Origin of the sequence: Fibrobacter succinogenes (genome assembly GCF_902779965.1) — a bacterium.
Lineage (GTDB): Bacteria > Fibrobacterota > Fibrobacteria > Fibrobacterales > Fibrobacteraceae > Fibrobacter > Fibrobacter succinogenes_F.
Genome location: NZ_CACZDK010000004.1, coordinates 173,015 through 230,685, shown reverse-complemented (window position 1 = coordinate 230,685; position 57,671 = coordinate 173,015). Strand labels below are relative to the sequence as shown.

Below are 57,671 nucleotides of genomic sequence, written 5' to 3'. Positions count from 1 at the left end.
ACGCCCTTGACTTCTTTGGCATTTGCCTTGATGTCCGATAAAATTTGCTGCCTGGCTTGCTTGCGTTCTTCGCGTAAACGTTGCCAATCTTCTTTTTGTTTTTGCCCAAGGTCGGGGGCGCTTTGTGTAATTTCTGTCTTTTCTACAGGTGTCGCGATATCGGATTCCGGCTGCGCGAGCGGAACCGTCACGAATGCCGAGCCGGTCAAAAATGCGATGATTTTACTTGTATTTTTCATAGCGTTAACCTTGAAAAGACTCGGAAAAGATAGGCGACGGAATTTCCCCGTCGCCCTTTGATCGAAATTAACGATTCTTATTCAGCTTTTGCAACGGTCTTTTCTTCTTTTGCAGATTCTTTTTCAGCTTTCTGTGCTTCGAGTTCGGCTTTTTTGGCTTCCATTTCGGCCTTGCGAGCTTCGCGTTCCGCCTTCATGGCTTCTTCACGTTCTGCGCGCTGAGCTTCCATTTCAGCTCTCTTAGCTTCCATTTCTGCCTTGCGAGCTTCGCGTTCAGCCTTCAATGCTTCTTCACGTTCTGCGCGCTGTGCTTCGCGTTCGGCCTTCAGAGCTTCTTCACGTTCTGCGCGCTGAGCTTCCATTTCAGCTCTCTTGGCTTCCATCTCAGCCTTGCGGGCTTCGCGTTCGGCCTTCAGAGCTTCTTCACGTTCGGCACGCTGAGCTTCCATTTCAGCTCTCTTGGCTTCCATTTCTGCCTTGTGGGCTTCGCGTTCGGCCTTCAGAGCTTCTTCACGTTCGGCACGCTGAGCTTCCATTTCAGCTCTCTTGGCTTCCATCTCAGCCTTGCGGGCTTCGCGTTCAGCCTTCATGGCTTCTTCACGTTCAGCACGCTTTGCTTCTTCTTCAGCTCTCTTGGCTTCCATCTCGGCCTTGCGGGCTTCGTGTTCAGCCTTCATGGCTTCTTCACGTTCAGCACGCTTTGCTTCTTCTTCGGCTTTCTTGGCTTCATGTTCTGCGTGTCTTGCTGCAATTTCTGCTTCATGAGCTTCGCGTTCAGCCTGGAGTTCCTCTTCCGTCTTCGGAGTCGGCGGTTCGATTTCCGGCTTTGGCGGCTTTATGGCAATATCGTCCTTGTCGAGCTTGATTTTGTCCAAAAGTTCCTTGCGAGCTTCCTTGCTTTCGTCACGCAATTTTTCGAAATCGCTCTTGTCGATGACTTCAGTCGAAATTTCAGAGGAGATTTCGGCTTTGACACGCTTCATGTCAGAGAAATTGTTCCTTGCAGACGCCGTTGCGAAAAAGGCGAGCGTCGAAAGTGTGAGAATAGCAATGAATTTTGATTTCATGATTAATCCTTCCTTAATTAAAGTTGTTTTTTCATTCCTTTGCCCTAATGAGAGCAATAACCATGCCAAAATTTTTAAAGGTGGCGAATTTGCTTGAAAAACGCAAATTTTATTTTGAAAAACCAAAATAGAGTCTTGAAAACTGATGAAAAAACGAGGTGATTTGCCTCACTGGGGAGCAAAGTTCCGATTTTTTTTAGCCAACTAATCCATCATCTGTTGCCTAATTTTCACTAGATCCTTCGACTTCGCTCAGGATGACACTTCTTAACCACGGTCTACTTCCTACTATTTACTAACCACTAATCATAGCCTACTAATTGCAATCCACTGTCTACTGTCTACTAATTACTATCTACTCCTTTGCCATAAATTTTTATATCTTTAAATCACTGTTGATTATATCGTTCCTTTAATCCTTTAATTTTATCCCGGGCAGGGGCCGCAATTATTCACAGGCTGGTGAAACGCGGGCATGCGCATTTTAGGAGAAGCGTATGCTTCTGAGGATTCTGGGAATTTTCCTTACATTGTTTTTTGCCGTTGAGGCGCTGGCGGTTTCACCGACGATGCTGCGTTCGGAACGTGTTCGTTCGCTGGATTCGCCGGGCTCGGTGAGTCTCGATTTTGCCGATGTTCCTTTGGCTGATGTGGCGCGAACGCTTTCGCTTGCTTATGGCACGTCGATTTTGACGGATGATGCGGGCGATGTTCGCGTGACGTTTCATCTGGAGGGGGTGAGCCTTTTTGAAGGGCTTACGGCGTTGTGTGCAGCGAATGGGCTCCATGTGGTGCAAGTGGGGCGTGTTTACCATATTCGGCGGGCGCGAGTGCCGGGCGGGACGATTGCGCTTACGGATTCCGGCGTGGTGGTTGATGTCAAGAACATGAATGTGCGTGAGTTTGTACGAGAATTTGGCTTGAATACGGGTGTGAACGTGTTGGCGGATTACGATGTGGATGGAGTTGTTTCGGGAAATCTAGCGAAGATGGCGCCGGAAATGGCGTTCCAGGCGTTGATGGAATCAAATGGGTACAAGGTGCGCGGCGATCGAGGGTGCTTGCGGGTTTTACGGAAAAAGTCGGGCGCGTCGCGGAATGGTTCTGGGGCCGAGAATTTTTTGAAAAATGCTGCGACGGGTGGTGGCTTTGAAAATGCGCCGGGTGGGGTGCGCGATGGTTCTGAAATTTTGGTGGAACGAGCGGGGAACTTTTATTCGGTGGATTTGCAATCGATTCCGCTGAAGGTTGCGCTCAAGGCTATTGCCGATGAGGCCGGACTCAATTTTGCTGTGTATGGCGATTTGAACGAGACCGTGCAAATGTCGTTTAGGGATGTTTCGCTGCCGGAACTTTTGACATCGCTTTTTCGCGGGAGTGCGTTTACATTCCGTTTGGATTCAACGTCGCTTCTGGTTTCGGAAGAGGGGGCTGCAAAGGCGCTTGCCGATATGCGCGTTTATCCGTTAAAACATGTGTCGCCGGAAAAAGCGATGGCGCAACTTACAAAATTTATGAAGGGGACTAGTATCAATGTTTCGGAATATCGGGAGCAGAATGCGCTTGTGCTGGGCGGGTCGTTACGTGCGATTGAACGGACGGAAGATTTTTTGAAGATGATTGATGTGCCGCAAATGCAGGTGATGCTTGCGTGTGTGATTGTGGAATTTCGTAAGGGGCGCGGCTTTGCAATTGGCGTGCGGAGCGGTGCTGCGCGGAATGTGGGGGAGCGCGAAATACAAGTGCGCGGGTTCTTTGACTTTTTAGGCAAGGACATTTCGAAGTCGGGCGCGTTCGGCAAAATTGGAATTTTGCCGGATCGATTCGAACTGGAACTTTCGTCGATGGAAGAAAATAATGAAGCGAAAGTTTTGGCGCGCCCGCGCATCACAACGCTGAACGGCAACAAGGCGGAACTGAACGTGACGAATACGGTCTATTACCTTGTGAGTCAAGTTTCTGCAGATGGTTACCCGATTACAGATTACCGCTCTTTTAACGATGGCATTTCGCTAGAGCTTACGCCTACGATGACGCAAGATGGATTGATTACGCTTTCTGTGGCGCCTGAAATCAAGACGGCGGGCAGGAGCAGCGGCGATGGCCCGCGTGATATCAGCTCGCGCAACATGAAGACGACAGTTGTGCTGCGCGATGGCGAGACACTTTGCTTGGGCGGTCTTATTCGCAAAAGTAAAACGGAAGTGAGGCAGGCGGTGCCGTTCTTGGGGAGTATCCCTGTGCTCGGGCATCTGTTCAGTTACACGTCCGAAGAAGAGGACGAAAGCGAACTTGCCATATTCATCACGCCAAGTGTGGAGAAAACGGAATGATGGGGTGGACGAGGTGTGTCGCGCCTGTCGCGGCGCGGATGATGACGTGGGAGGTGACAACATCGTTTGATGGTACTCTCACGGGAACGGAATTGCGAAAGCGATTCGATGAAGATTTCGGAGATTTGTTCGGAGTGCGCGAAGATGAATCTCGTGAGACTCTTGATACGGGCGTGCGCGTGAACCGAGTATTCTTTTGGCCGCTTGTTTCTTTTAATGCATCCGATGGCCGCAAACATCGTTATCTTGTGTCGATTGCGAATGAACCGCTTGTGTGTTATCGTAAAAAGTTTGACCGTTGCTTGCCTCGACAGATTGCGCTTTTTGCCGTTGCCGATAAATTGCTTAGAGGCGAGCCTCTGAACGCTATTTTTGTGGGCGATGTTGCGGAATGTGGTTTAAAAGATAAAGTGAATGAGGGTGTTGCGGAATGTTCGGTTGCTGAAATTTGTGTAGAGGAAAATGTCGCAAACGATGGAAATTTAATGCTCATTGCGCTTTGGAAAAATGTCTTGTATATCCTTGTTTTTATGAATGGCCGTTTATGCCATTGGTCCGAAGAATTTGGGTATGGCGATTGTTTTGACGAACGAATTGCGGAACGAGTGCGGCGGTTTAAAGAGTTCTTGAAGGCGGATGAATTGTTTGCTAGTGCTGGGGCGTTCGGCGAAGTTTTTGTCTGTGGCGATAATGTTCCTGATATGGAAATTTTGTTCCAGATTGCAGCGAAAGATTCGTTTTGGCGCGACCTTGATTTAGATGAATCGGAATCGATGAAGCCTTGTGAAAAAAGAAGGTGGACAATGTGCGCTTTGATGCTGTTGACTTTGGGGGTGTCGTTTGCGTTTTTCTCGGATGATTCTTGGGTAATGAGAAACGTGCGGGAATGGTGTGGTGATGTGGTTCCTGTAAAAGATGTGGCGCCTGTTGAATTGTCGTTGCCTGCGGAGCGTGATTTAGAAAAGTTGGCGTGGGCAGAGGGCCATCGCGATTTGCTCCCTGCAAAATGGACTCATGGACGGGAGGGCTTTATGCATGATGAAACTTTTGGAAACCAGCGAAGATTGCGCCGTGCTTGTGACTCGTTGGATTTCAAGTTGCTTGGAATTGTCGGTGGGCGTGTGGCGCTTATGAAAACGGCTGCGGGCGAAACGAAAACGCTTTCTGTCGGAGATTCGCTTTTGAAATACTGCGTGAAGGAAATTGGTCGAAATGAAATTGTACTGCGTTGTGGGCGTAAGGAGGTGCGTTATGAGATTGAATTGCCAAATGTCTCATCAATTGTCTCGGCGATTAGCGCGCGGTAACGCTTTACCGCTTGTACTTGGTGTGTTGCTTGTGCTTTCGATTTTAGTGACGGCGATGCTCCGCTTGCCGGGACCGCTACGCCGGACGGTTGCGCTTGTTGCAAACGAAACGCAAGAGATGTATTTGGCGGAATCGGCGGTGATTGCGAAGCTGGATGGCTTCCCGGATGGCTATTTTGCGGAACTTCCGACGATTGAATCTCGCGTGCTTGGACCATGGACGGAGTGGCGGACAAGTGTGCTAACGAATAGGGAGTGTGTGCGGCAATTTGATGGAGGTGTGCAAAAATTCCAATTTCTTTTAGGCAATGAATTCGGGCGTTATTCTACGTCGGAATGGGCGCGTTGTGCAATCACGTTGGAGCAAAATTTGAAAGAGCGCATTTTGCAATCGGAAGGTCTCAAGTTGCTTTCGGGAAATCGCCGATTTTTTAAGCTCGATTCAACTTTGATGGGGCGCGGTTCTTCGGTGGCAATGAATGTGAGTGCTGGCGATTTGACGCTAGATCTTGGTGGTGCGGGCGCCTTTGGAAAAAATGGAGACCGTGTTTCTGTGCGTTCGTTTATGGCTAATGTCGAGGGCGATGTTAAAATACACGGGAATGTTCACTTTGATACGCTTCGAATTTATGCAACGGGAAATGTGCTGCTGCAAGGATTGGTGAGTGCTGATTTCGTTGAAATCTTCGGACTTGCTGGCGTGAGAGTTTCGGGCGATGTCTCGCTTGTGGGACTTCTTTTGTCGAAACAGAACGTGGAAATTTCGGATCATGCGAAAATGAAGTTCCCTAGTGTCGCTTTAGCTGTGGGGTATCGCGGAAATCGTTTGGCGTTGCTTGAAAAATCAGTGTTTGAAGGTGCTGCGCTTGCGCCGTCTGGCGTTGTGGACCGAGATTCATCTGCGGTGCTTCTTGATTCGGCAAAAGCTTTGTTGCCGTTTTGCATGGAATCTCGGCCTGTTGTGTTTGCACGGAGGCGCTTATGATGCAAACTCGTCATGGCTTTACTTTGCCCGAAGTTTGTGTGGCGTTAGCCGTTTTCTTTATCGGAACGACAGCGCTTCTTGGCGCTTGGAATTTTTTCAATCGCGAAGTGGCTGACGAGCGGATGCGTTTGGAACGGTTCGAAAAGGCGCTTTTAACTATGGAATCGCTGATTGCGGAACGTCCCAACTGCATGGATTCTCTAATCGGTGCACTCTCGCTAAATGTTTCGCATTCCCCAAAATTGCCGGTGGTTTCGGTTCGCTTAAAGCGGGTTCCTGGCAGCCCGCATTTAGCATGGGCGGTTGTGGTGTGCGATGGCTTTTCACTCAAACGTTTGGTGCGGTGCCGGTGAGCTGGAGGAATTCTTATTTGCGATGAAGATATTTCTGTCAATTAAAAAATTTCGAAAAGGCTTTACGCTCTTGGAAATGCTTGTTGCTATGACTGTTGCCGTAATCCTTACGACCGTCTCGTTGAACGTCTATTCAATGTTTCATCACGGAACGGCAGTTGCTTTGGACAACTACGTTCGTTTTGCAACTGAGTGCATTGATGACTTGCGCTGCCGCACCCGCTTTGTTCGCGGCCTCCCGCCATGCGATACAGCCTCGCGCGAATCTCGATCATATCAAGAATTTCGCAACTTTCAAACGCTTCGCAATTCCCGCGCATCCCGCGATGATATTCTCACGCGTTTCTAGAAATAACTGGATGCCTTGTTCTTCGAACTCGGCATGACGGCGATTGGCGCGACATCTAGCCTTGCGTCCGCGGCTTTCTCAACCAACAAAAAAGTCCCGCTTTTTGCGGGACCTCTTGAATTGCTTTAGCTTCTAGTCTTACAATCTGCGGCTTCTCGTCGCATGTTGTAGTAAACTATAGTCTAGTTCGTTGCTTGTTCTTCGACGCATTCGGAGCGCTTGAGTGCTCTGCGAACTTCGAAAATGTTGCTGATGTAATGCATAAAGCTAAGCACGCTCACCGAGAGGAAGCCGATTGCATAAAGGGCAAGGAACGGTCCGATGATGTACTTGCTGGCGTTGATGTATTCGAGCAAACCGAAAATGCAGTAGATGCCAACGATAAGTTCAAGGAGCGCCATCCACGGGAATTTCTGTGCGTAGTGGCTCTTGGCCTTTTTCTTTGAGCCACCGCTCTTCGGGGTGCGGACAAAGCTACCCTTGGTGCCAAGAACAGCGGCGAACACAGCGCGGGAGTTGCTGACTGCAATGCCTACGCCAAGTGCCATCAAGATGGGGAGCGAAAGCAAGCGGATCTTCCAACCTGTATAGCCGGAGCAACGCTGGGCGACAAAGTAAAGAACGGAAGGAGCGATAGCTGCTGCAAAGATGAAAGCGAAACCGACAGTGTAGGCCCAAGTGGGGAGATGGCCGACCGGTTCAAAGAAGGCGAGCAGCGGCCAAGCGCAAAGGGCGGTGAACAACATGCAGGGGTGGATCGAGTAGTGCGTCGTGTGGAGGATGGCGGCCAACTTTACGCGGAACGGAACCTTGGAACGGAGCACCTTCGGCAAAATCTTGATGGCCGTCTGAATGGAGCCCTTTGCCCAGCGGAACTGCTGTGCCTTGAATGCGTTAATGTCGTTCGGAATTTCAGCCGGAACAATCACGTCGAACACGAACTTCATCTTCCAACCAGCGAGCTGAGAACGGTAAGAAAGGTCCATGTCTTCGGTGAGCGTATCGCCTTCCCAGCCGCCACCGCCGTAAATGGCTTCCTTACGCCATACGCCTGCGGTACCGTTGAAGTTCATAAAGAGCTTGCCCCAGCTACGTGCGGACTGTTCAATCACAAAGTGACCGTCAATACCGATGGACTGGGCGAGAGTAAGACCGGATTCGGTGCGGTTCAAGTGGCCCCAGCGTCCTTGGACGAGACCGATTTCCTTGTCCATGACGAGGTAGGGAACCGTCTTCAGGAGGAAGTCTTTTTCAGGAACGAAGTCGGCATCGAAGATGGCGAGGAATTCACCCTTTGCAACTGCCATGCCTTCCTTGAGGGCGCCTGCCTTGAAGTCCTTGCGGTTTGTGCGGTGGATGAGCTTGATGTCGTAACCACGGGCCGCGAGTTCAGCAACTTTCTTCTTGGTGACTTCGTAGCATTCGTCCGTGGAGTCATCCAAGACTTGGATTTCGTGCTTGTCTTTGGGGTAGTCAATGGCGCAGACGGCTTCGAGGAGTCGTTCAACGCAGTTGGCTTCGTTAAAAACCGGGAGTTGTGTCGTAACCTGTGGCAGGTCGGCCATGGAGTGTTCGCGGTAATACTTCAAGATGGCCTTGCGGTCTGAAAGACGCGTCTTGCGGCTGTTCTTGAGGAACAGATAGATGCTGTAGTAGCAGCTAAACCCGTAAATCACCAGTCCCACGCCTGCGATAACGTAGACGACAAACATTGCGTATAGTAGTATTGTACTCATTCTACTGTATACCTTTGCATTTATTGATGCTTGGGGCCAAATATAGAAACGCGATGTGAACTTTGCTACATTTTAAAGGAAATTTGGCCCAATTTTTGCTTCCCGAAGTATTATTTTACATTGGATTGAAAACCCTATTTTACATTGGCTTTTTATGGAAAAAAACGAAGGTATACGAAACAAAAATTTACTATCACCGGTTGTTCGCTGGATGGAAGCGAACCGTGGAACCGAAGGTTTTACAGAATCTTTACGTAAATTGTTGATGTATGCTTGCGTGGAATGGATCCGTCGCGGGACTTCTGCGCTTTTGACCCCCGAAGAGGCCATTTCGAAGATCGTTTGCTGTGCGCTCCCTGAGTTTCCGGTGGGGGAATGGTCCGAAAATCCCGAAAAGTACATGGACGAAATCGCCGATTTTTGTGAAAAGGTGAAAATTTTGCCTTTACCGCCTGCTCTCCAAGGCGAAATTCCGTCTGTTTTGGACCTTCGCGGGGTAAAATGCCCCCTCAATGCCGCCCGCTCGCGAATTGTTATGTCGGGATATCCGGCAGGTCGGACGCTAAAAATCCTGCTCGATGAAGGTTCTCCTATTGAAAATGTGCCCGGATCGCTCATTGCCGATGGTCATAAAGTGCTTTTTCGCGAAAAAAAAGACAATTATTGGGAAATCTCAGTGGTCAAAACGGAATCTAAAGTATAGATTGTTTATGTGGAAAATAGAGTATTAGTTATTGGCGATGAATTGTTCGGCCCCAAGGGCGAAGCGGCGAACCGTTTTGTAGAGGCTGTGCTTTGCTGGGAACCGAGTCGCCCAATACAGTTTTCCTTGAATGTGCCTATCGCGGTATCGCTATCGCAACTCAAGGCGCGCCTTTCTTCGGATGTTATCGGAAAAAATGCAGGCCGCATTATTGTAGGGCTTGGGCTCCGTGAATTGAACCAGGGCGGCGCCGACGGTGCTTCTGTCGCCAATATTTTGCTGCTTTTGGTGAATGAACTGGTAAACAAGACGCAATCGCGCCTGTTTTTGCTCACGATTCCAAGCGAAATGTTCCCAATTGCGGTCAATGAAGTCGAATTTTTAAATACGTCCATCCGAGAAATCATCAAAATGAACGAAAATCGCATCGTTTTGCTCGATTTTGCAAAATATGCCGAGGAGTTCAAGGAAAAACAGATGGCGCGTGGTAAGTTCGGACGCAGTTTGTTCATGGAAAATGGCGAAGCAACATCGCTTTGTTGCATGCTTTTGGCGCTGTATTTGCAAGAAAAACTTGTAGAAGATTTAAAGGAGATGTAATTATGGGTCTTTTTGACAATCGTTTTGCTAGTAAAAATGCGGCAATGAGCCGTGCTTTCTCCATTGATTCCGAAAAGGACAAGCAAAAACGTAATTCTGTTCGTGAGCCTGCTGCACCCAAGATGGGAATTTGTGACAAATGCCATAAAGAAGCGTTGCTTCGCACTTATCGCTCCCGTGAAATGTCTATGTCTGACGGAGCCGCTAGTTTTGGGACGGTAGTAAAGCACCTCTGCGAAGATTGCGCTCCGCGCTCCAAGCGTTTCGAAGACACGAACGTTCCTGCGATGGACAAGAAGCAAGTCAAGAACTTGATGCGCTCTGCGAAGAAAGGACTTTTATAGTGGTTAGTGGTTAGTGGCTAGTGGTTAGTGGCTAGTGGTTAGTGATTAGTGATTAGTGGTTAGTGGCTAGGATTTATAATCGCGGCGAAGCCGCCCTGCTTACTAACCACTGTTTACTGTCTACTCTATAGTAAACAATATTTTATAAATAAATCTTACTCCCCTTAACGAAATTGAAGTAAATTCCTAAATTTGGGTCTCGAATTTAATAGGGAGACCTTAAATGTCAGATATTCGCGCCAAAGAATCTGTTAAACAATATCTGGATGGCGTCGTTTCGACAATTACCCCAGAAATCGTCCGTTCTTTCAAGCGTGGTTACACCCGCAAGGACTTCACTAGCGATTTAATGTCTGGCTTGATTGTTGGCATTTTGGCGCTCCCCTTGGCGATTGCGTTTGCTATTGCATCTGGCGTTGGTCCGGAACAAGGTCTTTACACCGCCATTATCGCGGGCTTTATCATTTCGCTTTTGGGCGGTTCCCGCTTCCAGATTGGTGGCCCGACGGGCGCCTTTATCGTGATTGTTTACGGCATTGTGAGCCAGTATGGATACGATGGCCTTGCTTCGGCAACTCTCTTAGCCGGTATTTTCCTCGTCATTTTCGGTCTTGCTAAATTCGGTGCGATTATCAAGTTCATTCCGTATCCGGTGACGATTGGTTTTACGGCGGGTATCGCTATTATTATTGCCCTTGGCCAGGTGCCGAACTTTTTTGGCCTTACGTTTGCGGGCGCTGACCCGGCTGATGCCGTGGGCAAAATCAAGCTTTATGTTTCTTCGTTCGGCTCGATGAATATTTACTCTGTAATCGTGGGTGTAATCGCTCTTGCTGTTTGCATCCTTTGGCCGAAGATTACTACAAAAGTTCCAGGTTCCCTTATTGCAATTATTGTCGCAACGGTTATGGTAAAGGTTTTGGGTTGGGACGATCCGGTGAATGGTCACGGGGTGGTGACCATTGGCATGAAGAATCACATCCCGAGCGGTTTCCCGGTTCCGCACCTCCCGAACATTAGCCTTGAAATGATGCAGAAGGTGTTCCAGCCGGCACTCACGATTGCCATGCTTGGCGCTATCGAATCGCTCCTCTCTGCTGTGGTGGCTGATGGTATGACGAGTACAAAGCACCGCTCCAACACGGAACTTTTTGGCCAGGGTGTCGCTAACATTTTGAGCCCGATTTTTGGCGGTATTCCGGCTACGGGCGCTATCGCTCGTACAGCAACGAACATTCGTAACGGCGCTGTGAGCCCGATTTCTGGTCTTGTTCATGCAGTCGTTCTCTTGCTTATTATGCTCGTGCTTGGCAAGTATGCCGAAATGATCCCGATGGCAGCCCTTGCCGCTGTGCTTTTCCAGGTCGCTTTCAATATGTGCGGTTACCGCAGTGTGATCAAGATGTTCAAGGCTCCGAAGAGCGATGTGACGGTGATGCTTGTCGCATTCTTCCTCACGGTGATTATCGACCTTACGGTTGCTATCGAAGTGGGCGTGCTCCTTGCCGCAGTGCTTTTCATCAAGCGCATGAGCGATGTGGCCGAAGTGGAATCGGTGACTTCTGCTTTGAAGGAAGATGACGAAGAAGCCGCTCACAACGAGCTTTCGCGCCAGGTACCGAAGGGCGTTGTTGTTTACGAACTTGCCGGTTCGCTCTTCTTTGGCGCTGTAGACAAGTTCAAGGAAACGATGAACCGCATTTCGGAAAAGCCAAAGATTTTGATTTTGCGCATGCGTAGTGTTTCGAGCATTGATGCCGCTGGTATCAATATGATCGAAGACTTGCTTAATCGTTGCAACCGCGAAGGCACTCAGTTGCTCCTTAGCGGCGTTCATGCCCAGCCGGTGGTGGCTTTGACGCGTGCCGGCGTGCTCAAGCAGCTCGGCGAAGAAAATGCTCTCGGTAACATCGATGCGGCTTTGAACCGCGCCCGTGAACTTTTGGGCCTCCCGATTGTGGATACCTCGCACGAAGATGTGCAAGCTCCGACGGTCTCTTGGGAAAAGAACCTTGACAAGCCGTGGATGCCGGAAGAATCGAACGCTGCAATCGCTGAAGAAACGCCGGAAGTTATCGCTGAACGCATGATGGATGAACCCATCAAGAAGATTGAAGACGTTAAGAAATAATTGTTGTTAATGCGCGCGTCTGAATAAATCGCGTTGTCGTGTGATTTGCGTCCTAAAAATGCTCCTCATTAATGTGAGGAGCATTACTTTTGCTTTTTGTAATGTAAATAAAATTTAAAAAAACCTTTGATAGCTTATTGTATTATATTAACTTTACAATGTAGATTTAGTTCTACAAGAAACGAGAAAAGAATGGGTGGTGGAATGAAAAACTTTTATGTTCCGGAAGATAAGCCGGAACGAACCGCTTTCGATGATTTTGTGGTGAATTTCATCGTTGCCTTTAGTGGCACGACGCTGCTAATCCTATGTGGTTTTTTCTAGTTTTTATCTTTTTGTGTAAAAATCTTTTGACAATCCGCCGGGCTTCCGACGGATTTTTTTATTGTTGTACCATTTGCATGCAGATTTTTTTAGAAAAATGGACCGGCGCCGTAATATTTGCCAGCTGCTTTGCAAGATTCCATGTGTTTATCGAATAATTGCTTGCGAGACTTGTATTGGCTATTTTCATCTTTGAAATTGATGAATTCATCAGATTCTCCATAGTAAATACCATTCTTGCAATAATATGTAGTTACGAAATTTTGCCAAGTCTCTGTTTGGGGATGTTCTTCATCTGGTAGTGTATTCTGCGATCCTGGGTAAGAATTATAGCATCTCATTTCAAAACTCATACTGCCGCTTCTCTTTGATTTATAATGAGCTATGGCTCCAGTATCCGTTACAGTGACTTTGACATCGGATTCAGAGGTACCGTCTTCGTAATGACTGGACGTTGTATAAACCCATTCGTTGTCTGTTTCGGCAAAACTACAATTGTTCGAACCGGAATCGGTTGGCCAGCATGAAGTAAGGATAAAGCTCAAGGAAAAGACGAGAGCTATACCTATTTTAGTAGGATGCATATGGGCTCCTGTTTTAAAGTTTTGCTCTAATATAGAATTTTGTCTAAAACATATCATTTTACTACAAATAATTTACGTTTTTAGATGGGGAAATATTAAAAAAGAAAATGGCGACCGAAGCCGCCTTTTTTATTGTTTAGTTGTGCCTGTATCTTACAGGCCCTTTCGTCTCTCGTCTGTAGCGAGTTTGCGAGCGTTCTTTGTACAAGTACCAAATGCTAGGCTCAAAAATAGGCTTGCAAGCAATCCTGCTTCATTCGCCTTACGCATTTGTCGTCTAAAGACTGCTCATCAACCGCTTTTTCGCGGGGCTGTCCGGGAGCGGTAGGAATGTTTCTTGTGCAAACGAGCGCATGAGCATTTCCTGGGCGGCCTTTTTCGGGATGCCGCGGCTCACGAGGTAGAACATCTGTTCTGCATCGAGTTCGCCGACTGTGTTGCCGTGGGTGCATTCTACATCGTCATGATAAATCTTGAGGACGGGCTTCACGGAGACGCTAGCATCTTCGCTCAAGAGGATCGTGTTCACGAGCTGGCTCGAATTGACGCCTGTGCAGTCGTAACCGACGATGACGCTTCCGTCGTAGCTTACGCGTGCAGAACCAGAAAGCAGGTTGCGGGCAAGCTGGGTGCTTGTAGTGCGCGGGGCTTCGTGGTAAATTGTGAGGCGGCTGTGCTGCGAGGCTTCGCCATCAAGAACATGGAGGCTGCGGTAGTCAAAGTTAGCGCCTTCGCCTTTGAGGTGGCATTCGACGCTTACGCGGCCAATTGCGGTATCCTTGCAGATGCTCGAAAAGCGGACGTTGGCGCCTGCGGCCTGGTTGATGTTGAAGTGCCTAAAGCGGAGCGGCAAATCGCAAGCCGGGTTTGCAAAGAAAATTTCGACGTCAGCATTTTCTCCGACGTTGATGTCAAAACGCTCGGCAGCGATGTCGTGCGTGACCTTGTTGTCGAGAATTTCGAGGCTCACCTTGGCGCCTTTGCCGATGTCAAGGACGGTGTGCCCAAAGTCGTTGTTGCACTTGAGCATTGCCATTTCGGCTGCGCCGGGCACGATTTCGCGAATCATGGGGCGGGCTTGGTTTGCAATCGGGAGGAGGGCGGCGAAGTCGGTTTCTTGGGAGGCCGTGGCGGTCGCGGCATTTTCAGCCGGGGATGCTGGGGATGCTGCGGGGGATGCCGCAAAATTCGTGCCCATAAATTCCGGAGTCGGGATTTTGGCGACCGGGAAGAACGACCAAAGTTCGTTATTGCGCTTGGGCATGCCGAGTTCGCGGAGGCGTGCTATCGCCTGTTCCGCGGTGGGCAAGTTCTGTATAAATTCAGCGTTCATTATGCGTCCTCGACTTTACTTGGCTTCTTCAATCCAGTCGTAGCCTTGATCTTCGAGCTTGAGGGCGAGTTCCGGGCCGCCGCTCAAGATGATTTTGCCGTGACGGAGCACGTGAACGTAAGTGGGCTTGATGTAGTCCAGCAAGCGCTGGTAATGCGTCACAAGAATCACAGCCTTTTCGGGCGACATGATGTGATTGATGCCGTTTGCCACGATGCGGAGGGCGTCAATGTCGAGACCGGAGTCTGTTTCGTCGAGGAAGCTCACCTTCGGGTCGAGAATAGCCATCTGGAGGATTTCGTTGCGCTTCTTTTCGCCACCGCTCATGCCGTCGTTCACGCCGCGTTCACGATAGCGTTCGTCCATTTCGAGCAAGTTCATCTTTTCTTCGCAGAGCTTCTTGAAGTCTTCGTCGCTCATTTCGGGCTGGCCGAGGAAGGCGCGCTTGCTGTTGAGCGCCATCTTCAAGAATTCCACGTTGTTCACGCCCGGAATTTCGGTCGGGTACTGCGTGCTGATAAAGAGGCCAGAATTGGCGCGTTCGTTGATTTCCATTTCGAGCAAGTTCTTGCCGTCGAGTTCTATGGAACCGCCATCGACATGGTAGGCGGGGTGGCCTGCAATCACTTTGGAGAGCGTACTTTTGCCGGAGCCGTTCGGGCCCATGATGGCGTGGACTTCTCCCGGCTTGACCTCAAGATTGATCCCTTTCAGGATTTGGGTGCCGTCTTCAATACTTGCTTTAAGGTTCTTAATGGATAACATATTTCCTCTTTAATTTTAAAATCTTGTGGGCTTAGCCGAAATCGTCCATGGCTCCGAAGTCGTCGTCGGGGACGTAGGGTTCGTCATCAGGGACATAGGGTTCTTCGTTCGGATCGTACGGAGCTTCTTCGGGCGGTTCGCTGGATGCAAATTGCTCGTCGCCATCGAATGGAGGCGGGGCTTCCATCTCCGGGGGCATTTCGGGTTGTGCGAACTGTGTGGGCTGCACGGCGGGTGCTGCAAATTGCACGGCAGTCGGTGCGGTCGCGGCTTGAGGGGCTGCGTACTGCGGCGAACTTGGTTGTGCCGGGGTTGGTGCTGCAAATTGCGTGGGAGCCTGCGGCGAGAACTGTGCATTGTTGAACTGCGCGGTGTTCCCTCCGTTCATCGCAAGCTCGTTAATTTCAGTGTAAAGCTCGATGAGCGGTGTTTTGCTCTGGATAATCTGCTCGGCGAAAACGTCCGGCGTAATGGCGGAAAGCTTGCGCTTCTTGGAAATCGTTTGGATGCCCTGCGTGAACTTGTTCAACTGCATACGGAGACGCATGCCCGCTTCGGAATCCAGCGGAATGAGTTTTTTGTAGCGGTCACACAGATTAAGGGTGAGCACGGCAAGCGTGTCGTAAAATTCCAGAATCTCGTTCGGCGTTTTCCATGTTTCGTCGGGGAGCTGTTCCAAGAAAAGCTGCAACTGCGGCGAAAGCGATTCGTACAAGACTCTTGGCGAGAACGCGCCCGTTTCAGCGTACTGCGCGAGAATGGACTGGATAAATTCATCAATCAGCGGAGAATCGAAAATTTGGATTCCGCTGGCGGCAAAGTCCATGTCGAAATATTCTGCGGCGCGGTCGAGAAGGGTGGGGTTGCGATAAAGCAAATTTGCAAAGCGCACTTCAATCGGTGACAAGAGTTCCCACGGAACGTTTACTTGTGGTGCTGCGGGCTGTTCGGCAGTGGGCGCTTTTTCGCGTTTTGGGTGTGCCACCTTGATGCCCGCGAGCGAGCGCGTTGTGCTGTAACGCTCCGAAACAAGTTTCAAATATTGATTGCGGAGTTCCGGATTCTCGATACTCTTGATGAGCGTTTTCGCCTGCGTGATGAATGCGGCTCGGTCTTCGGGACTGTTGTTCGGCATGGTGCGCCCAAGATAGCTGAGCCAGTCTTCGGCGGTGCGGAGCGCTCTTCTGAAGGCGTCCGGGCCTTGTTCGTTTACGAAGTTGTCCGGGTCAATCTTGGTGCCGTCCGGTCGCGAAAGCGCAAAAACTTTTGGCGAAAGGCCTTTGGGCAGCACAATTTCGAGACTGCGGCGCGTGGCGTTTTGCCCGGCGGCGTCTCCGTCAAAAACAAGGTAAGCCGTTTTCGCATAGCGGGCGAGGATGCTTGCGTGATTCTCGGTCAACGCCGTACCCGAGGCGGCTACGACATTTTGCACGCCGCTTTGGTAAAGGCTGATGAGGTCAAAATATCCTTCGACGATAATGACCGCATTTTCCTTCATGATGGCGTTTCGGCTGTGATTCAACCCGAAGAGAATGTCTCGCTTGCTGTAAAGCGCCGTTTCCGGGCTGTTCATGTACTTGGCAAGCTTTATTCCGTTGTGCGATGCGGGGTCGCTCAAGTCTCGACCGCCAAACGCGACAACGACTCCCGAGAGGTTTTGGATGGCTATCATCAAGCGATCGCGGAACTTGTCTGCGATACCGCCGTTCTCTTTTTCGACGGCAAGTCCGGCCTTGACGCAGTCGCGAGGCGAAAAACCGTTGCGTGCGGCATAACCGATAAATCCTTCGCGCCCCGTCGGGGCGTAGCCGATGTGGAATTGCTTGCGAGTTTCGGGCGAAACGTGTCGCTTGTTCAAATACTCCAAAGCCTTGGGGCTTAATGTGAGCTGCTCTTCGAACCAGGCGCAGGCAAGCTCGTTAAGCTTGCGGACCATCGTGCGTTCTTCAAGAACTTCGGTATTGACATTGTTGCCGATGTTCGGGAGTGCAAAACCGACGAAGTTGGCGACCCATTCTACAGCGCCCTTGAAGTCCAATTTTTCATGTTCCTGGATGAACTTGAAAACATCACCACCAGCACCGCACGCAAAACACTTGTAAATGCCGAGTGTAGAATTTACGGTCATGGAAGGCGAGTGGTCATCGTGAAAAGGGCAAACGCCGACGTATCGATTAACACCGCTTTTTTTGAGCGGCAAGAACTGCTGAATGACCAGCGCGATATCCGCCTGGTTCTTGAGTTCTTGGATGATTTCGTCGGAGTAGAAAGGCATGCGCCAAATGTAGTAAATAGTGGTTGGTGACTAGTGGTTAGTGATTTGGGATATGCTGGCAGAAGGCTGTTGGCAGTAGGACAAATGCGTAAGTCGAGTGTCGCGACCATGCTTGCATGGGCATGACCGAGGCTAGCATTTGATACTTGAGCGAAGCGAGAGTATAAGTAGACAGTAGGCGGTAGAATGTGGCGCGGACGCGTCATCCATGGATTCAGTCATTCTCGATCTTGTCATCCTCGGAGCAACGCGGAGGGGATCCAGTGAAGTCTTGTCTTTGCGTTGTCATTCTGGCTTTATGCTGGAATCGCCTTTGTGGTTTCCTAGTCTATAGCTTTTCTCTATTACAAAAATTTATTCAATATATTTTTCTATTTTATCCATACAAAAGGAGTGCGAATGAGAAAGTTTGGAATGAATGACGTCATTGCGAGCGTAGCGAAGCAATCTTTGCTTGCTATTTTCCTGGCTATAGCCTTTGTCGCTTGTGGCGGCGACAGCGGTATTTCCGCGAATGACGATGATGTGTCGTCTTCTTCGAATAAAGCCTCATCGTCTTCTGTCATTCCCGCTTCAAGTAGCAGTTCTAGCCAAAAGATTGCCTCGTCGTCTTCGACTTTTCGCAATGACGTGAAGTCGTCATCCTCGAAGCGTAGCGAAGGGGATCCATCAAGTTCTAGTCAAAAGATTACTTCCTCATCGTCTGCAAAGATTGTTTCGTCGTCTTCTGTTGCTCCTGTATCGAGCTCAAGTAAAAAAGTGGAATCCTCCAGCAGCGAATATGTTCCGTTTGACCATTCCAAGACGCATGCTGCAGATTGGGAAATCGGTGAAAATCGTTATAAGACTTTTGTTGATCCTCGTAATGGGCGAAGCTATTATTACATCACTATTCCAGGGCGTGTCTTTAAAGAAATGGGTGCTAATGGTAAAGCCATTTGGACTGAGGATACTGTTACCGTCATGGCAGAAAATTTGAATATTGGTAAGATGGTTCTTGGCGAAAATGATCAGAATGATGATGGCGAAATAGAACGCTATTGCTATAATAATGATACTACAAAATGTGATGAATTTGGCGGACTTTACCAGTGGGCGGAGATGATGCAACTGCCGAGTCGTTGCAATACTGAAAGTTGTGCCGATTTAATACAAGAGAATCATCGAGGAATTTGCCCGGAAGGTTGGCGTTTGATGACTTGGGATGATTATAAAATTATAGAAAATGCAGATGGTAATGAAGAACGTGGTGTTGCAGGACTTCGTTCTGGATACCGCTTTAGTGGCTACAATACTACAGGTTTTTCCCTTGTTGGTGCAGGATTTCGAAAACCTGATGGAAAATTTGAATATTTGAATGAAAAAACAGCTTGGTTTCGCCCCGAGGAATATGAACAAGATTCTGCAATTCGTGCACATCATGGTCTTATAAGTATTTATGATTCCGCACCTCAAAAACAACATAGAGAATTGAAAGTTAATGGTTTCTCTGTTCGTTGTGTAAAACTCGAATAATTTCCCTTATAAAATATTAAGGCGGATTACATCCGCCTTCCTTGCACGTCATTGCACTGCGTGCATGACTTGTTCGCCTCGGAAATAGAAACATGCAAAAGTTTACAAGGCTAATCAAGCAGAAAACACTTGTGTTTTCTATTTGTTAGGCGCAGAACTGACGCTGTAAGCGTCAACCATGTTTCTGCATCGCTCGGCTCCTGCGTCATTCTAGCGTTCCCGCCGGACTTTTGCATATAGTGTTGTTAATTGTAAAAATTTCGGTCTAGTGAAAATTTTTCAGGACAAATTGCCCTAAAAAAGCGTGTTAATGTAATGGACGGAGAGCGGTTTTCTGTCTATGAACCCGACATTATCGGGTGTTTTAACACTGGAAAAATATGGAAAATAATATTGTGGTCGAAACAAAAAATGGCTATGGTGAAATGATTGGCGAGGCAAAGACTTTCGAAGAATACAAAGGAGCTGGAGTTTTCGCGGATCTTCTTCTCGACAGAACATTTAAGAAGGCTTTTAATCCCGACACGCAAAATAAGGTTTGCCTGATTGCGCTTTTGAACGCCGTACTTGAAGGCGAAATTGCATCACCGATTGTCGATGTGCAGTCCCGTAACAAGGAATACAGCGTCGGATCGAACGAAAATCGAACTTCTGTCTTTGACTTGCACTGTATTGATTCTGCTCAGCGTAGGTTCATCATCGAAGTGCAGATTCTTTTTCAGAAAAACATAGTCAATCGTTCGATTTATTACGCCTCGCAGACGATTGTTGCTCAGGGACAACGCGGTAAAAAGTACAATTACGAATTGAATCCTGTCGTTACGGTGGTATTCATGGAGTTTAACGTGTTTGCAGATGACCGCTACATCCGCCGTGCAAAGCTTCGAGAAATGAACGGAGCTAGTATCAGTGAAACGCTCAATTTTGCATTTGTAGAACTTCCTAAGTTCAACAAGCCTTTGGATGAGCTTGAAACAACGCTTGACAAGGCGCTTTACGCTCTCAAGAACATTAAAAACATGACGCAGATGCCCAAGCAGTATGTGAATACGGTTTTCGAGCTCTTGTTTTCGACAGCGAAATTGGCTAAATTATCGAAAGAGGAACAGAAGATGATCGACGAAGCACAGAAAGCCAAGTGGGATGAATACGCAATCCATAAAGCGGCTATTGATAGTGGCTTGCAACAAGGTATGGAAAAAGGTCTCAAAGAAGGTCTCGCACAAGGTCTCGCACAAGGTCTCGCAAAGGGTCTCGCAAAGGGTCTCGCAAAGGGTCTCGCAAAAGGTGCCAATCAAAAAGCTCGCGAAATAGCAAAGAAAATGCTGTTGAAAAACAAGCCTATTGAAGAAATTACTGATTTCACTGAGCTTTCCGAAGCTGATGTTCTCGCCATCAAGGCCGCTCTCGGTTAATCGTAAATTGATGAAGTTCTTTAGTTAAAAAGTCCGGCTTTCCCGCCGGACTTTTGCATAATCACTTTAAATCTAAGTTCTAAGTTCCGCCAACTAAGTTCTATTTATACCACAGCCTTGCTTTTCCAGCGGCCGCTACGCCAGCGCCAAATGTTGGCGAACGAACGGTAGAATTCGTCGGCGGCCATGCCAAGCCAAAGGCCGGGGAGTCCGAGCCCGACAACGAATGCGAGGATAAGCGATGTTGCAAGCCCAAGCGTCCACATCATGCCGCTACCTACGAGCGCTGGGAATTTGGAATCGCCTGCAGCACGGAGCGATGTGGTGACAATAAAGTTTACAGCTTTGAACGGCTGCACAGCGACATCGCACCAAAGGCAAATTTTCCCGAGGCGGAGAACTTCTGGATTGTCGGTGTAGAGCCTGAGCAAGTGTTCGCCGAGGAGCGCGACAGCGACGGATAGCAAGAATCCGCTGATGATGCCCACGGCGAGTGTTTGGTGAACACGACGGTTTGCTTTGACGTAGTCATGTGCACCGACGAGGTGCGCCACGAGAATCTGGTTTCCGCTGCCAAGGCCGACTCCGAGAATGACGGAAAGTGCGGCAAAGTTTCCTGCGAACACGCGGGCGGTCATTGCGGTTGTGCCGATGTAGACGACCATCGCGGTGATGAACACTTGGAAAAGCTGGAAACTGATGGGCTCTGCTGCGGCGGGGAGGCCGATGCGGATCCAGTCGGGCAAAAGAACGCGGGTACGTTTCCAGTCGCGAATTTTGCTGTGGTGGTGCACTTTGAACTTGAGTACAAGCCAAAGGATGCACGAAGAAATAAGCCAAGAAAGTGCGGTCGCGAGGGCCACGCCGTGAACGCCCATTTTAGGGAGTCCAAAAAGTCCTTCGAGGAATACGACGTTCAAAGCGGCGTTTGTGGCAATTGTGAGCGTGTTCCCGATAAGGTTCCAAATGGTAAGGCCGTGTGTTGCGATGAGGGCGGTCAAAATGGTTTGCAAGGCGCGGAAAGCGAATCCGAATGAAACAACGCTTAAAAATTGCGTAGCGAATTCAGCAGGTGCTTCTGTGAGTCCCATCCATTGCGGAATGTTTCCGGAAAGTGGATAAATGACGAGCGTGAGCGCGATGCCGAGAAGAATGCTCCCGAAAAGGACCATCGTCTGTGTGCTGCTCGCGTGGCTGTTCTGTTTTGCGCCAATGTACTGCGAAACAATGCTGGCGCCCGATTGTGAGAATGCGTGGAGCGCGGTGAAAAGAGCCCCGAGAATGGGAAGCATGGCGCCAACGCCCGCGGCTGCGGTTTCGGAAGTGCGCGACAAAAACCAGCTGTCCATCATGGGCTGGATCATGCTCACGGCGAATGTGAGGATTAGCGGCCATGAAAGGCTAATGAGCGAACGGTCCTTGACGTCGATCTTTTTCATGTGTGAAAATCTAGAAACGAGACCCCTAACGTCAAAGGGGCTTTTTGGTGAAAATGTTTTCGACTGTAACCAGTGTTTTTTAGACGAAGGAATTTATTTGTATTTTTACTTTAACTGATCTGCAAGCGCTTTTCTTGCGTTGCGGCGGATTTCGGCTTCTTCGAAACGGCGGATTTCGTCTTCGGTTTCGGGGATGATGGAGGGAATAGGGGTGGGCTTGCCGCTTTCGTCCAGAGCGACAAATGTCATGTACGCGTGGCAAATGACTTCGGGCTGCCACGAAATTTGCGGGTGAACGCCGACGACTTTGAGACCGACTTCTAATGAAGTGTTGAACACGCGGTTCACGGAGGCTTTAATCGTGAGAATTGTGCCGACGGTTGCCGGCTTGAAAAAGCGTACATTGTCGATGGAAATCGTTGTGACTCTGCGCCTTGCGTGCGTGTAGGCGGCGATGCAGGCGGCTTTGTCGAGGAGCGACATCATGTGTCCGCCGAATACGAAATTGTAGGCGTTGACGTCGGAAGGGTGAACGATGTCGCGGGTTTCGACTTGAGATTGCTTGACTGTTTTTGCGTTTTCCATGCTAAAAAAATAAGTAATGTATTGGCGGTGCGGGGGCACGAATTTCTATATTCAGTGCATTATGGAAGAAAAAAAGACTTACAGAGAAGTGATGCCGGGGGAACTCCCCTGCGAAGTGCCGGAATGCGATGGCGTGATGGTGGTGGACCCCGATAACAGCTACAAACTCACCTGCGACAAATGCGGGCATATTAAGGAATGAGCACGCTCCTTACAGTCGCTTTGGGCTATGGGCACGGAGCAAAAGCTCCTTTGAAATTGCGTTGGACTTTTCTTGTTACAATAAGCCCATTCCCCATACCTCAAAGTGCCGAAGGCACGACCCCATAGCTCATACCTGAAAGCAGCGTAGCTGCGACCTCATAGCTAGAATGCAATTAACCGATTTGAAAATTGAATATCCTGAGCTTCCTGTTGTTGAACATCGGGATGAGTTTTTTGAGCTTTTAGAAAAACATCAAGTTATTATTGTCAAGGCCGATACGGGTTCCGGCAAATCTACGCAATTACCGAAGTTTTTGTTAGAGTGGTTTTTAGAAAAAGTAGACAGTAGGAAGTCGGAAGTAGGAAGTGATGGGGAGTGTCATTCGGAGACTCCTAAATCCTGTAACCTAAAACCTAATACCTGTTCCTTTAAAATCGGCGTTACCGAGCCTCGGCGTTTAGCGGCGATTTCCATTGCCGACCGCTTGCGCGAAGAACTCAAGGACGAAGAGCTTGTCTCGACGAAAATTCGTTTCTGGGAACAAGGTACAAATGAAGCCCCCATCAAGGTGATGACGGACGGTATCTTGTTGCAGGAGTTCCGCAAGGACCGCTTGTTCCGGCAGTACAACGCCATCATGATTGACGAAGCGCATGAACGCTCGTTGAACATCGATATCTTGCTTGGCATTTTCAAGACGGTACTTTCTCGTCGTCCGGATTTCAAGTTGATTGTTGCATCGGCAACGCTTGACGCAAAACTTTTTGAAGAATTTTATGACAACAGTTGCGTGATGGAGGCCGAAGGCCGCACGTATCCTGTGGATGTCGAGTATTATTTCTCAGATACGAGAACGGGCGGAGCCCTACAGACGAGAGACGAGAGAGGATTCGGTCGTGATATCAGTGGCAAGGGCGATTCGGGGTTGATTGAAGAAGCGCGTGATGCGATTCTCGATTTGGAAACGCGACATCGCGACCATTTGCTCTGCTTTTTGCCGACGGAACGCGACATTCAGGACTTGGCGGGCGAGCTTGCGCATGAGCTGGATGCCGCGACTTTTGATGTGCTTCCGTTGTATGGACGCATGAGTCCTGACGAACAGCGCCGTATTTTCAAGCATACAGGCAAGACGCGTGTGGTCTTGGCGACGAACATTGCTGAAACATCGCTTACGATTCCGGGCATTGCTTACGTTGTCGATACGGGTATGGCTCGAATCTCGCGCTACAATGCGCAGGCGAGAATCCAAGGGCTTCCCGTCGAAGAAATTTCGAAGGCCAGCGCGCGGCAGCGCGCTGGACGCGCGGGGCGCGTGAAGCCCGGCGTGTGCATTCGCCTTTACTCTCCCGAAAATTTCGAAAAGCGCGATGAATTCACGGAGCCAGAAATTCGCCGTAGCAATCTTGCGAACGTCGTTTTGCAGTTGCGCAGCCTCGGGCTGGAACTTGAAAACTTCCCGTTCTTGCAGTCGCCTCCGCATTCGGCATTTCGCGGCGCTTACAAGACGTTGTTTGAACTGGGTGCGCTCACCGCTGATAATTCTAGCGGTCACGTGACTAAGCTTGGCCGCGATATGACGCGCCTCCCGATGGACGTGTCGCTTTCGGCGGTTCTTTTGCGCGCCCGTGATTTGGGCGTTTTGCAGCCTGCGCTTATTGTGTGCTCGGCACTTAGCATCCAGGATCCGCGTGTGGTGCCGAACGATGAACCGGAACGCACTCGCATCCGTCAGTTGCACCGAAAATTCTGCGGTCACAAGAGCGACTTTCTCGTTTACGTTTCGATGTGGAATGCGTTCTGCACGGACTGGGACGGCAAAACTTGGAACAAACTCCGCAAGTTCTGCGACAAGAACAGCATGCATTTTTTGCGCTTGCGTGAATGGGTGGATTTGTACGAACAGTTCAGTCGCATTCTTGAAGTGAAGTTTGAAAATAAAGTTTGTCCGTTCGATTCGTTCCATCGCGACAATTTGCACATTGCGCTTCTCTCCGGATTCTTGGGCGGGATTGCGCACCGCGATATCGAAAACGGCTGTTACCGCTTGGTGAGCGGCCGCGAAACGCATGTGTTCCCCGGCAGTGATTTGTACGCCAAGAGCGTGGAATGGCTTTTCAGTGCCGAAGTGCGCGAAACAAGCCGCACGTTCCTCACGAAGGCTGCCGAAATCAAGCCGGAATGGATTTTGCAAGTGGCAGAACCGTTTTGTACGCGTCGCTGGTTTGAACCGACATGGAACAAGGAACGCGGCTTTGTCGAAGCGGTTGAAGAAGTGAGCTTCCGCGGACTTGTGATTAGCCGTGGCCATCGTGTGGATTATGCTCGCGTAAATCCCGAAGACTGCGCCCAGATTTTTTGGCGTGAAGCAGTGGTGATGGGCGAGGTGGCGCGTCCGTTCCCGTTCATGACGCACAACGATCGCGTCGTTGAAAATCTGCATGCCCTCGAAGCGCGTAAACGCCAGTTCGGGCTTGCTCCGAGCGAAGATGCTCTTGTGGAATACTACACGCGAATTGCGTGCAAAGTAAACTCTATTAAGACGCTCAAGGATTACATTCACGAGCACACCGACCAATTTTTGAAATTTGATGAAAAGTATTGGCTGGACCAGTTGGATGGCGGCACGACCGGAACAACTTGGACAAGTGATGCTGACGGGTTCCGCACTGGATCCTTCGCTGCGCTCAGGATGACGAATGTAGCGCTTGGGAAGACGAATGCAGGCAACGTCATTCTGAACCCTGAAAGGGTGAAGAATCCAGTCAAGTTTAAAGATGTCGCCCCTACTCTCGGCGGTTCCATCGAGCATTTCCGTATTGGCGAGCGCGTTGTCACAGGCGAAATGGTTTTTGATGCGACTCGCGATTGTGATGGCATAACGCTCTCGTTGCCTTATGATTTGCTGACTGAAATTTCTCCGGCAAAATTTGCGATGAGCATTCAGCAATGGCGCGAATGGATGATTGAATCTGTGATTCGTGAAATGCCCAAGAGCGTCAAGAAATTGCTCGAAGCAAAACGCACCGCAATTGACGATGAATTTTATGCAGCGCTTGATAACTTTCCGCATAAAGCGCCTCTATTGTTGCTTTACGAGGTCCTTTCGAATACAAAGGAAATTCGCTCGGGTGCAAACGGCGCTAGCATCGATGTCCCGACGGTGAATCCCGACAAAGAAAATCATTTGCGTTTGCATTTGGTTGTTTCGAAGCCCGGCTTCCCGGAACCTTATAAACTCGAAATTTCTCCAGAATGGGGCTCTTATCGCATGTTCTTGGCGGTTCGCCCGGCGATTGTGACGTTTGGAATTGACTTTCCGCTTGAAGAAATGCGCTTTGGCTGGCGCTTGGGCGAGTCTGCGTTGATGGGTGCGGATGAATCCCGCTTCTGGCAATCTTTCCGCAAACGTGTAGAGAGCGGGCGTCTCGAAACGGCGTCGCATCTCGATACTGCATCACATCCCGCACAGCAAAAGACTTCGCTTTCCGAAGAGAAAAAGCAACTCATTGCCGACCGCTTGAATATGCTTGAAACGGGTGGGCTTTATTCTGATGGCTTTGAAACGGCGCTCAAGATTTGGGTTGCAAAATCGCTTGCTGCCGACGGCCTTGATGCCAATCGCTGTGTTCGTTTTTCAGGACTTGAATTTTCGCGTGGCAAAAAGATTCGCGACTTCAGGAGCCTTGCCGCAAATACCCGCAGCGAAGATGAAGAAATCCGCCTCTCGCTTGTGCGTGCTACATATGAATCAGGCCTTGTTGGTGCTGATGCGTTTGTCAAATGCTGGAATATCCTCAAAGATTTCAGCGTGAACATGCGCAATGCAAACGAAAAATCGATTTTAAAAAATAAAATAATAATAGCGATCCATTCGGCGTACCAAAAAGAGCTTACTTTGTTTGAACGTCTGTGCGCAGTCTCGCCGCTTCTGGGTGGATCCCTCGATTCCGGCGCCGCTCGCGAAAACACTGAACTTTCTGCCAACACGCTTCGCGAATATTTCCGCCCGTACCTCAAGGCCCGTTACCTCAAGGATCACGAACTCAAGAATGCTCGCGAACTCCTCGGAAAAATCGACCGCACGCCGGTAGATAACGGGGATTATGCCGATCTTTACCTACAGGCGAAGGCGCTGCTTGAAGATTTCGAAATCTTGAAATACAAGCGCAAAGGTGGTGATGTCGAAGATATTGTGGAAGAAGACGCTTTGGCGAGGTTGAAAGGTCGTTTTGGACGTCTTTAAGTACTCTCATGGTTCTGAATTTGCTAAATTTGACGCGATGAAATCTCTTATTCGAATATTACTTGCTTTTAGTTTGGTGCTTTTTGCCGCCTGCAAGTCCGAAGACCCCGTGATTGTTACGGTGGGTGACTCCAAGTTGCACCAGTCGGAGATTTATACGTATGCTCCTGATTGGGATTCCTGGGGCGACAACGAACGCATTCTCTTTTTGCAGCACTGGATTGATGAAGAACTTGTTTACCAGCAGGCTGTGAAAAACGGTGCGCTCAATGATTCTGCGCTAATCCGCATGCTCGAACGTACGAAGCGTAAAATTGTAGCCGATTACTACATGCAGACCTTCCTCGATACGATGATGGTGAGCGACGGCGAAAAAATTGACTTTTATCATAAGAACAAGAATCTTTATTTGAACGGAAAGACAAGAGTTTCGGGCGCGATTCTTTCGTTTGGCGACTGGAAGTCTTCTGTGCTTTATTACAAGGAATTCAAGAACACCAAGTTTGAATCGATTCCGCCGAATCACCGATTGGTAAAGCGCATGAGGGAATTCGATGCTGTCGATAAAACGCCGGATCCGTGCATGATTCCGTCGATTCATAAGGCTGTTGTTGGGCGTATTACGCCGATGAAAGTTTGCGACGGCGCTGCAAAGATTGCGGTGATTACAAACCGTCTTGATTCCGCTGACGCGCGTCCGCTTGATGAGGTGATTGAAGATGTTTCCATGCAAGCTTGGATGGAACACCAGAACGTCGTTTTGAAGCGCCTCAAGGACGAATGGAAAACGGGTATTCCCATAATTACGAAGATGAACGTACTTAGTGAAAAGGAAAAATAATGAATCGTATTGCCTCTTTAGTTTTTGCCCTGTGTACTGCTTGCTTTGCCGATCCGGTGTTGATGGAAGGCATTGCTGCTGTTGTCGATGGCAAGCCGATTATGCGTTCGGAGTTTATGAACAACCTTTACAGGTTCCAGGATACGCCTGAAGCTTCGAACATGACGGAAGCGCAACAGAAAGAAGCTGTTCTGAACCGCTTGATTGAAGAAAAAGTTTTGCTCAGCCGCATTGACCGCGACTCGATTGTGATTACGGAAGCCGAAGTGGATCAGCGTGTGACTGCTCATTTGCAGTCGATTGCCGCAAGCCAAAAAATCGACATGGCGACTCTTGAAAAGGCTGTTCGTGCGCAACTTGGCCTTTCTATGATCCAGTACCGTGAACAGCTTGGTAAGCAAATCCGCACGCATATGGAAATTTCCCGTGTGCGTCAGCTCCACGTGGGCACCATTCACCCGACCAAAAAAGAAGTGGATGCGTTCTACAAGGATTACAAGGATTCGCTCCCGCGCCAGTTCAACTGCGTTTTGCTCAGCCACATCCAGATTCCTGTGAAACCGGATTCCATGATTGTGGACTCCGTGAAGCATGTGGCCGAAACCTTGATTGATAGCTTGAACCTCGGTATCAAATTTGAACTTTTGGCCAAGAACCACTCGCAGGACAGCTCTGCTGCAAAGGGCGGCGACCTCGGTTATTTCAAGCGCGGCCTTTTGGACCCGGCTTTCGAACAGGCCATCGCTCGTTTGAAGAATGGTCACTATGCTTCGACTCCGGTCAAGACGGACTTGGGTTGGCACATTGCCCGTGTGATTGGCCGTAAAGAAGATGGCGTGCGTTCTGCACAAATTCTCTTGCGCACAATTCCGACGGCAAAGGATACTGCGGCTGTGGTGGCGCTCGCCGATTCGCTCCGCAAAGCTATTACGACAAAGGAACAATTCGCAACGGCCGCTAAGAAGTTTAGTGAAGACAAGTCCAGCAACTTCCAGGGAGGCTTGCTTGGCTGGTTCCAGCGTAACGAAATGGAACCCGCTTATGTAGATCCGGTTGCTAACTTAAGTGTTGGTGAAATTTCGGAACCGGTCATGATTGACGGTGCTTATCACTTGTTCCGTTTGGATGATTCTCGTCAGGTGCGCGAACTCACGCTCGAAGAAGATTACGGCAAAATTGAACTCATGGCTGCAACGCACTTGGAAAATGAAAAGCTCGAAAGGCTTATCAAAAAGTGGCGCAAAGAAGTCCTTGTCGAAATCAGAATGACGGAATAATATGATTCATTTTACCCACGTCACGAAATCTTACGAAGCCAACTGGAAGGCGTTGAACAACGTCACCTTCCGTATAAACAAGGGCGAGTTTGTTTTCTTGACGGGGCATTCTGGCGCTGGAAAATCAACGCTTTTGCGCTTAATTTATATGGACGAACGTCCGGATGAATTGCGTGGCGGCCAGGTGATGGTCAAGTTCTCGGACAATGTTCTGTACGATAGCAAGAATACTCCGGACGATAGAATCCAGGCGCTCCGCCGCAAGATGGGAATTATTTTCCAGGACTTTAAACTTTTGCCGGACCGGAACGTTTTTGAAAATGTAGCGCTTGCACTCCGCATTGTGGGGACTCCGAGTAACAAGATTAACGGTGCGGTTTTTGATGCGCTTGCGCTCGTGGGCATTAGCCAAAAGCGCTTTGCAATGCCTTACACGCTCTCGGGCGGTGAACAGCAGCGCGTGGCGATTGCCCGTGCGATGGTGCACAACCCGTATTTGCTTTTGGCTGACGAACCGACCGGTAACTTGGACCCGAAAAACGCTGAAGAAGTCTTCTGCATTTTCAAGGAAATCAATGCCCGCGGAACGACCATCCTCATGGCAACGCATAATCCGGACTTTTATCTGAACAGCCCCTTCCGCCGTTTGGAACTCAGTCACGGCGAACTCTTGAACAGAGATATTCTTTAACAGTATCTTGTATTGAAATTTTGGAGGGTATGATTTATGCGTCGAATAGTGATTCTATGTTGTTTGATATTCTTCTGTTCCCATGCTTTTGCTGATGGATTTTTTTTTTGGAGGTGAAGGTGCAGGGTGGACTGATCATGTCAATGATAAAGCTGTTTATAATGAAGATTTTAGTATGACCTTGGAAGGTGGAATTCCGGTTGGGAAAAATCTTTATCTGAATGCTGATGTATTTAGTTACCACATGATTTCGGATAGAAGTGATACGAGTCATTTTGACCATAGAGTATCAGGGATAAACTCGTTTGTTTCTTTTGCTTTCCTTCCGTTTGTTGTGTTACGTGGTGAAGGCCGCCATGATGACGATATTCTGATGAATAGCTTTTTTTGGACTTTGTTCTTGTTGAATCCAACCGTGGAATATTTCTTTTGGAAGGGTTGGATTCCTGTATCGGTGAGTGCTGGTTATAAGATGGATTGGTTTGCTTTTAGTCCCGGTCGTAAATTCTATTTCAGACCACATGCTGATTTGAACATTAATTTTATGGTTTTAAGAGTTTCTGCATCGTATGCTTATGTGGTTACGAATACATACGAACTTAAAAGGGGACCGCGATTTTATTTGAAAGTTTATTTGGGGTGGGTGGATCGAGATTCTAATGAATAGAGATTTTAAATAGCGCCCTTTATTGAATGTAAAAAGAAATGCCCCGCTTCTGCGGGGCATAATTCATTAATTCCGTCATTGCGAGCCCCCTCGAATTGTCATTCCCGATTTAATCGGGAATCACCTTCTCGTCCTAAAAAAGGAGATGCCCGCACGGAGGCGGGCATGACATCAAAGCGGAGCTTTCTTTTCTAGAACAAGCTCGGGTCTTCGCTTTCGCTTGCGTCGCCTTCGCCACTTCCGTCGCTAAACGGGTCTGCCGGCGAAATGCGGCTCACGCGCTTGATCTTCTTGGCGGTGAACTTGCTGCCGAGAGCCTTGTAGCCCTTGACTTCCGCAATTTCCGTCAAGTCAAGTTCTTCCTTCTGGACTTCGCGACCCACCTGGTATTCCATCAGTTCGCGGGCGTCATCTGTTGCAAAGAGCTCGATGAGCTTCGTGTCCTTGTGGTCAGAGACCACGCTGAATTCCGTCGTCATGGGGCAGCCTTCGAGGTTGAAGCGCTTGACCATGTAGTTGAAATTCGAGCCTTCGAAGTAAAGTACCGTAAAGACCTGTGCGGGGTCGTACTTGTGCAGATACTTGATGTTCGAACCCACGAGAATCGGGTCTGCCATGTTGTGCACGCGTGCGCTACCATCTTGCTTGATGATGAGCAACTTGTCGTTTTCGCCAAATTCACCGAGGCAATCGCCCTTCTTCTGCGTCGAGACGATACCGCTCGGAGCATCGAAGTAAAGCACTCTTGCGCCAAGCGTCGAAACGCCCTTGCGGAGTCTCTTGACCGTCTTGACCGGGTACTTCGAAACGATATTGCCGAGTGCGCCACGGCCCTTGACTTCGACTTCGCTAAAGTCCACTTCAAAGTTCAGCTTGATACGCGGACGCGGCTTCAAGATGACTTCCACGACTTCGGCTTCGCCGTTCATGTTGCTCGACATGTAAAGAATCTTGCTACCGGGCTTGTTCTTGCCCATGTAGTAATCCTTGTCGCGGGTCACGCCACCGACGTTGAAGCGCTTGATGTAAGCGTAGCCGTCCTTGCCATCCTGGTGGATGACGTTATAGATATGGCGTTCGTCGTCCTTGTTGAACTTTTCAACGAGGATGATGTCCTTACCGACAAAGTCCTTGTCGCTGACCTTCACGACTTTGAAGCTACCGTCGGCCTTGAACACGATCAAGTCATCGTATTCGGACACGTCGAAGAGGTATTCTTCCTTCTTCATGCCGGTACCCACGAAACCTTCCTTGCGGTTCACGTAGAGCTTCTGGTTTGCAAGCGCCACGTGTACAGCGTTCACCTTACCGAATTCGGCAATCTGCGTGCGACGTTCCTTGCCTTCGCCATACTTCTTCAAGATGTTCTTGAAGTGGTTCACGGCGTAGTCAATGATATGTTCCTGGTTGTACTTGCAGGTTGCGATGCTCTCTTCCAGTTCCTTCAAGAGCTGGTCGGCCTTTTCGCGGTCGTAATGGCTTATACGGCGGATCGGGATTTCGATGAGCTTGCCGATTTCTTCGTCTGTAACTTCTTTGCGGTGCAGGCGCTTGAGGTACGGCGTAAGTCCTTCGCGAACGAGACGGATAATTTGTTCACGGTCCTTGGCCTTCTTGATGACCTCGTAGACTTCCTTCTCGATAAAGATCTTTTCGAGCGTGGTCATGTGCCACTTGTCTTCGAGGTGCTTGAGCTCGTTGGCCAGTTCCCATTCCAAAAGTTTCACGGTATGTTCCGTGTTCAGCTTGAGAATATCCGAGACGCCCACGAATTTCGGGTGCTTGTCAATAATGACGCATGTGCACGGCGAAAGCGACTTTTCGCAGTCCGTGAAGGCGTAAAGCGCGTCAATGGCCACCTGCGGGTCCGTCCCCGGCTGCAAGTGTACGAGAATTTCGACGCCCTGGCTCGTGTTGTCGTCCACGTGCTTGATTTTGATTTTGCCCTTGTCGTTTGCCTTGACAATGCTTTCAATCAAGCTCACGGTCGTGGTGCCGTACGGGATTTCGCGGATGGCGAGCGTCTTGTTATCGACCTTTTCAATCTTCGCGCGGACCTTGACCTTGCCCCCGCGTTGACCGTCGTTGTAGTCCGACACGTCGATAATGCCGCCCGTGAAAAAGTCCGGGTAAAGCGTAAACTTCTTGCCGCGCAAACAGGCGATGCTAGCCTCGCAGAGTTCGCGGAAGTTGTGGGGGAGGATGGAAGTCGAAAGACCGACTGCGATACCATCGACGCCCTGAGCCAAAAGCAACGGGAACTTGACCGGGAGCGTGACCGGTTCTTCGCTACGGCCATCGTAACTCGGGATCCATTCCGTTGTTTCGGGGTTGAACACGACATCAACAGCGAACGGCGTGAGGCGGCCTTCGATATAACGGGGGGCGGCAGCGCGGTCGCCCGTGTAGGGGTTGCCCCAGTTACCCTGGGTGTCGATGAGCAAATTCTTCTGACCGAGGCCCACAAGAGCATCGCCGATGGAGGCGTCACCATGCGGGTGGTAAGCCATCGTTCGACCGACAATCGTTGCTACCTTCTGGTAACGACCATCGTGGTTTTCGAACATGGAATGCAAAATACGGCGCTGGACAGGCTTCAGTCCATCTTCAAAATACGGGACTGCACGGTCCAAAATCACATAGCTGGCGTAATCCAGGAACCAGCCGTCATAAAGTCGTTCTAGGTGATTGACGTTAGATAAACCTAGAGTAGTATCGGGTGTTTCTTGATTCATGGCTCGAAATTTAGAAAAAAAATCCTGGCAAAAAAAATCGTAGTGCTCATTAGGGCAAAAAGTACGGTTTTTTATATAGGAGGGGGGGAAGTTGAACTTTTGTGTTGTTAATGGAATGTTGACAAGACGCGGGCTGTCGATTCGCTAAAATTCTAGACGCACGCATTTTCCGTCCATAAATCTACACCACAATCAAGAGAGGAGCTCACATTATGTTATATTGTTTATATGAAACTTTTGTCGGTATTACTTCTTTGCCTTACACTGATTATTTCAAACGCGTTTGCAATATCCCTGGATTCGCCATCGATAACTATAAATAAAGTAAACGAGACTGTGGAATCACGTATAGAAACATCTGATACAACATCGGACAATAGCTGGAAAGTCGCAACAGGAGCAATGTCGCCAATATTAATGTTCGGCGGACTCATGGCTTTGGTGTACTCTTTCGGTGTAGACGAACCTGCATCACGCGATAAATTCGAAAAAGGTGCTGTCATAGGTTTAGGACTTCTCGCCCTAGGAACTGCGGGACTCGTTTTCTCAATAGCTTTTTAAAGTGAATTACCGTTAGGAGCGAAAAAAAACAAAATGATTTAGTACCGCGGCCGACGTTGAAGGTTGTGAACTGACTATTTAAAGCCCTCATTGTTTAAAGTTTTAAACATCAGACGGGACTGATGCGGAATCTCCTTTTTATTTACATTTGTGGTGAAAGTGAACCGGATAGGTATATCCATCCAATGGGATAGTTAAATGAATATGATAAAATTGAATAGGGTTGCATTCTTTCTTACGGTTCTTATGCTTGTTGCTGAACCGGCTTGCGCCAAGTCGTCGTTGAAGGGCCTTTTAAAATCATTAAGCAAGGGAAAACAAAAGCAAACTGAAAAATAAGTCCCTGCCGCGGAACCCCAAAAACAGGAATCTCGAACGATGGCTAATTCTCAAGCAAAGGCCACTGCTCAAGCCCCAAATACGTTTGTGGATTCCAGAGATGGCGCTACATATAAATTTGTGAAAATTGGAAACCTGGTCTGGATGGCGCAAAACTTGAATTATGGCGATACCATTGCTGCTCCGGGACTAATTGGAAACTCCTGGTGCTATGATAATGATAAACGCAATTGCGCTCAGTATTGACGTCTGTACTCATGATCTGCCGCAATGGATAGTGCCGGAACTTTTTCGAATAACGCAAAAGGGTGTGGCAAAGGAAAAAAGTGTACTCCGATTTACCCCGTTCGTGGCGTTTGCCCGGAAGGGCGGCATTTCCCTGAAGCAACAGAGTGGCAAGACTTGTTTGAAGGTGTAGATAGAAAAAAGGATGGCCTGGCTGCAGCATGTGCTTATTGCAATTTTAAAGATGAATATGGTTTTGCTGGGCTTTTGGCAGGTTCTCGCTCCTTTGATGGTACGGACACTGTATTTGGTGGGCTTGGTAGTAACGGCGATTTTTGGACTTCTACTGAATCAGATGAAAAAGAAGCTTTTGAATGGGGCTTGCTGTCAAATATGAAAACGTATGGAACACCCGTTTTTGGAAAGACTGCAGGGTACTCTGTCCGTTGCGTCAAGGATGACAGTCTTGCCGCTGCGAATGTTGTGTTCCATGACCCCCGCGATTTGAAATCATATAAGGTTGCAAATATTGGTGGAACTGTGTGGATGGCTCAAAGTTTAGATTTTAAGACAAAAGAAAGCTGGTGCTATACGAATGCAGAATCGTATTGTTCATCGAAAGGTCGCTTTTATACATGGAAGGCCGCTCAAAAGGCTTGTCCTAGCGGCTGGCGCCTCCCTACGGAAAGCGAATGGTCTGCTGTAAGCGGTAATATTGATCGGCTTTATATACAAGGTTCTGGTTTCCGTACCTCTGATGGAAAATACAAATGGACTAGCCGAGATGATTTTTGGATGAGTAGCTCTACTGGCAATAAGGGTAACTATTATTATTTTGATATGTACAATAAAACAAATGGTTCCGACTTATACAACAAAAAAGGCGCGAAACTCGTCCGCTGCCTAAAGAAATAAAATTCTATAGAGTCTATCCTGTAACCTATTATGAAGGGGGAAGTATCCCCCTCGCTTCAGCCCCGACATTCAAATGCAAAAAGCGGCATGTCATGCCCGCCATCGAGCGGGCACCTCCTTTATGCGCAAAAAAGTCGTCGGGTCTTCCGCAACCCTCTCTAAAGACCGTTCGGCTAACGTCTCACTCCCACCTAAAGGTCGCCATGCCCACATAAGTGCTAAAGCACTAAGTGGTCAAAGGTCGCCTACACGACTCGTTAATACGAGTCGCTCTAGGCTCACAACGGGTGCTCCGTCGCCGCACCCGCAAAACCATGCAAGGCGAGTGCCGCAGCCATGCTCGCATGGCTATGGTCGAGTCGCCGGGGTTTCTGTAACGCCTGGCTTACCCCGCCCCAAAAGAAAAAGACGCAGACTTATTCGAGCCTGCGTCTTTTTGCAATAGAAATCTTTTTTGTGAATCGAGATACAATTACATTGTAAACGTCATCTTGCGACATTGTATTTCTGCCTTAGTTCCTGGAATGCTGATGTTGCTGATTCCGTTCTTCCGGCTTGGACATCTCGTTCGGATAGTTGAATGATTTTAAGCAGATTAAAGGTCATAACATTGTCAATGTTGGAACTGACATATGAGTCGGGTTTTATGCATTCGCAAACATCAAGCATACCTTACTCCGGTTGAATATCCTTTTAAAATATACCTTTTGACGGTTGAACCATCAAGCTCCTGCGTGTTATGGCGAATGGGTATATGGACTCCTTGCACCTCTCGTTGATGTGCCTCAGGGGAGACATTTTTATTTTTAAGGTTTTTTGGCAAAAAAAATTCCTTCAGCGGCTAGGTTTCCAAAGAAACACACGGCATAGAGCCGACATTCACCAACCAAGGACTCTATAGTAAAGTTTATGATTTCTCGAGAGTTATTTCATGTCCAACGGACGGAAAAATCCCTTAATGCAGTTGAGGTTTTTGATACAAATTTGAATGTGATTCTTTTTTTGAAATGTCGCACCTTTGTAAACTGATTCGCCTTCGTAAAACGCAGAGCGAACAGTGTCAAATGGCTTGACCACTTTCCCGTCTTTGCGAACCCAAGGATCGAATTTGTTTTGTGAATTAGGATTGTCCATTGTGCTATGCAGTTCTTCCAAAACTGCAAAATCCAATAAGCGTTTACCTCGAATGCCCGATGACTTATGTTTGTTGAATTCCTGATTTACAGGAAGGGGCTTGTGTGCTGTGTCGAATGCTGTTTTTAGGCTTGCATATGCTTGAGATACGAGGTCGAGATATTTGGAGTCTGTCAAATCGAGACATTCGTCAAGCGAGTAAATGACTCCGATAACAAAAGGCTTCTCGGTTGTCTTGTATTCCTTGGCTCGCCATTCATATGCACGCGTATAATTGTTTTCCCAGATATAGAAACCCCTGCCAAGCCATTCGTAATCAGATTCGCTTATGTGGATTTTCTTTCGAGTACCTAGACGTAAATATTCTTCACCATGTTTTTCGCTGCAACCATGGTAGCCGACATACAGGTTCGGTCTGGATTCCAACATGGCAAATTTCCTCAATGGGATTTGACGAGTTCGCCTTTACGGTCCAGAACTCCGATTTTCTGCAAATGCTCTATAGCCTCCTCTTTGGTTTTAGGAGTCTGTTTAAGCATTTCGAGCAGCATTTTCATGTATTCCTTATCCATGATGAGACCTCCACCCATAATATACATTTTTCGTTTTTTGAGGTCAATGGGGTGCTATGTAGCCATCCTGCGTCTGCCTTTCTTCCAAGTCGGATTACACTTTACCTTTGCAATTTGGCTCAAAAACGCCATTTTTGTCACAAAAACGAACGCTCCTGTAAATTTTCTTTGAACTCGGTTTGATTTTAAGTTATTTTTTAGAATGGACATATTAGAGAGTTTAGCTCTTGTTCTCTAGATGAAATCTGCAAATTTCAAGTATTCGAGGACAAGGCGAACGCTCACGCAGGTATGCCGTTTTGCGGTGTATCTCAGTTTGCTGTGCCGACTGCTTGGTCGGTCTTTGGTCGTATAACCAAAAGGCAACAGCCCTTTTGGGGCGTGGGTCGTTTGCGTTTATCGAATACAGGCATTGCAGAGCCTCATCTAGGTAAACCGCAACGATCTACGCCTTTTTTGTATCCATACAAATTTGGCAAGGCTCATTGCTGTTTTGCAGGGGTTGACTCCATAGGTGTAAACAATGGAGGCTGTTATGGCTAGTAAAAAGAAAGAAATTGATGATTTATGTGAAAAGATACATCAAATTTTTCAGGCCGTTGCTAAAGAAAACGGTTATGGATTTGATGATAATCCCAAATCTTTTTGCATTTATTCAAAGCGATGGCATTCTGTAGAGTTTCATTTTCAATGGAGTAAGGATCATTACATTGTGAAATTTATCAGTTATGACTCTAAAGGAGAATGGAATGCTAGTCAGGCAATTATTTCTATTTGGACATACTCTGATGCCTTTGAATTCCTTGCTGCATTTAAAATCTTATTTGATATGCCCGCAAAGCGCAAAACGAAATAATTATAACCAATAAAGGAGTCTCCTGAATGTCAAACTTAAAATGGAGAATTATTATGAAAAAAATTCTATTGACAATCTTTATGATTACAATTGCTGCTTTTGCTGCAAGAGATCGGTGCTTTGAAAAGGATTCTAGCGGTTTAGTTATTAACAGTGGTGATTGGCCGCGTTGCTTTCATGAATGCGCTAATGAGAGATGTTATTCCAATTGTCAAGGAAGGACAAGAGCGTGCTTTTGGGGAATGGAAAAATCTGGTGACGAATTTTTAGCGGAATGGTATAAAAGTAATTCCATAAATAGTTATAAAAAAGATTTTTGCGTACAACTTGCGGTCACAACGGATTCGGTTTTTCAAAGAGATAATCCACTTAGTGTAAGTGAAAGTCCGAATATTGTCATAGCAACAGTGCTTTTCTGGAATAAATATAGGGATTTTTTAACATTTTGCACCCGGTATGATATCAGTTCAAATAAATGGTACGAACATTTTAATGAATATTATGGTGATGGAGATGGTTATGCAAAAGACTATGCCAACGCCCTTTTTGGAAATATCAATGCCTTACACAGTTATAAGCAATGGTCCCCCAAACGCCAGTTTTGGTCTTTTTTGTTGTCAAATGACAGAGATGGTGAATATGGACGGGGCTTTGATGGGAAAGGTTATTTTTATAAGTTAAGCGATGAATTAAATAATGAATACAAAAGGATAAAAGAAGTCCAGGAAAGAAGTGAAAAATCAATGGGTGCTTTTTGGGGAGGATCGATAAACCAAAATTTTGTTTCAAATAGAACGGAAAACATTTCATTAACCGAATACTTAAACTATCTAAATGAAATCAAAGATCCTTTATCATCGTTTTCGTCGAAATGGAAGCCTCTTATAGAAAGGGAAATTCAAATTCATGGACAAATACCTGATAAATGTTTTGCTTTGCTAAAGTATTTTGGTAGAGGAGAAATAAAGAAGGGCATTGAACCAATCAAAAAAACTTGCAATGAAAAGGTTTTTTCAAAAGATGTATATAAAGTTTTTCTTGACTCTTTGGAAAAAAACTATTGGGATAATGCTAGTATAAGAGGGTTATATGGATATTATTTAAAAAATTTTCCGCAAGGAAAATACACCGCTGACGCTGAAGACGGTTTAAACAAAAATAAGATGCCTGTATCTGAAATCATAAAAAAGGCTAAGGCTGAATATGAATCAGGACATTCGTTAAGCCTGGCGATAGACTATTTAAGTGAATATAGAGAAAATTATTCAGCGCGTTCTGATATTTCTTTAAATGCGGTTCTTGATAAGTATGTATCGATTAAAGATAGCGTTGAAAGATTATGTGAAAAATTAAAATCAAGCCGCTCTTATGATGATGAATACAAAACTATGTCTAGATGTTCTTTTGTATCAGGGGAGGATTCGTATATTGTTGAAATGGATAGTTTGATGAAACTTCCTCGAAAAAATGGGAATATGACATGTATGTATCCTTTGTATTCTAGTGATGACATTTTTTCCATTATTGTGTCGGAATTAGTCATAAAAGATAAAAAAATTAAAGAGGGAAAAGAGACTGGGATAAACCCGCATAATATGGATATAGTTTATAGAAAATTTATAAACGATGGAACTTCTAGCGGTTTCTTTATATACGGTAATATTTATAAAGTACTATTTGATAAAAATGGGTATCACATTGAGTTTCTTGATGGAACTGATTCGAAATTGAAACCATCTGTTGTTCGTGATATAATTTATCTGTTAAATGGAAATAAAAATTCTGCAAAATATCTTGAATGTATGCCTATCATATCTATATCTGATTTTGACGTTGGCCCTTCTTGTCGAGATGAAAAAGAAAAATATGAAGCAAGATTGCAAAATGGTCGTATTAAATCGGTGTCTATAAAAACAAATGATGAAACAGTTTATATCCCATTAAACAATTGGGGGGAAATAGATGGTGTTGTTAAATATTGGAATTCAGATATAGGGAATGTAGAAATAACAGTTAACGCGACAATGCCCAAAGGGTTCGATGAAAAAGGGCGTTCTAAAGTTTCGAAGGTGAATATAAAGGGTTGCTCTTTTAATCCGCCAAGGAAGATAACTGGTTATAAGAAAACTAAATACGGTAAAAATCCGATTTATGAAAAATATTCGGCAAAATGTGAGCGCGTCGCTTCAGAAACAGGCATGTCTATATTACTTGATTCGGTAAAATCGTATAGATATAGGGATGGTGAATTTATGCCGAAATTTCTTCTGCTTTATCTTGACTGGAATAACGTTGATTAGAACGTATATTTTTTCGGAGCGATGCGAGTATAGCCCGCTCCACGCTAGTGGAAAAAGCTCGTAAATAAAGGCCTCGGCATTAAACTGCCGAGGTTTTTAAGTTTTTAGAAGGAGATTCCCGGTCAAGCCGGGAATGACACTCCCGCAGCAGAAGGCTTTCATTGCAGTTCACGGTCAATTTTCCTACCTCGCAACTCTAACGCTTTTCATCTTTCCGGAGGCTTGGCTTCGCAAAAAGTATATGCCCGAGGGTTTCGCGGCACTGACGGACTTGAGCTTGGCTGTGGCTTCGCTAAAGCCGTATGCCGAGAGCTTGCCCAAGCGCACTCCTTGCACGTCAAACACATCGTAATTTTGGAGCGTGTTCTGCTCTAGGCGAATCTTGTTATCGATTTTTCGGTCAATTGCATTTGGATTTTCCAGAGCGATTGAATCTAACGAGTCTAGCGGGTGTGTCGGAATGCCGCTAGAATACATGTTCTTGCTGTCTGCCCAGTGCTTAATGAAATATTGTTCAAGCCAGTCCATAGCAGGGCGATTTTTTCCATCTTTGATGAGGCCTGTATTTGTGGGGTTCATCCGCGGCGTTTCCCCGTAAATGTAGCCCCAGAGAGTGACTCCCGCAACATATTCCGATTCCATGAAAACGGGAATATGTTCTGCAAAGCAAGCCTTCTGAAGGTTGTCATCATCCGTACCGATGCTGTATTCTGTAATGAGCAAGGGAATCTTTATCTTGTCGTAAATTTTTTGAATGCCGTCCCGTATTTTACTCCCGGCAATGCACTCTATCTCAGGGCCTGAACCTTGGATCATCCAGTTTGCGGCCTGCAATCCAAATGCATCTATTGTCGCATTTTGTTCTTGAAGTTTCAGAATGAGATTAACCGTCGGATCGTTTTCCCAACGCATTTCGTCATAATCGTTGTAAATCAGGGTCGCATAAGGCCAGCGTTTACGAGCCATATTGAAGGCCGTGGCCACAAACTTGTAGTCGCCATCGTCGCCGCCGAGAGCCTCAATTACGTTGTTGTAGGCTTCAAATCCGGAATGATAGTGACCTGTGCTATTACGGACGGCTCCATCGACAACTTCAATCTGGTAAATTTCGGGATAATGCTTGGCAACGGCGTCAAACCAAGCCGTAATGGCTTCCTTGGTTTCGTTCACGTCGAGCCCATTCAGCCAATGTGGCAAATGCGTCCCTTTCAGCAGATTGCGGAACTTGAAGGGCATGCGAGTATCCCATCGATTTAAAACAGTCCACTGATGAACGGCGTCGCATTTTGAAAAATCGTAATTGCCGCGTTCCTTTTCGACGGCAATCCATGTGCACGCGTTATCCGTTGTAATTTCATTCCAGTAGTCCTCATAATCTTCGGGAAAGGATTGACCATCGACAATGACATTACCTAGACGTTTTTCTGCACCGTTGGCAAGGCCTAGCATATAGCGACGAACTCTCGAATCCTTGAAATATTCCTTGAGCCAAGTCAATGCCGGCCGTTCGACTCCGTCTTTGATAAGGCCGGAACAACCTTGTTCCAAACCGTTACAAGAAAGCCAAGTTTTGCCGTAAATGTAGCCCCAAAGGGTAATGCCCTTCACGTATTCTGTTTCCATCAAGAGCGGAATATGCTCTATGTAGCATTTTTTCTGAAGATTATCGTCCTTGTCTCCGACATCGTATTGTGTAATGTATATGGGAAGGCCTGTTTGTTCGTGTGCATCGTTAAGTGCGCGTTTGAGGACGGAGAAATGCAAGCACTTGCGTTTGCCGCTCCCTTGTGCGGTTGTTTCGTGGAACTGCATTCCGTAAGCGTCAACTGGCGCCCCCTGTGCCTTTATTTTCTTGAGAAGGTCGATGCCCTCTACTTTTTGCCATTGGATGGTATTGTAGTCGTTGTAAATCAGAATGGCTTCTGGCCAGCGTTCTCGTGCCATCTTGAAAGCCGCAACCACAAATTCGTAGTTGCCGCTATCGCCGCCTAGCGCCTCAATCAGTTTATTGCTGGAAAAACTGGAATGATAGCTGTTGCCGTTTTTGACGGCCTCGTTGACCACTTCAATCATTTCGAGGTCGGGATAATGTTCCTTAACGGCGTTGATCCAAGCTGTCCAAGCTTTTTTGGTTTCGTCAACGTCGAGCTTGCTTAACCACTGCGGATTTTGCGAACCCCACAACAGGGTGTGAAACGAAAAAATCGCTTTGTTCTTTCTTGCCCAGTTATAGGCGAGGTCGCATCCGGTCCAGTCGTATTCGCCGCGCGTTTTTTCGACATAGCCCCAAACACATTCGTTCTCGGCGGTTATCTGGTTCCAGTAAGTGCCAAAATTATCGGGAATTTCGCCCAAAGTGGTCGTGTTGCCCAAGAATTTGGCGGCCCCATCGGCTATGCCCGCAAAAGAAAATGTCGATACCGCAAGGACAAATGTCAAAGCCTTAAATATTTTTGAAAACACACTCATTGCGACTCCAGATTTTTTTAGGTTACAGCACGTAATAATAAAATACCTCGAAAACATAGGAATGTCCCTCTTGGGGTGAAAACTTCCATTGACAAAACATCTATGAGTCTCTAGTTGACTGCTAATAAGTCCTTGCTTTGAAGTTATATTTAAACTAATTCTTGGAGGTTTTTATGACTGCAATAATCGGTGCTGTTTTACTATTGCTTGTCGTTGTGATGAGCGTTGCCTTGATTCTTGGGGCGCCATTAGGTGCGTTTACCTTGGGTGGCCGATTTAAAGTTTTTCCTGCTAAATTGCGCATTGTTCTTGCGGTGCAGTTGCTTTTGCAAGTTTTCTTTGCCATTGTGCTTTTGCAGCTCGGTGGCTATATGTCCTTATGGTTTTCGCATAAAGTCACAAAGATTATCGGGATTGCCTTGGCTGTTTATTTGACGATGAACTGTCTTGCCAATCTCGCTTCGAAGAGTAAAAAAGAAAAATATGTGATGACTCCGCTTTCGGCAATAACCGCATTTTGCTATTGGGTGAACGCTCTCGCGTTTTGACGAACTTTTTTATATTTCGGTTCGGTTCTTTTTAGTTGGTTACGATGATTAAACAGCTCTTGAAAAATCCGTTTATCCTGATTACGTCTGTGGCTTTATTGTTACAAACGGTGATGCTTGTTTTGTTTTACGCTTTGCCGGATCCGCTTGGACTTTCGATGTCCGAAATGTTTGCTGGCAAAACGATTTGGCAAGTTTTTATGGCGTATGGCGCTATCTTTGTGATGTCTTCCATCTTTACGTTCTTGAAGAGTCCTCGCGCACTAGCTGTTTTTTATGTCGTCTATTTTTTCTTTGCGATTGCGGACTACGAAATTTTCCGCTTTAATCACCAACGTCTTTCTTATTCATTTATACGTACTTATTTTCATGTTTCGAATATTACGGATGAGACTACAGTTTCGACTCTCGGTGGCGATGTCGTTGGCACGGTTCTCTGGATTGGGCTTGTGTTCTTGATTCTGGCGGGTGGAATTGCTTTTTGCGTGACGTATTCGATTCGGAAAAAACGCATGACGATGATGGAATTGCGCATTGCAAAGTTGTCGGATAAGAGAATTCCTTTGACCATGCTCGCTTCGGGAGCAACTCTTTCTGTGATTCCATTGATCTTGTTCATTGTGGGTGCGCGTGGCGTTACTAATTTTCCTTTTCAAATCGATTGGCGCTTTACACTTGGAAAATGGACGCTGACTGCACCTGTGTTGCATATTGCAGGGCTTGAAACTTTTGAATTTTTCCGTGATGGCTATTCTATTACGGATGAACTTGTCCATGACCTCGATGCTTTTTTGCCGGCTGATTTTGCAGGCGCTCGTCTAGATGCGAAATTCCCTGGCTACCGTAATGCTCCGAAGCATGAATACAAGGCGACAAAACCGTACAATATCGTTTTCATTTTCGGAGAATCTTATAAAGGCCGTGTGCTGAATAAAATGCTCGAAGGTGATACGTCGCTTGCTCCGAACTTGTGGAAAATGGCGAATGTGGGCGGGCTTTGGTTCAAGAATGCGTTCAGCGGTAGCTATCCGACTGTTCGTGGAACAACTTCGACTTACCTTGGATTCCCATCGCACCCGAATCGCGATGTGCCGGCGTTCTATGCCTCGAACCATTTCAAAGGTTTCCAGGAATATCTGACAAATTATCATCGTGCGTACATGACTGTTTCAAATCCTGTTTTTGACCACACGTTGCCTTTTGTAGAACGCTTTTATGGCGACAACTGGCGCGTTATTGAGGACTCGAAAATTCCGGGAACGTCTGACAGTCTCGGGATGGATTTAGCGATAAAACTACTCAAGACTATGCCAACGGATAGCGCTTGGTTCCTAGCAGCCAATACGATTGCAACGCATATTCCGTTTTATGGTTACCCGGACAGTTACGCAGCAAAACCCGAAGATGCGATGGTGCGTTTCAAGAACGCATTACGTTATACGGACGCGCAAATGGGCCGCTTTTTCGAAGCGCTTTATGCAAGGCCTGATTTTGACCGTACGGTTGTCGTGATTCTTGGTGACCACGATACGCCTGTGGATTCCATTGATTACAAGGTGCCGCAACCGCTTGGTGTTTCGGCTGCGCAAATTTTCATGGGGATTTTCTCTGCGGATACCTCGCTCTTTAAAGGTCTTGAGATCCGCGAAGATGTTGCCTCGCAGCTGGACATTGGCCCCACGATTCTGGATTTGGCGCAAGTGCGTGCTCCGAACCATTTCTGGGGTTATGACTTGCTTACCGAAAAACGCCCGGCGGAGCAACCCGCGCTATTTTATACTCAAAATGCTTACTATCTCGGTTTTCGTGATTTTGTGTTGACGGGTGGCTTGGAATCTGACGAAGTGTATAAAGGAAAGAATGGCTCATTTGAGCACGTTTCGGATTCCTTGTCGCTTACGTGGAAGTCGCATGCTGTTGGGGCTAGCAAAGTTTTGCGTTCGCTTTTGCGCAACGACAATATGTTGCCCCACTAGTCCTGTTTTTAGGCAGTTCGTCGGAATTTGCCGATGGCGATGTGCGTATGTTGTAAGATTATTAATATATTTCTACGCATGAATACAAAAAAATCGTTTGCGGAAAAATTCTCGCAGTGGTATATCCCTCTCATTTGCCGTCATAAGTATGCGGCTTTAGCATTCTATATTTTCCTTGCGCTCCTCCTCGCGTTCCCGATTCTTGTGAAGCCGGGGCTCAAACTGGATGCCGATCTTTCGCACCTATTGCCCGAAGATACGCCGAGTGTAAAGGCTCTCGAAGAATCTTACGAGCGTTTCGGCAGTACCGACCGCTTCATGATTGCTATTCAGAGCGAAAGCGTGGAACTTGCTGCCGCCTTGCAAGATTCGATTCAGAATTACATCCACAAAAATTGGCAAGGGGATTTCGTCTCGACACAGGTGGATAACGATAATCAGTTCTTCAAGGACAATGCGCTTTTGTACCTCCCGGTCAAGCACCTTGAAAACATCCGCGATAACCTTGAAGACTTGCAACTCGAAATTGGCCGCAAGAATGGCCCGCTTGTGGTTGACTTGCTGGGCGATGGAACTGCCGATTCTGCAAATGGTGAAGCGAGTGCAAAAAAAGAACGCGTTTGGTTTGATGCAAATTTGCCGATGGAACTTGGCCTCCCCGAAGAGGCCGTGGGGGCGTTCGATGCATTCTTTAAAAAGAAGGAAACTGCTAAAACAGACAGTGGAAAGACTGAATGGAATCCGAAAGCCTACCTTCCTGACAATTTGAAAAATCGTTTGATCGGAAGCCCTAAACCAGATAGCACAGGCAAGATTCTCTTTAATGCCGTGGTGAATGCTAAGTTGATTAAGCCTTCGACCGACTATGAATTTGTGACGAAAATTTTGGCAAAGACCGATGAACTTTTGGCTTACTTCCGCAGCAAGCAATATCCGGTGCCGACCCGCTTCACGGTTGAAGGTACTTACGAAGGCTTGAAGGAAGTCGATGAAGTTGCTAACGACAGTATCTTCTCGTTTGGCATTAGCCTTGTCTTGATTTTCCTCTTGACCGCGTTCTTCTTTAGGAGCGTGAAGGGCCCGATTCTCGTGACCGGTTCTGTGCTTTACGCTTGCCTCCCGACGCTTGCGTTCACGGCGCTTTTCTATGGCAAATTGAATCCGTTTACAGTGTTTGTCGCCTCGATTATTTTGGGCATTGGTATTGACTATTCCATTCACATTTTGGGTAATGCGCAGAAACTTTTGAACAAGTACAGCTCTTTGGAAGAAGTTCTCGAAGAGACGCAGCGCAAGATGCTCAAGCCGTTTATCTTGGCGAGCTTCACGACGATTGCCGCGTTCCTTACACTTTTGGTTGCACACTTCCGCGGATTCTACGAATTCGGCATTGTGGCATCGATGGGCGTTCTCTTCAGTATGATGACTTCTGTCCTTGTTTTGCCGGTATTTGTGGCATGCATGGGCGGAATCCCTGCTGCTCCGAACAATTCGCTGTTGCCCAAATCTTGGAGCGAAAAGCAAATTTATGGTTTTTTCAAGCGTTTGGCATTGATTGGCTTTGTGCTTGGCGCCGTGTCATTGTATTTTGCTCCGCATGTGGATTTTGAACACAACTTGAAGAACTTGCGCCGTGTTCATACGGATAAGGTAATCCCAGCTGCCGAAAAGAAAATTTCGACCAAGGTAACCCGCGCCACGAACCGCGCTGTGACTTCGACGCCTGCGGCGGTGATGGGTTCTAAGTCCGAACAGCTTGACAAGCTTTATGACACGTTGATGATTCGACTCCATGTCGAAAAAGATTCTCTGCTCGGTAGCTTCCTCACGCTCAAGAGCTTTGTGCCGCCTGCGGATTCCCAGGAAAAGCGCCTTGAAGTCATCGAAGAAATTCGCGACCTAGTCGAAGCGCGCGTCTTTGACAAGGCCGAAGGCGAAGATTCAACGAACGTGCAAACGCTTCGCAAGTTGGCTCAAGTGGAAAAGCCGTTCTCGGCCGAAGATGTCCCGTCTTGGACACTCGACTTGCTTCGTGAAAAAGATGGCACTTACGGTAAGATTGGCTTTATTTACGGTGACTTTCCGAGTTGGGATGCCCATGCGTTGCATCGCTTTCAGGAACGCTATGGCAACTGGAATTTTGATGGCGAACGCTTGCGCACCTTCTCCTCGCAGTTCATTCTTTCGGACGTGATTGAATCGGTAAAGGCCGATAGCTTTAATTTGGCCTCGGTTATTGTGCTCGTCATTTTCCTCACGCTGATCATCTCGTTCCGCAAACCGTCGATGTTCTTGGCGGGTGGCGTCTCGTTCGGCATGGGTGCGCTCCTTACGCTTGGATTGCTGGGCGCTTTGACTTACTTCTTTGAATTTGGAAAAATCAGCATCTACAACGTGATTGTGATTCCGATGACGCTTGGCATTGGCATTGACGCCACAATTCACTTTATCACTTCTTGGTGCTCCAAGTCCAATGAAGGCATGAATCTTCGTCAACTCTTTGATACGACGGGCCGTAACGTGATGGCTAGCTCCATGACCACGATTGCCGGCTTTGTTGGATTCCTCTTTACAACACACCGCGGTTTGCAGGGCATTGGCCACCTTGCTTGCATGGGCATCTTTATGTTCCTTGTGACAAGTGTTATATTCTCGATGTTCCTTTGCGGTTCTTGTTTGAAAAAGAAAGATGTGAAGAAGTGATGGATGGTTATGAGTAAGATTAATACGATTGTCGTTGCTGGCGGAACGCATGGCAATGAACGTACAGGCGTGAGTTTGGTCGAAAAGTGGCTGGCTCACCCTGAATGTTACAATACGATTTGTAAATCGTCGAAAGTTGATGTTGTGCTTGCAAACCCGGAAGCGGTGCGCCTGAACCGCCGTTACCGTGACCATGATTTGAACCGCTCGTTTTCGCAGACTTGTTTGGATGTGACGGCGGAACCTTTGCAATATGAATTTCGCAGGGCTCGTGAACTCAATCGATTTTATGGCCCAAAGGGTGCTGACACGCGCACGGACTTGATTCTGGACGTGCACAATACAGGCTCGAACATGGGCTATTGCTTGATCCTTTCGACGCGTGACCCGTTCACGATGAAGGCTTCTGCAGTGCTCACGCAAGAATTCGAGGATGCGTGGATTTATTACCAGCCCGAAGAACGCAGCGCTTCACCGTATTTTGGAACGGTCGCGAAGGCGGATGTTTGCATTGAAATTGGGCCGCAGCAGCACGGAACGCTGAATGCCGAAATTTTCGAACGTTCCGAAAAATTGGTGAAACGTTATCTGGAACTTGCCGAAGAATGGAATCGCGGTGAATTGCAAAAGCGCGAACCGATTGAGGTTGAAGTTTATACGCAATTGCGTGACTTGGGCTACCCGAAGCCACAGGGCGGAGGCTCAATCCAGGCGATGATCCACCCGGAATTGGACGGTCACGATTACCGTGAACTCAAGAAGGGCGACAAGCTTTTCCGCACGTTCGATGGCAAGGATGTTTTGTTCGAAGGTGAACCGGATGGACGCTCGGTCTACCCGATTTTTATCAACGAACCCGCGTATTACGAAAAAGACATTGCCATGAGCTTGACCGTAAAAACCGTGGAAAAGTGGTAGGCGGTGTGAGGTCGGGGCTTCGCCCCTTTGGGGTATGAGGTCGCGACTTCTTGAGCAGGACCGATTACATTGTCATGCCCGCCACCGTGCGGGCACCTCCCAGCACATCTTGGATTGCGGATACTTTTCTAAATTTATTGCGAAATAAAAAGGAATTTTAGCATGATTGAATTTGATGAAACTGGTGTGCCGAGTGCCGATTTAACTCAAGTGACGGGCGAAGAAAGCCTCAAGAATTTTATGGACATTGTTCAGGAACTCAAGGAAAAACCTTGGGATTCCCGCTTGAATGACATCCTCGATGCGTTCGAAGATTTTTTGACGATTCGTCCGGAACCGCCTCAGTCTTGGCAAGACAACTACGCTGCTAGCGGAAAGCAATTTGATTATTATCAGATTGTATTGCCCGAAGATTTCCAGGACCCGTACGAAGACGACCTCGGAAACATCAATCGTTTGCGCGGAGAATTTGCGCGCGTGCCGAGCACAATGGCTTTGGAACACGAACTCATCAGCCGCAATTACTTTATTTTCGAAAACGGTCATGCCGAACCGATTCCTGCTCCGCGCCCGATTTTGATGCTCGAAAGCAAGGATCGCGAAGATGACGAGGAACCGCAGGAAGGTGACATCACGTGGGATTGCTGCATCTCGATTTTTGCAGACGGTAGCTATGTGGCGTACAACCTTGACCATGACGATGACGAAGAGCTTGGTGAAGACTTCAAGGTCGTTTTTGAAAAACACATCAAGACGCTTTTGAAGTTGCAACTCGTGATTCCCGTGGAAGGTCGTGACTACGGCATTCTCCGCAGCGATGCGTAATCGCTATGGATAAATTTGAAACTGAAATCTACCTGCGTTACAAGCAGATAATTGAGCGTGATTGTCATCCTGAGCATCGCGAAGGATCCAGTCAAATCTAGAGTTTAAGAATCGTCATTCTCGCGAATGTCGATGGTCAAAAGCGAATTTTAATGGAACAATTCGAAACAGAAATCTACCTGCGTTATAAGCAGATAATTGAGCGTGATTGTCATTCCTCTTCGAGGCATGACTTGTTCGCCTCGGATATAGAAACATGCAAGCTTGTTTCTGCATCTCTCGGCTCCTGCGTCATTCCCGGCTCCGACCGGGAATCTCCTAGAAATGCAGAGCGTCCTTGTTCTGTTTCCCTATCTGAACCGCGCCATGTTCACATGGCGGATTTGCTAGACCGTTACGATGCCTTTTGCTTTGACGGCTATGGAACGCTCTACAATCGCGGTAGTTTTGTTTACCCCGGTGCAATGGAATGGTTCAAGATGCTTCGCCATGCCGGCAAGCACCTCCGCTTGGTGACGAATGCCGCTTCGGATGTCGATGAAGTCTTGGCGCGTGATGCGGACAAACGTGGTTTTGATTTTTCGACGGAAGAAACGATTTCGTCAGGGAGCTTGTTGCGAGAACTCGTGGAACGCTTGCGTCGTGGTGAACGTGTAGATGGAAATGTGGCGATATGTAGGACTGCCGCGAAACCGCTTGAATTGCGCGGTCACAGGCTTGAATTGCGCGAAGTCTATTACATCGGTCGTGACACGGGCAAGCATGTGCTTGATGCTTGTGGAATCACTGCGGTTGCTATGGATGCTGAACCCGCCGAGCCAATTGTGGCGATTTCGTCTGCAAAGGATACGCCCGAAACGTATGCGCAAGCAGTCAAGATTTTGCGAAAGCCAGGTGCAATTCTTCTTGTGCTCAATTCAGATGCTTGGGCTCCAAAAATTCCAGATGAAAATGGCGTTACGCTGCGTGAACCGGTTTCAGGAGCTCTCTCAGAACGCTTGCGTCGTGCGTCGATGTGCAATGCGAATGGGGGAGAAGGCTGTGAAACTTATTACTTGGGCAAGCCGTTCCCTGCAATTTGGGAAAAAGTAAAACGCTCGCTTCCGGCGGGCTCTCGCGTGTTGATGATTGGCGATACGCTTGGAACAGATGTGTATGGCGCGAAAATTGCAGGCTTTGATAGCGCTCTTGTTGTGGGGCGAAATGTGCCTGCCGCAGAATTAAATGCAGACGAAGCTGCGCTTGGAATCAGACCCGATTATTATCTGGAACAGTAATTTAGTGGGGATGGAACCCTCTTCTCGGGTTCTCGACCCACTTATATCACTAGTAAAATAAAAGACCAGGTCATTGACCTGATCTTTTATTTTAGAGCGGGAACGGGTTTGATTCGTCGCCAGTCACCGCTTCGCGGCTGGCTCCTCACCCTAACGGGCTTATCGCTACACGGAAAGTCCTAAATTTTTCCCACGGGCATACGCCCACGAAAAAATTTAGTGATTCGTCGTCAGTCTCCGCTAACGCGGCTGACTCCTCACCCTACGGGCTTATCGCTTGCGCGATAATTCCAAAATTCGTTCTTCGGACTTCGTCCATGATCGAATTTTGTCGAACCCTCTTCTCGGGTTCTCGACCTGTTTACGAATAAAAGCAAAAAACGACACCATAGAGGTGTCGTTTTTGCTTTCGAGCGGGAAAAGGGTCTCGAACCCTCGACATCGACCTTGGGAAGGTCGCGCTCTACCAACTGAGCTACTCCCGCGTGGGTAGTGTTAATTTAGTAAAATTAGGGGGCTTGTAAAGGGATGCCTTCTTTTTTTCTATTATTACAACATGCGAAATTTTAGGTTGAAATCTGCTTGCGGGACTTTTGCAGTCCTCTTTTGTCTTGGATGTTTGAACAATGTGAATGCCGAAGAACGCTCGATGTGGCAGCGTTTCACAAATTTTTTCACGCCGACAGGTTCTGTTAAAGGCGAAGGTCCTGTTTTCGATGAACTTAGGGACGTTGAATCGCAGATTGATAAGATTGAAGTTCAGTATTCTAGAGAACGCCGTCCGGGCAATAAGACGCGTTACCGCAAACAGCTGGATAGCCTCCGCAATGTTCGCGATTCTTTGATTACGGTCATTGAAAAAATGCCGACGTCATCGACTGTGAGTGTGACTTCTTCGAGTGCAAATGTCGCACAATCAAGTGCTGCTCTTTCAAGTGCCGCGCAGTCTAGCTCAAGTGCTGCGCAATCGAGTTCTTCTTTGGTCGCATCTTCGTCGGCTGTGGTGCCTGTTCCGGCTTCTAACGGTTCCGCGAATGTCGTGTGCGCTCGCGATACAGTCTTTGTGCATGATACGATTGTCGTGCGCGATACGGTCGTGATTCACGATACTTTATACGTTGTACTTGCGAATAAGCCTGAGGCAACACCTAAAGCGGCTCCGAGCAAGGCTAAGAAGAAAGCCGATAAAAAATCGGAAAAGTAACTAGAAAAATGCGCGGCTCTTCGGCCGCGCGTCTCGTTTAATCTTTATTCCTTAATCGTATATCCCGAACGGAAATTCTCGATGAGGCAACTGCTGATGCTCACGCTCGTATCGTATTCGGGAATGTCCTCGCGCTTGACCCAAGTGGCGCAAGCGAGTTCCGCTTCTTGCATGTGAATCGTCGGATCGCCATCGAGTTCTGCGGTGTAGCCCGAGATGAGCGATTCCGAGAACGGCCACGGCTGGCTACCGAAGTACTTGATGTTCTTGACGCGAACGCCCGCTTCTTCCATGACTTCGCGCTTGACGGCTTGCTCAAGCGATTCGCCGATTTCTACGAATCCAGAAATCAGGAACATGCGCGTCTTGTCTGGATTGTCCAAATTGCGCGCCATCAAAAGTTCGTTGCCGTTGTGCACCGCGACAATCACGACCGGCGAAATCTTGGGGTAGACTGTGTTCTTGCAGCTGGGGCAAATCATGGAGCGTTCTTTAGTTCCACGCGTCATGATATGACCACACATGCCACAGAATTTGTTCAAATTTTCCCATTTGGCAATGTGTGCGGAAGTTGCTCCGCCGAGGCGTTCCAAATGATTTTCAAGCGTGCGGAATGTGCGGTTGCCGCGGAACTCGTAGCCTTCTGGAACTTCTGGCAGATTCGTATTGCACAAAAAATAAGCATCACCATCGATGCTGATCAGGTAATGGCATTCACATTTGGGAAAGTCGCACACTCGTGGAATTTCGTAAACACCTTCAACCACTTTCTTGAAAAGCGTTTGCTCTCCATTGAAAATAATCAAATAATCAGTGGGCTTGGGAGCAATGTCTTTAAATTCGTTATCTAACTTGTGCGGAGTAATTTCGTGAATCATAAAATTAGTATAACCAATGACACTTCTTTCGGCTCTTGGACCATGGGCGGGCAATCCCGCCTACAGTCCTGTCTACTGCCTACTTCCTACCGTCTACTTCCTACTCCAGATACGTGTACCCGTAAAGTCCGGAACGATAGATGTTCAAGAATTCCTTGCCTTCCTGAAGCGTAATCTTTCCTTCCTTCACAGAGCGCGTGACCCAGTTTTCCATGTTGCGGACAAGAGCCTTGTCGCTGAAGTTCACGTAGTCGAGCACGTCTTCCACGGATTCGCCGTCGATTACCTTGTCGATATCGTAGCCGCCGTTGTCGTTGCAGACAATGTGCACTGCGTTCGTATCGCCAAAGAGGTTGTGGAGGTCACCGAGAATTTCCTGGTATGCACCGACGAGGTAAACCGCGATAAAGTACGGTTCGTCCTTCTTGATCGGGTGGAGCGGAATGGTGCGTGCCACTTCGCCGCCGCGAACGAACATGTCAATCTTGCCATCGCTATCGCAAGTCACGTCCTGAATCGTCGTCTCGATCGTCGGCTCTTCGTCCAAACGCTGGATCGGCATAATCGGGAACACCTGATCCACGCCCCAGCTGTCCGGGAGGCTCTGGAAAAGGCTGAAGTTGCAGAAGTACTTTTCGGCAAGCAAACGCGGGAGTTCGCTTAATTCATAAGGCGGATGGCGCAAGTCGCGTGCTAGCAAATCCACTTTGCGGGCAATGCTCCAGAACAAGCGTTCGCTCATAGCGCGCGTCTGCAAATCCACGTCGCCCATCTTGAAACCACTCAAGGTGTCGTCGTTAATCTGCATGGCATCGTGCCAGCTTTCAAGCAAGTTCTTCGGAGAAAGGCTCTTGTAAATGCCATACAAGTCCTTCAGTGCTTCCGGAGCGTCGTCGCTGATTTCATGAACGCTTTCGTCGAAGAAAGCCTGGCCAGCCGTTTCAAGCACGTTGAACACCAAGATGGAATGGTGTGCCGAAAGTGCACGGCCCGATTCCGCAATGATATTCGGGTGAGGAACGTCTCCGTTTTCGCAAGCTTCGTACATCGCGTACACAACGTCGTTTGCGTATTCCTGGATGGAATAGTTCACGGAGCTAGCGTTAGAACTGCGCGTGCCGTCGTAATCGACGCCCAAGCCGCCGCCAACGTCCACAAATTCAAGGCCCATGCCCATCTTTCTAATTTGGACGTAGAACTGCGAAACTTCACGCAAACCATTCTTGATATGGCGAATGTTTGTAATCTGGCTTCCCAAGTGGAAGTGGATGAGCTTCATGCAGTCTTCCATCTTCTCTTCTTTGATGAAGTCGAGAGCTTCCAAAAGCTCCGAACTGTTCAGGCCAAACTTGCTGTGGTATCCGCCGGATTCTTCCCACTTGCCGCTGCCAGAGCTTGCAAGCTTGATGCGAATACCGATGTTCGGGCGAACACCGATGCGGCGAGAAAGATCCACGACCAAATGAAGTTCGTTCATCTTTTCGACGACGATGAAAATCTTCTTGCCCATCTTCTGCGCGAGGAGAGCAAGCTCGATAAAGTCTTCGTCCTTGTAGCCGTTGCAGATAATCAACGCATCCGGATTCTGCATGTTCGCAAGAACTGCGTGAAGTTCCGGCTTGGAACCTGCTTCAAGCCCGATGTTGAACTTGGAACCGTGACTCACCACTTCTTCCAAGACCGCGCGCTGCTGGTTCACCTTGATCGGGAAGATGCTGTAATGACCGCCCTTGTAACCGTATTCAGTCGTCGCCTTCGTGAAGCACTCGTGAATCTTTTCGATGCGGCTGTCCAGAATATCCGGGAAGCGGAGCAGCACAGGAGTCGAAACATCGCGCAAGGAAAGTTCCTGCACGAGCTCGTAAAGGTCGATGCTCGGACCGCCATTCTTGATCGGCGAAACCGTCGCGTGACCCTTGTCGTTAATATCAAAGTAACTTACGCCCCAACCCTTTACGTTGTAAAGATCTCGGGAATCGTCAATGCGCCATTTTTTCATGAATGATCCTTCGGATCAGTAGACAGTAGACGGTAGGCAGTAGACAGTTTTACTTGTGTTATTCCTGTCTACTTCTAACTTCCTACTTCCTACTAATCGACCAGCACCGGGTTGAAATCTTCGTTCCACGGGAGACCGTATTTGGTGAGGGCTTCCATGAACGGATCCGGATCGAACTCTTCGACCGTATGCACACCCGGCTTGTTCCACTTGCCCGTGAGCACCATCATGGCACCGCACATTGCCGGAACGCCAGTCGTGTAGGCGATAGCCTGGCTGCCGAGTTCCTTGTAGCATTCCTGGTGGTCGCAAACGTTGTACAGATAGTAAGTCTTTGGCTTGCCATCCTTAGTACCCTTGAAAATGCAACCGATGTTCGTCTTACCAACGGTGCGAGGACCGAGACTTGCCGGGTCCGGGAGGAGAGCCTTGAGGAACTGGATAGGCACAATGTCCTGACCCTGGAACTTGATGGGCTGTGTGCTGAGCATGCCCACGTCTTCGAGGCAACGCATGTGGTCGAGATAGCTCTGGCCAAACGTCATGAAGAAGCGGATGCGCTTGATGCCCGGAATGTTCTGGGCGAGGGATTCAATTTCTTCGTGGTGGAGGAGGTACATGTCCTTCTTGCCGACCTGTGCGAAGTTGTATTCGCGCTTGATGCTCATGGCCGGAATTTCAACCCAGTGGCCCTTGCCGTTCTCGTCCGTGTCCCAGTAGCTACCCGGAGCAGAGACTTCGCGGAGGTTGATTTCGGGGTTGAAGTTGGTTGCGAACTTGTAACCGTGATCGCCACCGTTGCAGTCGAGGATGTCGATTTCTTCGATGGTGTCGAACTGGTGCTTCAAGGCGTAGGCGCAGTATGCCTGAGAAACACCCGGGTCAAAGCCGGAACCCAACAATGCCGTGAGACCAGCCTTTTCAAACTTTTCTTTGTAAGCCCACTGCCAGCTGTAATCGAAGTAGGCGCTAAAGCCCTTTTCCTTGCAGCGCTTGTCGTAGACCTTGCGCCATTCCGGATCATCGATATTTTCCGGCTCGTAGTTAGCCGTGTCCATGTAGTTCACGCCACATTCAAGGCATGCATCCATGATGGCGAGGTCCTGGTAGGGGAGAGCGATATTCATCACCAGGTCCGGCTTGTATTGCTTAATAAGAGCAGAGACGTTCTCGGCCTTGTCAGCGTCCACGGCGGCAGTCGTGATGACCGTCTTCGTATTCGGGCGGAGTTCCTGAGCCAACTTCTCGCAATTTTCGCGATGACGGCTGGCGATGCAGATTTCGCTAAAAACTTCGCTGCAGGTGCAGCACTTCTTGATAGCAACTGTGGCAACGGCGCCACAACCGATAATCAATGCTCTTGCCATTTTTTGTTTGTTCCTCATTTGTTGAGAGTTAATCCATCGGGATGGCGATCCCGGTAGAGAATGTTACTGAGTATAATGTAGAAAATGGGGTGTAAAATGTTCGGACGGGTGCGAAAAATATGGGTGAAAAGCGACGTGTCATCCTGAGCGAAACGCCAGTGGAGTCGAAGGATCTAGTCAAGTTTCATGAATGCGCTTCGATCGCGTCATGGGGGCTTTAGCCCAATCCAGTAAAGTCTAGTTATTGCATATCAGTGGTGTCATCCTGAGCGAAACGCCAGTGGAGTCGAAGGATCTAGTCAAGTTTCATGAATGCGCTTCGATCGCGTCATGGGAGCTTTAGCCCAATCCAGTAAAGTCTAGTTATTGCATATCAGCGGTGTCATCCTGAGCGTAACGCCAGTGGAGTCGAAGGATCCAGTGATTCTGTAAAAATGCGTTGTGAGCGAATGCTTGCCTTTTGGGCGTTCCCTTGCCCACGGGCAAGGTCGGGCTATATTCTAGGGGCAACCGCCTTCGCTACGCTCGCCGCTCACCTCCTAGAACGGAGCCTTGCTTTCGCAAGTCTCCGCCACACCGTGGTCACTATCCCTAACGCAATTTATCTGATTTGGAAGACATCTTTTTAAAATGTTCTTGAAGCTCTTTCAATGCTTTTTGCATTGTTTCATAGTCCTCGTTAAAGAACTCAAGCGCATCTTTGATTATAATGCTTTTATTTTTCAAATCAGCATAGGCTTTTTTGCATGAATCTTCGTTTGCCAAGTCATAGTCTCTAGCAAAATAATGAACGAGATAATTTCGAGTTTCAATAAATTTTTTGAATTTTGTTTTAGCGCGGTGGGATCGTCCTTTTGACTGGATTTTATAGTCAAGATTGAATGCGTATAGATTCTTCTCCTCGGCTTTTTCTAAATCTTTGTTGCAACGAGGCGTATAAATGGCGTCTAGCATTTCTTGGCCAATAGGGCCAAGTGGTGCTTTGTCTCCTTTTTGCTGCTTTTCTATAGCCTTCTTTAATTTATCTAGTAGTTCTTCTGGAGTTTTGCCGATCCAAAGGCCTCCACGATGTTGATGCATCCAACGGAGTCTAAGTTCAATGAAGTTGCATACATAAAGCGTCCTACCCAATAATTCAAAAATCTGAGATTGAGTGGATACGCTATTTTTTAGGGTATTCTTAGACATTGTTTTTTTTTTATTTAGATGGATTTTGCTTCAATTGATTCAAAATATTGGAAATTATTGAATCGATTTCTCGCTTATCATAGTCCGTCAATTCAACTGATTTAACCATTGCAATCGCTTTTTTGCCTTTTTTACAATTATAACGATCAGTCTTTTTTAACAAAACCAAAAGCTCAGTCTCTAAATCTTTTTTAAACTCGTTTATGAGGCTAGTGATTATCGAGGGCTGCATTTGATTAATGGTTGTTCTTATAGCTTCTGCATTTTCAGAATTTGCAATTTGAATGCTGTCAAAATATAACGAAGCCGTATTTATAAGAGCTTCAAGTTTGTTTTTTCCTCTTAAATAAAAAGCGTCTATTGGTAAAATTGT

48 protein-coding genes, 1 tRNA gene and 1 pseudogene (2 of these 50 running past the window's edge) are annotated in these 57,671 nt (G+C 47.7%); 31 read left to right on the top strand and 19 right to left on the bottom strand.

The window, feature by feature from the left end; genetic code table 11:
* Both HUF13_RS03440 and HUF13_RS03435 read right to left on the bottom strand, forming a co-directional pair.
* A protein-coding gene (locus tag HUF13_RS03440) for a hypothetical protein (protein ID WP_173473820.1) crosses the window boundary here: on the bottom strand, positions 1-239 show its 5' portion. It extends 202 nt beyond the left edge of the window; the window shows 239 of its 441 coding nt (coding positions 1-239); its start codon is at positions 237-239; its stop codon lies off the left edge, out of view.
* A gap of 77 nt (positions 240-316) precedes the next feature.
* Positions 317-1,306 (bottom strand): hypothetical protein, encoded by a 990-nt coding sequence (locus HUF13_RS03435; RefSeq protein WP_173473819.1) that lies wholly within the window; start codon positions 1,304-1,306, stop codon positions 317-319.
* Positions 1,307-1,803: 497 nt separating this feature from the next.
* Between HUF13_RS03435 and HUF13_RS03430 the strand changes: the two genes are divergently transcribed.
* From HUF13_RS03430 to HUF13_RS03410, 5 genes are read left to right on the top strand one after another with little or no spacing between them, the layout of a single operon-like run.
* The gene (locus HUF13_RS03430; protein ID WP_173473818.1) at positions 1,804-3,639 is read left to right on the top strand and encodes a type II secretion system protein GspD; all 1,836 of its coding nucleotides are present in this window, start codon (positions 1,804-1,806) and stop codon (positions 3,637-3,639) included.
* The gene (locus HUF13_RS03425) at positions 3,636-4,946 is read left to right on the top strand and encodes a hypothetical protein (RefSeq protein ID WP_173473817.1); all 1,311 of its coding nucleotides are present in this window, start codon (positions 3,636-3,638) and stop codon (positions 4,944-4,946) included. Before HUF13_RS03430 ends, HUF13_RS03425 begins: the two co-directional genes overlap by 4 nt.
* A complete protein-coding gene (locus tag HUF13_RS03420; protein ID WP_173473816.1) occupies positions 4,891-5,931 on the top strand; it encodes a hypothetical protein in 1,041 nt (346 codons plus the stop codon). The genes HUF13_RS03425 and HUF13_RS03420 overlap by 56 nt, the downstream gene beginning before the upstream one ends.
* Positions 5,928-6,284: a type II secretion system protein J gene (locus HUF13_RS03415; protein WP_173473815.1), complete on the top strand. Its 357-nt coding sequence runs from the start codon at positions 5,928-5,930 to the stop codon at positions 6,282-6,284. Before HUF13_RS03420 ends, HUF13_RS03415 begins: the two co-directional genes overlap by 4 nt.
* Before the next feature lie 22 nt (positions 6,285-6,306).
* On the top strand, positions 6,307-6,633 hold the full coding sequence (locus HUF13_RS03410; protein ID WP_173473814.1) for a prepilin-type N-terminal cleavage/methylation domain-containing protein: 327 nt from the start codon (positions 6,307-6,309) through the stop codon (positions 6,631-6,633).
* 182 nt (positions 6,634-6,815) lie between these two features.
* Here the strand turns inward: HUF13_RS03410 and HUF13_RS03405 are convergent, their stop codons facing one another.
* Positions 6,816-8,369 carry a glycosyltransferase gene (locus tag HUF13_RS03405; protein ID WP_173473813.1) on the bottom strand — a complete coding sequence of 518 codons (1,554 nt, stop codon included), beginning with the start codon at positions 8,367-8,369 and terminating at the stop codon, positions 6,816-6,818.
* A 154-nt stretch (positions 8,370-8,523) separates the two neighbouring features.
* Here HUF13_RS03405 and HUF13_RS03400 point away from each other — a divergent pair, with 154 nt between their 5' ends.
* From HUF13_RS03400 to HUF13_RS17235, 5 genes are all read left to right on the top strand, one after another.
* Complete coding sequence (locus HUF13_RS03400) at positions 8,524-9,072, top strand: sulfurtransferase TusA family protein (protein WP_173473812.1); 549 nt, start codon at positions 8,524-8,526, stop codon at positions 9,070-9,072.
* A 9-nt stretch (positions 9,073-9,081) separates the two neighbouring features.
* Positions 9,082-9,672: a hypothetical protein gene (locus HUF13_RS03395; protein WP_173473811.1), complete on the top strand. Its 591-nt coding sequence runs from the start codon at positions 9,082-9,084 to the stop codon at positions 9,670-9,672.
* Positions 9,673-9,674: 2 nt separating this feature from the next.
* Positions 9,675-10,016, top strand: a complete 342-nt coding sequence (locus HUF13_RS03390; RefSeq protein ID WP_173389056.1) for a hypothetical protein — start codon at positions 9,675-9,677, stop codon at positions 10,014-10,016.
* 223 nt (positions 10,017-10,239) lie between these two features.
* Positions 10,240-12,147: a SulP family inorganic anion transporter gene (locus HUF13_RS03385; RefSeq protein WP_173473810.1), complete on the top strand. Its 1,908-nt coding sequence runs from the start codon at positions 10,240-10,242 to the stop codon at positions 12,145-12,147.
* 192 nt (positions 12,148-12,339) lie between these two features.
* A complete protein-coding gene (locus HUF13_RS17235) occupies positions 12,340-12,471 on the top strand; it encodes a hypothetical protein (RefSeq protein WP_304038767.1) in 132 nt (43 codons plus the stop codon).
* Between the two features lie 89 nt (positions 12,472-12,560).
* On the opposite strand, the gene HUF13_RS03380 is transcribed toward HUF13_RS17235, so the two are convergent.
* The 4 genes from HUF13_RS03380 to dnaG form a co-directional block, all read right to left on the bottom strand.
* Positions 12,561-13,055 carry a hypothetical protein gene (locus tag HUF13_RS03380; protein ID WP_173473809.1) on the bottom strand — a complete coding sequence of 165 codons (495 nt, stop codon included), beginning with the start codon at positions 13,053-13,055 and terminating at the stop codon, positions 12,561-12,563.
* Positions 13,056-13,332: 277 nt separating this feature from the next.
* Positions 13,333-14,388, bottom strand: coding sequence for a SufD family Fe-S cluster assembly protein (locus HUF13_RS03375; protein WP_173473808.1), 1,056 nt, complete (start codon positions 14,386-14,388; stop codon positions 13,333-13,335).
* A gap of 15 nt (positions 14,389-14,403) precedes the next feature.
* Positions 14,404-15,153: a Fe-S cluster assembly ATPase SufC gene (gene sufC, locus HUF13_RS03370; RefSeq protein WP_173473807.1), complete on the bottom strand. Its 750-nt coding sequence runs from the start codon at positions 15,151-15,153 to the stop codon at positions 14,404-14,406.
* A gap of 31 nt (positions 15,154-15,184) precedes the next feature.
* On the bottom strand, positions 15,185-17,428 hold the full coding sequence (gene dnaG, locus HUF13_RS03365; protein ID WP_173473806.1) for a DNA primase: 2,244 nt from the start codon (positions 17,426-17,428) through the stop codon (positions 15,185-15,187).
* Between the two features lie 399 nt (positions 17,429-17,827).
* On the opposite strand from dnaG, the gene HUF13_RS03360 reads away from it, so the two are divergent.
* Together HUF13_RS03360 and HUF13_RS03355 are read left to right on the top strand one after the other, a co-directional pair.
* Entirely contained in the window at positions 17,828-18,943 is a 1,116-nt protein-coding gene (locus HUF13_RS03360; RefSeq protein ID WP_173473805.1) for a fibrobacter succinogenes major paralogous domain-containing protein, read from the top strand.
* A 380-nt stretch (positions 18,944-19,323) separates the two neighbouring features.
* On the top strand, positions 19,324-20,358 hold the full coding sequence (locus tag HUF13_RS03355) for an Rpn family recombination-promoting nuclease/putative transposase (RefSeq protein ID WP_173473804.1): 1,035 nt from the start codon (positions 19,324-19,326) through the stop codon (positions 20,356-20,358).
* A gap of 104 nt (positions 20,359-20,462) precedes the next feature.
* Here HUF13_RS03355 and HUF13_RS03350 read toward each other — a convergent pair whose 3' ends face one another.
* Both HUF13_RS03350 and HUF13_RS03345 read right to left on the bottom strand, forming a co-directional pair.
* The gene (locus HUF13_RS03350; protein ID WP_173473803.1) at positions 20,463-21,797 is read right to left on the bottom strand and encodes an MATE family efflux transporter; all 1,335 of its coding nucleotides are present in this window, start codon (positions 21,795-21,797) and stop codon (positions 20,463-20,465) included.
* A 105-nt stretch (positions 21,798-21,902) separates the two neighbouring features.
* The gene (locus HUF13_RS03345; protein ID WP_173473802.1) at positions 21,903-22,382 is read right to left on the bottom strand and encodes an acyl-CoA thioesterase; all 480 of its coding nucleotides are present in this window, start codon (positions 22,380-22,382) and stop codon (positions 21,903-21,905) included.
* Between the two features lie 61 nt (positions 22,383-22,443).
* Here HUF13_RS03345 and HUF13_RS03340 point away from each other — a divergent pair, with 61 nt between their 5' ends.
* The 6 genes from HUF13_RS03340 (at position 22,444) to HUF13_RS03315 (ending at position 30,309) form a co-directional block, all read left to right on the top strand.
* Positions 22,444-22,584, top strand: coding sequence for a hypothetical protein (locus HUF13_RS03340; protein WP_012820363.1), 141 nt, complete (start codon positions 22,444-22,446; stop codon positions 22,582-22,584).
* Positions 22,585-22,753: 169 nt separating this feature from the next.
* Positions 22,754-26,833 (top strand): DUF3418 domain-containing protein, encoded by a 4,080-nt coding sequence (locus HUF13_RS03335; protein WP_173473801.1) that lies wholly within the window; start codon positions 22,754-22,756, stop codon positions 26,831-26,833.
* A gap of 37 nt (positions 26,834-26,870) precedes the next feature.
* The gene (locus HUF13_RS03330) at positions 26,871-27,674 is read left to right on the top strand and encodes a hypothetical protein (protein WP_304038766.1); all 804 of its coding nucleotides are present in this window, start codon (positions 26,871-26,873) and stop codon (positions 27,672-27,674) included.
* Positions 27,674-28,951: a peptidylprolyl isomerase gene (locus tag HUF13_RS03325; protein WP_173473799.1), complete on the top strand. Its 1,278-nt coding sequence runs from the start codon at positions 27,674-27,676 to the stop codon at positions 28,949-28,951. Before HUF13_RS03330 ends, HUF13_RS03325 begins: the two co-directional genes overlap by 1 nt.
* A gap of 1 nt (position 28,952) precedes the next feature.
* On the top strand, positions 28,953-29,642 hold the full coding sequence (gene ftsE / locus HUF13_RS03320) for a cell division ATP-binding protein FtsE (protein WP_173387612.1): 690 nt from the start codon (positions 28,953-28,955) through the stop codon (positions 29,640-29,642).
* A gap of 82 nt (positions 29,643-29,724) precedes the next feature.
* The gene (locus tag HUF13_RS03315; RefSeq protein ID WP_173473798.1) at positions 29,725-30,309 is read left to right on the top strand and encodes a hypothetical protein; all 585 of its coding nucleotides are present in this window, start codon (positions 29,725-29,727) and stop codon (positions 30,307-30,309) included.
* A gap of 191 nt (positions 30,310-30,500) precedes the next feature.
* On the opposite strand, the gene HUF13_RS03310 is transcribed toward HUF13_RS03315, so the two are convergent.
* A complete protein-coding gene (locus tag HUF13_RS03310) occupies positions 30,501-33,044 on the bottom strand; it encodes a DNA gyrase/topoisomerase IV subunit A (RefSeq protein WP_173473797.1) in 2,544 nt (847 codons plus the stop codon).
* Positions 33,045-33,272: 228 nt separating this feature from the next.
* On the opposite strand from HUF13_RS03310, the gene HUF13_RS03305 reads away from it, so the two are divergent.
* The 4 genes and pseudogenes from HUF13_RS03305 (at position 33,273) to HUF13_RS03290 (ending at position 35,084) form a co-directional block, all read left to right on the top strand.
* Complete coding sequence (locus HUF13_RS03305; protein WP_173473796.1) at positions 33,273-33,605, top strand: hypothetical protein; 333 nt, start codon at positions 33,273-33,275, stop codon at positions 33,603-33,605.
* 198 nt (positions 33,606-33,803) lie between these two features.
* Positions 33,804-33,944 (top strand): hypothetical protein, encoded by a 141-nt coding sequence (locus tag HUF13_RS03300; protein ID WP_173473795.1) that lies wholly within the window; start codon positions 33,804-33,806, stop codon positions 33,942-33,944.
* 39 nt (positions 33,945-33,983) lie between these two features.
* Positions 33,984-34,616: pseudogene (locus tag HUF13_RS17230) on the top strand (FISUMP domain-containing protein); the annotation flags it as partial.
* 36 nt (positions 34,617-34,652) lie between these two features.
* Positions 34,653-35,084 (top strand): FISUMP domain-containing protein, encoded by a 432-nt coding sequence (locus HUF13_RS03290; RefSeq protein WP_369697073.1) that lies wholly within the window; start codon positions 34,653-34,655, stop codon positions 35,082-35,084.
* Positions 35,085-36,008: 924 nt separating this feature from the next.
* On the opposite strand, the gene HUF13_RS03285 is transcribed toward HUF13_RS03290, so the two are convergent.
* Together HUF13_RS03285 and HUF13_RS17225 are read right to left on the bottom strand one after the other, a co-directional pair.
* Positions 36,009-36,647 (bottom strand): hypothetical protein, encoded by a 639-nt coding sequence (locus HUF13_RS03285; RefSeq protein WP_173473794.1) that lies wholly within the window; start codon positions 36,645-36,647, stop codon positions 36,009-36,011.
* An 11-nt stretch (positions 36,648-36,658) separates the two neighbouring features.
* Positions 36,659-36,790, bottom strand: a complete 132-nt coding sequence (locus HUF13_RS17225; RefSeq protein ID WP_304038764.1) for a hypothetical protein — start codon at positions 36,788-36,790, stop codon at positions 36,659-36,661.
* A 535-nt stretch (positions 36,791-37,325) separates the two neighbouring features.
* On the opposite strand from HUF13_RS17225, the gene HUF13_RS03280 reads away from it, so the two are divergent.
* A complete protein-coding gene (locus HUF13_RS03280) occupies positions 37,326-37,646 on the top strand; it encodes a hypothetical protein (RefSeq protein WP_173473793.1) in 321 nt (106 codons plus the stop codon).
* Between the two features lie 53 nt (positions 37,647-37,699).
* Positions 37,700-39,946 (top strand): hypothetical protein, encoded by a 2,247-nt coding sequence (locus HUF13_RS03275; RefSeq protein WP_173473792.1) that lies wholly within the window; start codon positions 37,700-37,702, stop codon positions 39,944-39,946.
* Between the two features lie 183 nt (positions 39,947-40,129).
* Here HUF13_RS03275 and HUF13_RS03270 read toward each other — a convergent pair whose 3' ends face one another.
* Positions 40,130-42,415 (bottom strand): endo-1,4-beta-xylanase, encoded by a 2,286-nt coding sequence (locus HUF13_RS03270; protein ID WP_173473791.1) that lies wholly within the window; start codon positions 42,413-42,415, stop codon positions 40,130-40,132.
* Between the two features lie 173 nt (positions 42,416-42,588).
* Here HUF13_RS03270 and HUF13_RS03265 point away from each other — a divergent pair, with 173 nt between their 5' ends.
* The 6 genes from HUF13_RS03265 to HUF13_RS03240 all read left to right on the top strand — a co-directional run bounded on the left by HUF13_RS03265 (position 42,589) and on the right by HUF13_RS03240 (position 50,662).
* The gene (locus HUF13_RS03265; protein WP_173473790.1) at positions 42,589-42,963 is read left to right on the top strand and encodes a hypothetical protein; all 375 of its coding nucleotides are present in this window, start codon (positions 42,589-42,591) and stop codon (positions 42,961-42,963) included.
* Between the two features lie 44 nt (positions 42,964-43,007).
* Entirely contained in the window at positions 43,008-44,939 is a 1,932-nt protein-coding gene (locus HUF13_RS03260) for an LTA synthase family protein (protein ID WP_304038763.1), read from the top strand.
* A gap of 78 nt (positions 44,940-45,017) precedes the next feature.
* Positions 45,018-47,642 (top strand): RND family transporter, encoded by a 2,625-nt coding sequence (locus tag HUF13_RS03255; protein WP_173473789.1) that lies wholly within the window; start codon positions 45,018-45,020, stop codon positions 47,640-47,642.
* 9 nt (positions 47,643-47,651) lie between these two features.
* Positions 47,652-48,560, top strand: coding sequence for an aspartoacylase (locus HUF13_RS03250; protein WP_173473788.1), 909 nt, complete (start codon positions 47,652-47,654; stop codon positions 48,558-48,560).
* 162 nt (positions 48,561-48,722) lie between these two features.
* Positions 48,723-49,385, top strand: coding sequence for a hypothetical protein (locus HUF13_RS03245; protein ID WP_173473787.1), 663 nt, complete (start codon positions 48,723-48,725; stop codon positions 49,383-49,385).
* A gap of 152 nt (positions 49,386-49,537) precedes the next feature.
* Positions 49,538-50,662, top strand: coding sequence for an HAD-IIA family hydrolase (locus tag HUF13_RS03240; protein WP_304038761.1), 1,125 nt, complete (start codon positions 49,538-49,540; stop codon positions 50,660-50,662).
* A 412-nt stretch (positions 50,663-51,074) separates the two neighbouring features.
* Here HUF13_RS03240 and HUF13_RS03235 read toward each other — a convergent pair.
* Positions 51,075-51,147 (bottom strand) — tRNA-Gly (locus HUF13_RS03235).
* 134 nt (positions 51,148-51,281) lie between these two features.
* Between HUF13_RS03235 and HUF13_RS03230 the strand changes: the two genes are divergently transcribed.
* A complete protein-coding gene (locus HUF13_RS03230) occupies positions 51,282-51,866 on the top strand; it encodes a hypothetical protein (protein ID WP_173473786.1) in 585 nt (194 codons plus the stop codon).
* 44 nt (positions 51,867-51,910) lie between these two features.
* On the opposite strand, the gene nudC is transcribed toward HUF13_RS03230, so the two are convergent.
* From nudC to HUF13_RS03205, 5 genes are all read right to left on the bottom strand, one after another.
* A complete protein-coding gene (gene nudC / locus HUF13_RS03225; RefSeq protein ID WP_173473785.1) occupies positions 51,911-52,744 on the bottom strand; it encodes an NAD(+) diphosphatase in 834 nt (277 codons plus the stop codon).
* Between the two features lie 100 nt (positions 52,745-52,844).
* Entirely contained in the window at positions 52,845-54,743 is a 1,899-nt protein-coding gene (gene speA, locus HUF13_RS03220) for a biosynthetic arginine decarboxylase (RefSeq protein WP_173473784.1), read from the bottom strand.
* 92 nt (positions 54,744-54,835) lie between these two features.
* A complete protein-coding gene (locus HUF13_RS03215; RefSeq protein WP_074208888.1) occupies positions 54,836-56,110 on the bottom strand; it encodes a saccharopine dehydrogenase family protein in 1,275 nt (424 codons plus the stop codon).
* Between the two features lie 591 nt (positions 56,111-56,701).
* Positions 56,702-57,298, bottom strand: a complete 597-nt coding sequence (locus HUF13_RS03210) for a hypothetical protein (RefSeq protein WP_173473783.1) — start codon at positions 57,296-57,298, stop codon at positions 56,702-56,704.
* Positions 57,299-57,308: 10 nt separating this feature from the next.
* Positions 57,309-57,671: the final stretch of a hypothetical protein gene (locus HUF13_RS03205; protein WP_173473782.1), read on the bottom strand. 384 nt of this gene lie beyond the right edge of the window; only the last 363 of its 747 coding nucleotides appear in the window; its start codon lies beyond the right edge, outside the window — the gene reads right to left on this strand; the stop codon is at positions 57,309-57,311.

What these genes read in the sequence shown, in the direction of transcription:
- HUF13_RS03435 (WP_173473819.1), bottom strand. Translation starts at nt 1,306, where the DNA reads ATGAAATCAAAATTCATTGCTATTCTCACACTTTCGACGCTCGCCTTT.
- HUF13_RS03430 (WP_173473818.1), top strand. Translation starts at nt 1,804, where the DNA reads ATGCTTCTGAGGATTCTGGGAATTTTCCTTACATTGTTTTTTGCCGTT.
- HUF13_RS03425 (WP_173473817.1), top strand. Translation starts at nt 3,636, where the DNA reads ATGATGGGGTGGACGAGGTGTGTCGCGCCTGTCGCGGCGCGGATGATG.
- HUF13_RS03420 (WP_173473816.1), top strand. Translation starts at nt 4,891, where the DNA reads ATGAGATTGAATTGCCAAATGTCTCATCAATTGTCTCGGCGATTAGCG.
- HUF13_RS03415 (WP_173473815.1), top strand. Translation starts at nt 5,928, where the DNA reads ATGATGCAAACTCGTCATGGCTTTACTTTGCCCGAAGTTTGTGTGGCG.
- HUF13_RS03410 (WP_173473814.1), top strand. Translation starts at nt 6,307, where the DNA reads ATGAAGATATTTCTGTCAATTAAAAAATTTCGAAAAGGCTTTACGCTC.
- HUF13_RS03405 (WP_173473813.1), bottom strand. Translation starts at nt 8,369, where the DNA reads ATGAGTACAATACTACTATACGCAATGTTTGTCGTCTACGTTATCGCA.
- HUF13_RS03400 (WP_173473812.1), top strand. Translation starts at nt 8,524, where the DNA reads ATGGAAAAAAACGAAGGTATACGAAACAAAAATTTACTATCACCGGTT.
- HUF13_RS03390 (WP_173389056.1), top strand. Translation starts at nt 9,675, where the DNA reads ATGGGTCTTTTTGACAATCGTTTTGCTAGTAAAAATGCGGCAATGAGC.
- HUF13_RS03385 (WP_173473810.1), top strand. Translation starts at nt 10,240, where the DNA reads ATGTCAGATATTCGCGCCAAAGAATCTGTTAAACAATATCTGGATGGC.
- HUF13_RS17235 (WP_304038767.1), top strand. Translation starts at nt 12,340, where the DNA reads ATGGGTGGTGGAATGAAAAACTTTTATGTTCCGGAAGATAAGCCGGAA.
- HUF13_RS03380 (WP_173473809.1), bottom strand. Translation starts at nt 13,055, where the DNA reads ATGCATCCTACTAAAATAGGTATAGCTCTCGTCTTTTCCTTGAGCTTT.
- HUF13_RS03375 (WP_173473808.1), bottom strand. Translation starts at nt 14,388, where the DNA reads ATGAACGCTGAATTTATACAGAACTTGCCCACCGCGGAACAGGCGATA.
- sufC (WP_173473807.1), bottom strand. Translation starts at nt 15,153, where the DNA reads ATGTTATCCATTAAGAACCTTAAAGCAAGTATTGAAGACGGCACCCAA.
- dnaG (WP_173473806.1), bottom strand. Translation starts at nt 17,428, where the DNA reads ATGCCTTTCTACTCCGACGAAATCATCCAAGAACTCAAGAACCAGGCG.
- HUF13_RS03360 (WP_173473805.1), top strand. Translation starts at nt 17,828, where the DNA reads ATGAGAAAGTTTGGAATGAATGACGTCATTGCGAGCGTAGCGAAGCAA.
- HUF13_RS03355 (WP_173473804.1), top strand. Translation starts at nt 19,324, where the DNA reads ATGGAAAATAATATTGTGGTCGAAACAAAAAATGGCTATGGTGAAATG.
- HUF13_RS03350 (WP_173473803.1), bottom strand. Translation starts at nt 21,797, where the DNA reads ATGAAAAAGATCGACGTCAAGGACCGTTCGCTCATTAGCCTTTCATGG.
- HUF13_RS03345 (WP_173473802.1), bottom strand. Translation starts at nt 22,382, where the DNA reads ATGGAAAACGCAAAAACAGTCAAGCAATCTCAAGTCGAAACCCGCGAC.
- HUF13_RS03340 (WP_012820363.1), top strand. Translation starts at nt 22,444, where the DNA reads ATGGAAGAAAAAAAGACTTACAGAGAAGTGATGCCGGGGGAACTCCCC.
- HUF13_RS03335 (WP_173473801.1), top strand. Translation starts at nt 22,754, where the DNA reads ATGCAATTAACCGATTTGAAAATTGAATATCCTGAGCTTCCTGTTGTT.
- HUF13_RS03330 (WP_304038766.1), top strand. Translation starts at nt 26,871, where the DNA reads ATGAAATCTCTTATTCGAATATTACTTGCTTTTAGTTTGGTGCTTTTT.
- HUF13_RS03325 (WP_173473799.1), top strand. Translation starts at nt 27,674, where the DNA reads ATGAATCGTATTGCCTCTTTAGTTTTTGCCCTGTGTACTGCTTGCTTT.
- ftsE (WP_173387612.1), top strand. Translation starts at nt 28,953, where the DNA reads ATGATTCATTTTACCCACGTCACGAAATCTTACGAAGCCAACTGGAAG.
- HUF13_RS03315 (WP_173473798.1), top strand. Translation starts at nt 29,725, where the DNA reads ATGCTTTTGCTGATGGATTTTTTTTTTGGAGGTGAAGGTGCAGGGTGG.
- HUF13_RS03310 (WP_173473797.1), bottom strand. Translation starts at nt 33,044, where the DNA reads ATGAATCAAGAAACACCCGATACTACTCTAGGTTTATCTAACGTCAAT.
- HUF13_RS03305 (WP_173473796.1), top strand. Translation starts at nt 33,273, where the DNA reads ATGAAACTTTTGTCGGTATTACTTCTTTGCCTTACACTGATTATTTCA.
- HUF13_RS03300 (WP_173473795.1), top strand. Translation starts at nt 33,804, where the DNA reads ATGAATATGATAAAATTGAATAGGGTTGCATTCTTTCTTACGGTTCTT.
- HUF13_RS03285 (WP_173473794.1), bottom strand. Translation starts at nt 36,647, where the DNA reads ATGTTGGAATCCAGACCGAACCTGTATGTCGGCTACCATGGTTGCAGC.
- HUF13_RS17225 (WP_304038764.1), bottom strand. Translation starts at nt 36,790, where the DNA reads ATGGATAAGGAATACATGAAAATGCTGCTCGAAATGCTTAAACAGACT.
- HUF13_RS03280 (WP_173473793.1), top strand. Translation starts at nt 37,326, where the DNA reads ATGGCTAGTAAAAAGAAAGAAATTGATGATTTATGTGAAAAGATACAT.
- HUF13_RS03275 (WP_173473792.1), top strand. Translation starts at nt 37,700, where the DNA reads ATGAAAAAAATTCTATTGACAATCTTTATGATTACAATTGCTGCTTTT.
- HUF13_RS03270 (WP_173473791.1), bottom strand. Translation starts at nt 42,415, where the DNA reads ATGAGTGTGTTTTCAAAAATATTTAAGGCTTTGACATTTGTCCTTGCG.
- HUF13_RS03265 (WP_173473790.1), top strand. Translation starts at nt 42,589, where the DNA reads ATGACTGCAATAATCGGTGCTGTTTTACTATTGCTTGTCGTTGTGATG.
- HUF13_RS03260 (WP_304038763.1), top strand. Translation starts at nt 43,008, where the DNA reads ATGATTAAACAGCTCTTGAAAAATCCGTTTATCCTGATTACGTCTGTG.
- HUF13_RS03255 (WP_173473789.1), top strand. Translation starts at nt 45,018, where the DNA reads ATGAATACAAAAAAATCGTTTGCGGAAAAATTCTCGCAGTGGTATATC.
- HUF13_RS03250 (WP_173473788.1), top strand. Translation starts at nt 47,652, where the DNA reads ATGAGTAAGATTAATACGATTGTCGTTGCTGGCGGAACGCATGGCAAT.
- HUF13_RS03245 (WP_173473787.1), top strand. Translation starts at nt 48,723, where the DNA reads ATGATTGAATTTGATGAAACTGGTGTGCCGAGTGCCGATTTAACTCAA.
- HUF13_RS03240 (WP_304038761.1), top strand. Translation starts at nt 49,538, where the DNA reads ATGGAACAATTCGAAACAGAAATCTACCTGCGTTATAAGCAGATAATT.
- nudC (WP_173473785.1), bottom strand. Translation starts at nt 52,744, where the DNA reads ATGATTCACGAAATTACTCCGCACAAGTTAGATAACGAATTTAAAGAC.
- speA (WP_173473784.1), bottom strand. Translation starts at nt 54,743, where the DNA reads ATGAAAAAATGGCGCATTGACGATTCCCGAGATCTTTACAACGTAAAG.
- HUF13_RS03215 (WP_074208888.1), bottom strand. Translation starts at nt 56,110, where the DNA reads ATGGCAAGAGCATTGATTATCGGTTGTGGCGCCGTTGCCACAGTTGCT.
- HUF13_RS03210 (WP_173473783.1), bottom strand. Translation starts at nt 57,298, where the DNA reads ATGTCTAAGAATACCCTAAAAAATAGCGTATCCACTCAATCTCAGATT.